The organism is Lactiplantibacillus argentoratensis (assembly GCF_037290055.1).
In the GTDB taxonomy this organism is placed as follows: domain Bacteria; phylum Bacillota; class Bacilli; order Lactobacillales; family Lactobacillaceae; genus Lactiplantibacillus; species Lactiplantibacillus plantarum.
In genome coordinates this window covers 2,070,747-2,128,417 of the sequence record NZ_CP147647.1, presented here as the reverse complement: position 1 = coordinate 2,128,417, position 57,671 = coordinate 2,070,747, and the positions used below count along the sequence as shown (strand labels likewise).

The following is a 57,671-nucleotide window of genomic DNA, read 5'->3' as shown; positions in this document are numbered from 1 at the left end:
CCTTTGGTGTAAAGTAGGCCGGTGACCAGGCCGGTAATCGCGCCCGCAATGAAGGCTAACAGGGAAGCGGTAACGGGTCCCATTCCATGGCTAATCGCCATGACAGCCGTGGCCGCACCGAGAGGAAACGTTCCTTCAACGGTCATGTCAGGGAAATCAAGAATTCGAAATGTCAAAAACAGTGCGACGCCTAAGGTAGCCCACAAGAGGCCTTGGCCGATGCTTGATACGATCATACTCATTTGTAAATAACCCCTTTCGTTTTGGCTTCCTTAAGGACACTTGCTGGGAACTTGATGCCAAGCTTTTTAGCTTCACTTAAATTAATGGTCATCTTACCTTTAGTGATGACTTTGATTGGGTAGTCGCTAGTTGCTTTACCCTTCAAAACTTTGGCTGCCATTTCACCAGTTAGTTTACCAAGTTGATACTGGTCAACGGATAAGGTTGCGAGCCCGCCCGCTTTGACCATCGTATCAACGGCTGGAATGACGGGTACCTTAGCTTTGTTTGTAACGGAGACTAGCGTTTTCATGGCACTTGCGACGCCATTATCTTGCGGCGCGTAAACGGCGTCGACATTGGCGGCCATGGTTTCAGCCACTTGCTGCATATCGTTGGTGTTAGAGATAGTATATAACTTGTATTTCACACCTTCTTGTTTACAAATCCGTGCAAACTTTTTGGCGTTATATTCACCACCATGATCTGAAGTGGTGTAAATAATCCCGATTGTTTTAGCACTGGGAACGAGCTTCCGCAACAAGTCCAAGTGGGATTTCAATGGCGATTCACCAGAAGTCCCCGTAATATTGGCACCGGGATGCTGGTCGCTTTTAATTAGGCCGCTACCCGAGGGATCAGTAATCCCTGCTAACATAACCGGAGTCTGCTTGTTGGCCGCAGAAGCGAGGGCCTGCGCGGCGGGGGTGGCAATTCCGACTGTTAACGCGGCGTTTTCGTTCATGAATTTTTGGCTCATGGTTTTCAAGTTGCTTTGATCGCCCTGGGCATTTTGATAGTCGATCTTGACCGTCTTGCCATCGACATAACCGTATTCCTTTAGACCAGCGACCACACCACGATGAATCGCGTCGAGCGCGGGGTGGGTCTGGAGTTGAAGAATGCCGACCGTCGGCACTTTCTTTGTACTGGCCGTCTTCGTGGCGGTGGTCTTGCCTGTCATGACAAAGGCCACTCCCAGAAAGACGATCAAGGCACTAATGAATGCAATCATACGTTTCAATCTAATCACCTCAAAAAATTTCTTAAGCTCGGGCAAGTTCAAAGCCAATAAAAAAGGGCAAACCAGTAAGCTCTGGTTTGCCCTTTACGGAACCGAAGCCTGCTGTGTTAAAACCCATGCAGACTTCTTTGAATATCAAAGTGAGCCGGCACAGATACAAACTGTTTGCCAGATTGTATCCGTGTGGACGGCATTACAATCTGAACGGCCGGCTTTGCCATGAACTGTTCAAGTTAGTAATTGACTTTGACATGCTTGGTTCCTCGCTTTCGTTATTGAATGAATTCAGTATAGGCAAAGTCGAAAAAAGTGTCAAGGATAAATTTTGCCAAATATTAAAATTTGTGGTGAAAACCTTGTGAAATGCGGATGCCTGGTCGGCTACATTTATTTGTTCTAGTCCGACCTTCGGGGCTGGGTGCCAATTAATGGAACGCAGCCGACGTCGATTTGAGCTAACGCCCAACCCACGTCATCTCAAATACGAGTCTTATTCTAAGCTAGAAGAAATACACTTCCGCCTAAGAATAATTTGGCGTAGCAAGCGCAGGCTTCAGTGGTACCGAGCACGTTTCGGAAAGCCGCTCGAATGGCTGATGAACGGCCACTTAGCTTGGTGCAATTGGTCGTCGACTATTTTGATACTGGAACTTTGAATGAAATATCAGGTGCATGACCTACTTTGTCGTAACATTCAATTTTGACTACAGCGGCTTAAGATAGTGAGCTATTCCAATATCATTTCCAGTCTGATAGTTGCTTAGCAAAATTACTGTTTATGAAGAACAATGATGAGACCAACAAAAGTTGGGTGTGCACATGTCGGCCATTCGAATCCCATCCCGACTGGAGGTCGGTGTAGGACGAACCAACCAAGCAGGTTTACACTTATCCGAACCGTTTCCAGCGGGCCTAAGCTGGCTGTCTTTGATTTTGGGTATTCAGCAAGTTTTAAATAAGCAGGCAAGTAAAACATAACGAAAAACAATAAAATGAGTTGACAATGAATAAAACTGGTGTTAAATTAGTTTTAAATTAAAAACAGATTAAGGCGTTGAAGAGAAGAGTAATCGCATCACTGATTTGCAGAGAGCTTCGTAATGGTGAGAGAAGTATTCAGGAGTGCGGTGAAGATGAGCTTGGAGTCATGATGCGGGTCGTAGTGGCTACGCATGCGGCGGCAACCGATATATTGCGGGGTTTCCTAAATTTTTAGGGTACTCGTCGAGGTTGTGATCGTGAGATGGCAACGAACAACGGTGGTAACGCGAAAGCTTTCGTCCGTTAGTTTCTAACATATTAGAGACTAATGGACGGAAGTTTTTTTGTTTTAAACAGGAGAGAGGAAGCGGTTAGATGACAGTCACAGCAAATAATGGTTTATTAGCAGCCCGTGGTGAATGGGTGCGTTCAGCGCGTGAGGAAGGTCAGCAGACGCAACAGATTTTGATTTTAAATTTGATGCCGACTAAGGTAACGACGGAGCGGCAGTTCCTAAAGCGTTTTGCAGCCGGAAGCACCGATGTGGCGGTCACGTTTATGTACCCTGCGAGCCACCATTTCAAGAGTTTGCCACAGGCCGTCGTCGCCGCACATTACGTCACGTTGGCTGATATTCAAGATCAGTATTTTGATGGCTTGATCGTCACCGGCGCGCCGGTCGAGACGTTGCCGTTTGAAGCGGTCGATTATTGGAACGAACTATTAACGATTATAGATTGGGCACAACAGCACGTTAGCCAGACCTTGTTTGAATGCTGGGCGGCACAAGCAGGACTGTACGCCCAGTTTGGCATCACTAAGCGGGCCGTGGATCACAAAATTTTCGGTATTTATAGTGCGACTAGCACTGACGTTAAGTCACCACTGATTAACGGACTGAGTGCTGGGGGCTTACTGAAAATGCCACAATCACGGCATACGGCACTGGTGATGCCTGACCGCTTACCTAATGGGCTGCAGGTGGTTGCTGACAATCCGGAGGTGGGACCACTCGTCTTGTCCGCGCCTCAGCAGCATGCGGTCTATGTGACCGGGCACCCTGAATACGAACGGCGTACACTGGCGGACGAATATTTCCGTGACCGGCGTAAGCATTTGCCAATTCAGTTACCTGAACATTACTTTGCTACAGAACAATTAACTACGGTTGATTACAGTTGGCAAGCGGCGAGCGACCAGTTGTATCAAAACTGGTTAGCAACTTTGAATTTAACGAAAGTAGGTTATTAATTATGACAACAACGAATCCTGAAAATTATCACTTTGAAACATTACAAGTCCATGCAGGCCAGACGGTTGATGAAACGGGCGCACGTGCCGTTCCAATCTATCAAACCACTTCATACGTCTTTAAAGATGCCAAGCAAGCTGCGGGCCGGTTTGCCCTGACTGACGCTGGCAACATCTATACCCGGTTGACCAATCCAACGACGGACGTGGTCGACAAACGGGTAGCCGCTTTGGAACATGGGACGGCCGGCGTAACGCTCGCAACGGGTTCGGCGGCGATTACCGCGGCAATTTTAAACATTGCCCAACAGGGAGATGAAATTGTCGCGGCTAACACCTTGTATGGTGGAACCTATGACTTATTCAGCGTGACGTTAAAGAAGTTGGGCATCACGACGCACTTCGTGGATCCTGATGAACCGGCGAACTTTGAGGCGGCAATCAACGACCATACAAAGGCCTTGTACGTTGAAAGTATCGGCAATCCCGGCATTAACTTAGTTGACTTTGAGGCCATCGGGAAAATTGCCCATGATAACGGGATTATTTTTATTGTTGATAATACTTTTGGCACACCATACTTAGTTCGGCCACTTGAACATGGCGCTGACGTGGTCGTACACTCAGCAACCAAATTTATCGGCGGACACGGGACGACCATGGGTGGCGTGATTGTCGAAGGCGGCCAATTTGACTGGCGTGCGAGTGGTAAGTACCCGGACTTTACGACACCGGATCCACAATATAACGGCCTGGTTTTTGCTGATTTAGGTGGAGCTGCCTTTACGACTAAGGTGCGGGCGGAAACACTGCGGGATACCGGTGCAACTATCAGTCCCTTTAATTCCTTCTTGTTGCTCCAGGGTCTAGAATCCTTGTCATTACGAGTAGAACGACACGTTACTAATACACGCAAGATTGTGGCCTTCTTAAAGGCACATCCAAAAGTTGCCTGGATCAATTATCCTGAACTTGAAGACAGTCCGTACCATGACCTGGCAACTAAGTACTTCCCACATGGGGTCGGTTCGATCTTCACCTTGGGCTTGACTGGTGGCGAGGCTGCTGGTAAGGCCTTGATTGAACATCTGCAATTGTTTTCGTTGTTAGCCAACGTGGCCGATGCCAAATCGTTAATTATTCATCCGGCGTCCACCACGCACGCACAATTGAATGAAGAGGAATTATTGGCGGCTGGTGTAACGCCGGACTTGATTCGAATTTCAGTAGGTGTTGAAAACGCGGACGACTTGATTGCGGATTTGGATCAAGCTTTGGCTCAGATTTAATAACTGCGGAATAGTCGATGATTGAAAGTAAGTGAAACGGAGGGTGCTACAATGACAACGACAATTGAAGTGGGCATGTTAGGGTTAGGAACCGTGGGTAGCGGGGTGGTTGAACGACTGGCCCGCTCGGCTGCCAAAATTGAACAAACGCAGGGTATTCGGTTGCACCTAGCAGCAGTTGCCGTTAATCATTTGAACGCACATCGCACCGTTCAGTTACCGATTGGAACGCGTTTGACTGATTCATTAACGAACGTGGTTTGTGACCGAAAAATCCAACTGGTCATTGAAGTCATGGGGACGGTCGCAACTGCTAAAAAGGCCATCGTGGCAGCGCTTAATCAAGGTAAAGCTGTCGTGACCGCTAATAAAGACTTAATTGCAACGGCCGGACCTGAATTGGCTGCGTTAGCAAAAAAACGGGGCTGCGATTTATTCTATGAAGCCAGCGTTGCGGGTGGCATTCCTATCTTACGGACACTGACGGATAGTTACGTGACGGATAATGTGCAGTCGATCAGTGGGATTATCAACGGAACAGCGAATTATATACTAAGCGCAATGGCAGCCGGCCAATCATACGAACAAGCTTTGACTACTGCCCAGGCAGCCGGGTACGCTGAAGCTGATCCGACCAATGATGTTGCGGGCATTGACGCGGCGTATAAATTAATGATTCTCAGTCGTTTTGCGTTCGGTCAGGAACTGAGCTTATCTCAGATCGCCCCCGTGGGGATCACCCATTTAAGTGCTTCGATTTGTCAATCAGCCATGGAAAATGGTTGGCGCGTTAAATTGCTGGCGCAGATTCAGCAACATGGCCCTGGTTTGTACTGCCGTGTGGCGCCGGTAGCCGTGCCGGTCGCTCAACCCCTGAGTCAGATCAATGGGGTCCAAAATGCGGTAGCAGTTCAAAGTGAAGCCATCGGTACGAGCTTGTATACTGGACCGGGTGCTGGCAGTACGGCGACGGCGAATAGCGTTCTAAACGATGTCTTAGTAGCGGCCAAGCATCTGATCAGCGGCTGTCAAACGATCCATAACCAAAAAGACGCTGGCACACTAGCAGTCACTCGATTTGATCAGTTAACACAAACGTATTTAGGCTTTGGTAAAGTTGCGCCTCAAGTCTTGAAGCGTCACGCTGATGAAGCGGATTTCTCAGTTAAAACGATTACCAACAATTGTTATCAGATTACCAACTTAAGCGCCACGCAACGTGAGAAGCTAAGTGCGGCCCTCCCGCTGACTTTAGTACCAATTGCCGGTACAGCGGACTGGACACAGGTGGCTGAGAATCCGATGGCAACCACCGTGAATGTTGCGATTTGAAAAAGAACGTTCAGGTACAGTATACTGTATCTGAGCGTCTTTTTTTTGATGCTAATTTTCCATGGGATAACCAGGGTTAGTGGACACGCTAATTGAGATGAGTTAGCGAGACGTGGCAGCGATTTGGCTGGCACGATGAGGAGTGAAATTATGAAAATTGCGGTGGTGACCGAAAGCTCTGCCAATTTAAAGGCGCAAGCTGTGAAAGACTACCAAATTACGGTGGTGAACGATCCGATTATGTTCGGTAATCACGTTTATCACGAAAACGTTGATATTACGACGGACCAATTTTATCGATTGCTTAAAGTTGAAAAAGAAATTCCGACGATCTCTCAAATCTCGATGCCGGAGATGCAAGTTGTGTTCGATCGGTTGCAAGCGGCCGGGTATGATCAAATTTTAGTCATTGGGTTGAGTAGTGGCATCAGTGGCTGGATTAATAATTTAAAGACTTATGCGCCATCAGTCGATGGTATTGACGTGCGGGTGTTTGATTCACGAACTGCTTGTGCCGGGACGGCAAACATGGTGAAGTTGGCCGCAGCCATGGCATTGGCTGGCTACACCTTAGATGAAATTATTGCGCAATTAACACGTTTGCGGGCAGCAACGACAACGGTCTTGATTGTCAACTCGATGCGTCACCTGGTTAAGAATGGCCGAATTTATAATAATAGTAGTTTGGCCGGAACGATGGTGTTACGCAATAAACCGATTATTACGTTCAATGAGCATGGAAAAATCCAACTCTTAGGTAAGGAACGGACGCTTAAAAATGCGCAACAGGCCGTTCAAGATGAATTTAGTCAATTTGTGACGACCAGTCAATTACCGGTTCGACTGGACGTCATTAGCGCGAATGACGCGCAGATTGCCGAAGACTGGGCAAGCGAGCTACGCTATCAATTTCCAGCTGTCCGGGTCAAGACCGGGGTTATCGGTCCAGTTTTGGGCGTTTTGACCGGTGACCATGCGCTTGGTATGATCTGGTCATTAGATTGGAAGCCATTACTGACGACCCTTGATCAGGAACGCGGACAATAGGCTGTTTGAAGCGTCCTTGTACGGTTTGCTAATGATATTAAGCGGTGGCACGTCATATTTCAAAAAAACTTTCGTGCAAAAGGTTGACTTTTTCCTAAAATGATATTATGGTTATAACATTAAAACTTGATGAAAAGCCATAATGCTTCAAGGAGTAACTAACTTGTGATGCGCAGAAAGCACCGCTGCTGTGAAGGTGTGATGACAAGTTAGGAAAAGTTGAAGGATTGGCGTGAATTTTACGAGATTCACTGGTAGCACCCATTATTGTGCACGCGTTTAGTCGTTTTGAACGCGATGAGTGGCCGGATGTGAATTCGGTTAGCAGTAAGGTGGTACCGCGCGGAAGCGCCCTTTGGATAATCTGATCGATTATTCAAAGGGCGCTTTTTTCGTCAAGTGACACATAGCATTACTTTAAGCAACACATAGCATTATTTTAGGTCGGACATAGCAGAGCAATCAGTGTTAACACATAGTTGTGCAACATACGTGACAGCACATAGCAAATTGAAAGCATTACCCCGTTTGTGGGCAAACACATTTGGACGGGCGGGGGACACACATAGTTGGCAAGACGAAAGGATGGTTTTACTTATGAAATATGGCATTATTGGTGCAGGCGCAATGGGATATCGGTACGGCGTAATGTTACAAGAAAACGCCGGAGTTGACGTTGATTTTATCGACACGTGGGAACCAAACGTGGCGAAGGTCCGTGAACAAGGCGGCGTCGATGTGGCGCGTGATCATCAAAATCATCATGTCGTTCCAATCAATATTTATTATCCTGAAGAATATCAGGGCCATCCAGATGTCTGGATTATTTTTAAGAAGCAAATGCAGTTAGCTGATGAGCTCGAGCGTGATGCGTCGTTATTTCATGAGGACCAGTACGTTTTCGCCGCAATGAACGGGATGGGGCACTTTGAAAAGATTGCACAATATTTCCCAGAAGATCACATTATTGGTGGTACGGCGATGATTGCAACGGTCTTGAATGGTCCGGGTACGGTTGATTTTATGGGGCCTAAGGGTAGTGAAGCAATGCATATGAGTAAGTATGCAGGTCCTATTGATACGACTACCAAGCAAGTGATGGCCGATTTTAAGGCGGCTGATTTAAATCCGATTTGGTCTGATAATTTTATGGGCATGTGCATGTCCAAAGTTGTGTTTAACGCGGTCACCAATAGTTTGTGCACGATGTTCGAGATTCAGATGGGCCAATTCATCGAATATCCGGGCGTCAAGGATATGGCGACTCAAATGTTCAACGAAGCCTATGATGCTTGCGAAAGGGCAGGCATCAAACTCATTGAGACGCGGCAAGAAGAAATCGACTCGGTTGAAACGGTCAGTCGAGCCTATAAGTACCATTATCCATCAATGTATCAAGACTTCTCAAAGGGACGGCCAACCGAAGTTGATTATATTAATGGCTATATTGCTAAGATTGGGCGGGAACATGACTACGTTTGTCGCGTGCATGAGTTTGTGACTCACGAAGTCCATTTAGCAGAAATGATGCGGCAATACCGGCACCCGGAAATCCCCGTTGCTGAAAAATAAGATTATTAATCCCGGTTTGTAAAATTAAGTTAGAAATTTAAAAAGCCATTTGTGATAGACTTTTGAGTGTCAAAATCAAAAGAAAGGCTGATCACAAATGACCTATACTCATCTTACCATAGACGAACTTGCCACAATTTATTCTTTTTGGAAACTCGGTAAAAAGGCTTATCTAGTGGCCCCAGCGCTCCATCGGAGTGCTGAAACTGTGTATCGTATTTATCGGTTTCTTGACGCTGGCGGTACGATTATTGATTACCAATGCCACTATCGAAAGCATAAACAACATTGTGGGCGTAAACCAATTCAACTACGCCCTGATGAACTGGCCTATATTCAAGCCAAAACTCAAGCTGGTTGGCAACCAGATACCATTATTAATCGCCAAGAACGGGCTTTCAGCTGTGGGGTTCGAACCCTTTACCGCCTTTTCAAACGCGGTGTTTTGGGGTTGTCGACCAAAGATTTACCGATGCACGGCAAACGGCACCCTAATGGTTACATTGAACGCCGTGGGAAAGCGGGTCAATTGGGCAGGGATTTAAAGAATCGTTATCAGGACTATCCTAATTTTAATCAAGAATTCGGCCATTTAGAAGGTGACACGGTTCAAGGTAAAAACCATCAGGGTGCGGTAACCACGCTGGTTGAACGACAAACTAAGGTCGCAATTGTGCTGAATTCGCATACCAAGTCGGCACACGATGTCAATCGTAGTTTAGCAGGATGGCTTTCGAAGCTGCCACGACACCTATTTAAGTCAATTACGTTTGACAATGGTAAGGAGTTCGCCGGTTGGCGAACCATTGCTAACCAATTTGATTTAAATATTTACTTTGCCGCTGTCGGAGCACCCAATCAACGTGGTTTAAATGAGAACACCAATGGTCTGCTGCGTAAAGATGGTTTACGTCACAATCTTATTATGGACCAGCTATCAGATAGATTTGTTCAAGCAGTTGCCAGTCGACGAAACCACATCCCACGAAAAAGTTTGGGTTACCAGACACCTCTGGAAGCATTCATCAGTCAGATTACAGATGAACAGTTAAAAAATTTCTAACTTAATTTGACAATTCGGGAATGAAAAAGTTCTGAGTATTTTCAGAACTTTTTTTGTGGGCGGAAAAACTTAATTTAGTAAGGCTGAAATCGGTTTCTTTAACATTGGTCTATACACTTAGATGACCTTGTAAACTTGCAATGAAAACATGTTGTGATAGGATTTATAACGTGCTTAAAAAGAGAACGAGGAGAAATTGGTATGAAGACATATTTTCAGAAAATCGGTCAGTCATTGATGCTACCGATTGCAACGTTGCCCGCAGCAGCGATTTTAGTGGGGATTGGGAATTACCTGCCAAAAGGGTGGCTGTTTGCAAATTACTTGATTCAGGGTGGCGACGTTGTCCTGAATAACTTAGCCTTATTGTTCGCGGTCGGTTTAGCTATCGGGATGTCAGTCAATAAGGACGGCGCGGCAGCGATTGCCGGTTTGATTGCGTTTGAAGTTCCGGTAACGGTGCTAAAACCGGCGACATTAGCGACGATGCTGAATGTTAAGGCGAGTCAGATCAATCCAGCATTCAGCGCGTTAGATAACAATGTGCTGATTGGGATCAGTGCTGGACTGATTGCGGCTGCGCTCTATAATCGGTTCCACGAGGTAAAATTACCAATGGCGCTCTCATTCTTTAGTGGTAAACGCCTAGTGCCGATTATGGCCGCTTTCGTGATGCTGATTGTGACGGCGGTACTGTACCTTGTTTGGCCGTTTGTCTACGACGCCATCGTGCTCTTCGCAACGGGAATTTCAAAATTAGGTTTCGTGGGGGCTGGTCTCTATGGCTTTTTCAATCGTTTATTGATTCCGACTGGTTTGCACCACGCCTTAAATTCTGTATTCTGGTATAACGTCGCTGGGATCAATGATATTGGCAATTTCTGGGCCAGCCATGGTGTTAAAGGAATCACAGGGATGTATGAAGCTGGATTCTTCCCAATTATGATGTTTGGCTTGCCAGCTGGTGCGTATGCAATTTATCGTAATGCACGACCAGAACGAAAAAAAGAAGTGGGTTCATTGATGTTAGCTGGTGCGTTTGCGTCGTTCTTTACGGGGGTGACCGAACCGCTGGAATTTTCATTCATGTTCGTGGCATGGCCGCTCTACTTATTACATGCCGTTTTTATGGGACTATCATTAGGATTCGCCGCGTTAATGCACTGGACCGCCAGCTTTTCGTTTAGTGGTGGGTTAGTCGATTATTTATTGAGTTTTCGGATGCCGTTAGCCAACCAACCCTATATGTTACTGGTTCAAGGGCTGGTGATGGCCGTCATTTATTACTTTGGATTTGACTTTGCAATCAAACGGTTTAATTTGAAGACGCCTGGTCGTGAAGTTGTGTCTGCGGACGTCGATGGGGTGGATGCACCTGCCAGTCCAGCAGTGGCCGTTGCAGCAACGGATGATAAGTATATGCGCCAAGCAAAGCAAATTTATGCGGCTATTGGTGGTCATGACAATATTAGTGTGATCAACAATTGTACGACGCGGCTGCGGTTACAACTTAAGGATACCCAAAAAGTCGATCAGCCGGCCGTAATGGCTGCTGGCGTGCCTGGCTTGAACGTACTGGATGTTCATAACATTCACATTGTGATTGGTACGGAAGTCCAGTTCGTCGCGGAGGCTCTACAAAAATTATTTTCTGGTCAGGTGGCGACGACCCCGGCATCTGATGCTGAATCAAAGGCCCCGGTTGAACCGCAAACTGCTACTGTAACGGAAGCGCCGGTGACAACGATTTTGCGGGCACCGGCAACGGGACAATTAATGCCGATTAGTGCGGTTGCGGATGAGACGTTTGCTGGTAAACTCTTAGGTGATGGTTATGCTGTTGAACCCGAAGATAGCGAAGTCGTTGCGCCGGTCAGTGGGACAGTGACCAGTGTCTTTCCGACTAAACACGCTATCGGTTTGAAGACGACGAGTGGTCTCGAAGTCTTGCTACACATGGGAATCAATACTGTAGAAATGAATGGCACACCGTTCACGTTGCACGTGGCTACGGGTGACGAAATTGCGGCCGGTACTGCGGTAGCGACGGTTGACTTGGCTGCCATCAAGTCAGCCGGTAAAGCGACAACCATGATGGTCGTTATCACCAATATGGATCATGTTAATAAACTAACCCTTAATCCAACTGGTCGTGTTACTAGCGGTGATTTGATTGGCGCTGCTGAATAAGTTACGTGCTACCGCCGTTGGGTTTATTGAAAAAGTGCCACCTAAATCGAAAAGATTTAGGTGGCACTTTTTTTGGCATTAGTTATCGTGTCAACTGGTGACAGCAAATGAACAACTTGATGCGGGGACAGTGCGTTTGATTGCTTCCCACTGACTCCCACGATATACTATTGGCATTATAGGGGGGCGGTAACATGATTGACGAAGTATTAGTATTGAACTCAACGCCAACGGGGATTTTACAGAATTCAGTTTCAGGAAGCATGGTGATTGACGCGGCACTTGATGCACGACTAGTCAAGCGACTAATGCAGGCGCTAACTCAATCGATGCTTAAGGTCAGGGTTGCAACCGCGGACGACTTACCGGTGACCGGCCGTCAATTGCTGGTCGTCAGTCGACCAGTGGCAGCCGTGTTGGACTTACAGGCTAGTGCGCAAGTCCTAATTTATCCAGAAGCAACGGGACTGACCGCTGCTGGAATCACACAGCTAGCAGCGCAGATTGATCAACGATTAATATCCGGATAACGATCCAAAGACGCCCAGAGGAGCTGTTCACCAATTTACGAACAGTTACTCTGGGCGTCTTCGTGACACGCTTTAATGATAGTTACTAATTTCAATTAAGTTGTTATCAGGGTCGCGAACATACAGTGACGTTAACTTGCCATGGGCACCAGTTCTTTCAACCGGCCCGGCAATCACATCCACGAAATAACTCTTTAAGTGATGCTGGATATCATCAATATTATCCTTCGCAATCAAGCAAAGATCTGCACTACCGGGTGTCGGCTTAGCCGCAATGGGTTGGTGTGGCTGGTCAGTGGTCTGAAAGTTAATTTTTTGTTTACCCACTAAGACAGCTTGACGGTCACCATCGAAGGTCACAATGGGAAGGTCAAATACTTCATGGTAAAACCGTAATGACCGTGCAATGTCAGTAACGGTTAGGGTCAAATGATCGATATCGCGAATATTCACAAGCTCAAATCCCTTCAAAAATAAATTCATTATTAAACATGTTGTACTCATTAGGCCTGGCATGAATCATGATTAAAACGGGCCTGATTTAGTTGGATTCCTGTTCGTCAGCCGGTGCGCGTCCTATTCCGACCTCCGGGGCTGGGTGACAATTGCTGGAACGTAAGCCGACGTCGATTTGAGCTAACGCATAGCCCGCGTCATCTCAAATACGAGTCTTATTCTAAGCCGGAAGAAAATCACTTCCGCCTAAGAATAATTTGGCTACTGAGCATTGTCACCCAGCCCCTCCAGTCGGTAAGCCGCTCGAATGGCTGATGAACGGCCACTTAGCTTGGTGCAATTGGTCGCTGACTATTTTGATGATGGAACCTTAAAAGAAACGTTAGGGTTACGTTAACCACTTTGTTGAAACGTTCGATTATTACTACGGTGACGTTGAAATAGGGAGCTATCTCAACGTCACTTTCTGCCTGACAGTTGATCGACAAAATTACTGTTTATGAAGAACAATGACAAGTCCACCAAATGTTGGGCACGCACATGTCTGCCATTCGAATACTATCCCGACTGGAAGGCGTTTCTGACAATGCCCAGTGGTGAAATTTCACTTAGCAAGCGTTCTTTGCTTGGTTAGTGAAAGGCCAGTATTTGAGACGTGCTTTTTCGGCTCAAATCTGTGCCCACCACGTTCCGGCAATTGGCAGAAATGCCTGGAGGTCGGTGTAGGACGAACCAACCAAGCAGGTTTACACTAATCCGAACCGTTTCCAGCGGTCCTAAGCTAGCCGTTTTTGAACTTACACAACTGGCATATTTTAATCATGATTCATGCCAATAATAATGAGTATAAGGCGATGTAATTCAGTATACCACGATTGATAATGGGCGGATGTGGCAGTATTTGGGAAGTGACTCAAAAAATAACAACTGTAACCGTTCACACCGAACGCGACTTTTGACAATGCCTGCTTTTCATAGTAATGTAGGTGTTACTATAAGAAGGAGGGCTATTCGTGATAACAATTCGACCAGCCGATCAAGACGACGCGGGCCAGATAGCACCGCTAATTAATATGATTTTTGATGAAATGCAACTTGAGGAACTAGACGACATTCCTGAACCTGACTTAGAGCAGGCCATTACTGCTGCTTACCGGACACCTGATTATTTGTCTGGTAAGGCAACGACGGTAGTGGCCGAGGCCGATGGTCAAGTGGTCGGGGTAGCGTTTGGTTATCCTGACAAAAATGAGGACGCGGTGGACGACGTGTTAGCACGAGTTACTGCGAATAATGATGCGTTTGGTTCAGCATTTGAAGCTGAAGCAGAAAGTTATGAGCACGAATGGTACCTGGATTCGATTGCGGTCGACCCGAATTATCAGGGTCATGGGATTGGCGGGAAGTTACTCGCCGCCCTGCCAAGATATGCACGACAAGCTGGTCAAAAGCGGATTGGTTTGAACGTTGACATGGCTAATTTAGGAGCGAAGAAGCTCTATGACCGTTATCATTACGAATCGGTAGGGATTAAGCCTATCGGTGATCGGATGTACTTCCATATGCAATATGAACTAGATAAAGACTTGGTGCTAGCTTAGTATCAGGGCTATCGCAACGGGCCTCGTGACATGACGGGGCCCGTTTTAATACGGGGCAAAATGAAAGTGTAGGTTGAAAACAACATGGCTTTACTAGAAGTAACGGATTTATCGCAAAGCTTTGCGGACCGTAAATTATATGAAGATGCCAATTTTACGCTGGAACGCGCGGATCACATGGGCATCGTTGGTCAAAATGGGGCGGGTAAGAGTACCCTAATTAAGATTTTAACTGGTCAGATCTTACCATTATCTGGTCAGATCAAGTGGCAGCGCAACGTTCGAACTGGCTATCTGGATCAATATGCCGATATTCCAGCCGGCATGACGCTATACGCCTTTTTGAAAACAGCTTTTCAACGCTTGTATGATTTAGATGCGCAGATGCAACAACTTTATGCGGATTATGCTGAAAAGATGGATGACCAGTTATTGGAACGTGCAGGTCGGATTCAGGAGACCTTGGAAGCCAATAATTTTTATGATATTGAGACAGAAATGGAACGGGTAATTACCGGACTAGGATTAGATGAAATCGGTCGGGATCACGTCATCAGTGAGATGTCTGGTGGTCAACGGTCGAAGATCATCTTGGCTAAACTATTGCTGGAAAACCCGGATGTGATTATTCTTGATGAACCGACGAACTACCTCGATACGGCGCATATCAGTTGGTTGGAAGATTATTTGAACGGCTTTGAAGGGGCCGTTATGGTGATCTCTCATGACTATGATTTCTTGCAACAGGTCACAAACTGTATTTGTGACGTGGCATTCGGTAAAATTATTAAGTACCGGGGCGATTTTAAAGCGGCTATGCGGCAAAAAGAAGCACGTAAGGAAGCCCAACTGAAGGCGTTTGAAAAGCAACAAGTTGTGATTGAAAAAGCCGAAAAGTTCATTCGCAAGAACAAGGCCGGTTCAAAGTCAACGATGGCGAAGTCACGGGAAAAGATGCTATCGCATTTGGATCGGGTTGATCCACCGAGTGAAAATGAACACGCCAAGTTTGCCTTTCCATACCTTGATACGGGTTCTCAAAATGCATTGAGTGTGACGAAGCTGTCTGTTGGGTACGGAAAGCCGTTGTTGGAACCCGTGACTTTTACGATGACCAACGGTGAAAAATTAGCGTTTAAGGGCTTTAATGGGGTTGGTAAATCAACTTTGATCAAGTCAATTTTAGGTGTAATTCCAGCGTTAAGTGGTAAGTCAGATTTTTCGCCATCTGCTAAAATCAATTATTTCAATCAAGATTTGGAATGGGATAACCCACAGTTGACACCGTTACAGACGATTCAAAATGAATACCCTACGATGTTACCGAAGACAATTCGGACTAAGTTGGCTAAGTGTGGGATTAATGCGGCGAATGCGATGAAGCCCATGCACTTACTCAGTGGGGGCGAACAGACTAAGGTTAAATTAGCCTTGCTTGAATTGGTTCCAAGTAACTTCTTAATTATGGACGAACCAACGAACCATTTGGACGATGAAACTAAAGAAGGCCTCAAGCGTGCATTGCAGGCTTTCCAAGGTAATCTAATCTTGGTTAGTCATGAGAGCAGTTTTGTGAATGGCTGGGTCGACAAGGAATTGAACGTCGAGAAACTCAGTTTGAAAGAACGACAAGGCTAATTCTTATCCTTTTTAATAGCAGTCCATGCTTGGGCTTGTCTGTGGACAGACATTCAAGCATGGACTGTTTTTGGATGTCCTGATTAGGAGAAAATTATTTTTAGCTGACTAGTTAATTTGAAAATGGACTGCTGGCGATTCAGTAATTATTGGACCGTCAGCGCGCCATTGTCCCCATCGGTAATCGCTAAACCCCAAAAGGCCGTTAATTTGTAAATCGGGAACGAATTTACAAATTAACGGCCTTTTGGGAACAATTATTAATCCGTTAGTAATTGACTTTCAACCGTGGTCTGGTCGCGACCGGCCTGCTTGGACTGATAGAGGTAGTCGTCAACGCGGACGAACCAATCAGTGAAAGTCTGGTCGGTTGGTTGCAATTCTGAAATACCAATTGAAACGGTCACGTTCAACGTTTGAGCGTTAAATTTGATTGGCACTGTTTTCAGTTTACGCTGAATCGTACGCATTATTTGACCAGTTTCAAGCGCTGAGATGCCACGAAAAATGATGACGAATTCTTCACCGCCATAGCGGAAGATCTGACCGTGAGTGCTGCGCTGATTAAGTTCAAGTTCAACAAAATGCGCCACGTGTCGGAGTACGGCGTCGCCAGCCAGATGGCCGTACTGATCGTTAAAGGCTTTAAAGTGGTCAATATCGAACATGACCATAGTGACGGGCCCCATTTGATGGTGCTGATACGCGGCAAACACTTCACGCGCATGCGTGTCAAAGCTGGCGCGGTTACGAATACCGGTTAATTCATCGTAATTGACTTGTTGATCAAAGGTGAGCACTTCATTGAAAAACTTTTGGACGCGATTGACTGCTAAACGAATCAACCACATGTAAAGGACAAAGGCTAGAATGATGACGAGTGTATGGCTCAATTTGAACGGATGAACTGACCAAATAACGCCCCACCAAGTGCCACTATATAGTATTTGGAACAGGAGATACTTCCATTGAATAGCGTGTAATTCTTGATAGTTATGAGTAATATAGACGACTGTACTAATCAAGATAATGGCCATGGCCAGAAAAACTGGCAGGTACTGCGTGCTGTGGCCCAACCAGATGGCCTGACCATAAATGAACAATGGCATTAACAGGTTAATAATTTCAACGGCCAGGTTGCGCATGGTGTTAAGGCTGAACAGAAGAATCGTTAATTGAACCGTTGCGTAGGTCCAACTGATAATGCTACCTGAATTCAGCGTAATGAATATTTGTCGTAATAGGATCATACTAATGAGGACACTTAAAGCCTCGGCACCATGGGCCACAATAGTCCAATATCGATTTTGACGACGATGGACCTGTTGCTCTAGGAGGTAGGTCAGAATGGTCATTAGGGTGATCAGGCCAATTGTAATGAGAACGACAATTAGCATTTTGATATTAAAAAGATCTCGGCCTAAGCTCGATAGCGTAAGTAGATGTAACACAGTGCGCCCCCATAATTGTTGCGTTTAATTAATTTGTCCTTTAATCATAACACGTTACGCAGGTAACTGTTAACAGCAGCTTGCAATAATTTAAAAATCATCAAACAGTCTTTACTGAAAAATAACCTAGTCTTTACATAAATATGATGATGATTTAGGCCTCAATACGGCATACTTGCCATGTAAGGTTAGATAGCAAACGCAATAAAAAGGAGTTTGTAAAATGCTGCATGGAACGTTCTATGGTGTGATCTTGATTAGTTTCTTGATTGGTATCGGCGTGCAGTGGTATTTTCGTGAATACTTTCAATTATTAGTGTTCGGTCATAGTGTTGAGATTTTATTTATGATGGTATTAGGTTGGTACCAGTTCGGCATGCTCGTTTTACTACCGCTGTTAGTTTTATGGGGAATTGGACTTGGTGCAATTTATGTGATGAACCGATTCGCGTAATTAGTTTGTGTCGTGGAGGTGCCCAATGAGACGATGGTTTGTGAGTTACACGCTAGGAATGATTGTTGGTGCGGTGTTATTTTTGTGTAGTTTAGTTGCCATTCATTGGTTGGGACCACAATTATGGGTGGGCGTGGCTTTAGGTGGGAGTCTATTGGTAGGCTGTAATATTGGCTTAGAAGTTCTCAAGCGTCATTATCAAGTGACGACACCACAAGCGATTTTTAGGTTATTGAATTGGTCCTGAGGTGCCCATAACTGATAGTTGGGTTTGATTTGAAGCGGGCTACCGATCTCTGACATTGCAATTGGAATTCATTAAATAGGCGCACCGAGAAACTAACATGGTTTCTCGGTGCGCCTATTAAGCTACAGTTTCCCTGTGCATGCGGATTAATGATTAATTTTAGACATGTCATGATCATCGGGCAACGTGAGGCCACGGTTAGGGACACTTGTTGAAAAGACGATCTGAGTACTCGTTTTTCCAAATGTTTGTAATTGGTTGACAAACTCGTCTAATGCCTGCGTTGATTCGAAAATCACTTTCAAAATTTGAGAGTATTCACCCGTGACACAGTCACATTCGAGAATATTAGGAATGCCGGCAACAAATGGGTAAAAGCGCTCCTTTTGCGTTGGTTCAAGTTGGAGTTGAATATAGGCTTTTATGTGGTAATTGAGCTTTTCAAAGTTAAGATTTGCTTGATAGTCACGAATGATGCCACTCTTTTTCAGACGAGTGATGCGAGCGGAAATTGCGGGCGAAGAAATGAAGCATTGATCGGCGAGCGCTTTTAAGGAGATTCGCGCGTCGGCCTGCAAGGCGTTCAAAATCTTCAAATCGGTTTTATCCATCGTTAAAACGCCTCCTAAGTAATTATTAGTATCATAGCATACTTTCACAGTGATTTTTAATATTTAGTGTAAAGTTTCTACTGAAAGGATAGCTTCTTAACGTGCCGAGGTGCCACGGCGGTGTGGGGCGATCGATTAAAGTTAAAATCACTTCAAGGTTTGACCAGGAAGCCAGACGTGGTTCCGGAGATATGGTAAACTGAAAAAATGAGGTGACTAGAATGCAATCAACACGGATCATTGCGGCCGTTGCGAACGTGTGGCGGCAGCCAAACAATACGTCCATCGATACTCCGGCACTAGCAAATGTCGGCTTACAACCATGGTTGGCGCAGTTATCAGATGAAGATACTGTGGCTTTGGAACGCGACAATCGCATCGTGACGCAGGCGTTATTTAACGACGTCTTTTTAGTCGAACAGTTTGTCAATGGCTGGGCCTATGGTTACGTTGTTAATCAGGCCGACTCCCGGCATCCACAGGGGTATCCAGGATGGGTATGGGCGGCGCAATTGTCGACCGTCCCATTGCCGGTTCAAACTGGGCCGATGATTACGATACGGCGTGGTTTTACGCCGTTACTACGCTTAGATGGCCGTACGTTCTTAAATCTTAGCCTTGGAACGGAACTACCCGTTATTAGTAGCAAAGATCATCGTTATTATACGGTCCAGACCCCACTCGGAACGGGCAAAATTGCAAAACGTGCGACGCAGTTTGCATTTAGAACCGCGCGCTTGACACCGGGAGCGACACTCGTTCGACTCGGTGAAGAATTCTTGGATTTACGCTACCTATGGGGTGGCATCAGTGCTTATGGTTTCGATTGTTCTGGATTCGTCTATACCTTGCATCGCAGTCTAGGTATTTGCTTACCGCGCGATGCTCAGGATCAGATCAAGCAAGGAGTGGCGGTCGACTTAGCAAATGCCCAGCTTGGGGATCTGTGTTTCTTTGCTCATAATCATGGGAACGGTGCGGTACACCACGTTGCCCTATATGCCGGTGATGGCTGGCTATTACATGCACCCACGCCTGGCAAACACGTGACATACTTGCAGTTAGCAAGCACTTATTTACAAGATGAGTTGGTCGCTGTCAAACGAAATTGGTAATGTGAGTTCAACTGACCTAGATTTAATTAAAGTAGAATATTTCAAAATATTAATGGGGCGGATAAAGTGAAACAAATTAAATGGTGGCTGTTGGCAGTCTTATTAGTCGTTGGCTTAACCGGTTGTGGTTCTCAAACCACTAAGAAACAAGCAACGCAACGGGCGGCAAGTACTAAAAAAATATCGCCGTATGTGAATCAACAGACCCCCACATTTTACGTCCACGGGTTTCAGGGGAGTGCGAAGTCAACGAATACCCTGATTGCGCATGCTGAAAAGACTGCTCATGCTCACAAGGTTTTGGTGGCAACGGTCAGTACCAGTGGTCAAGTGACGTTGACGGGTAAATGGCGTGGTCGGGTGCGTAACCCGATAATTCAAGTCGTGTTCAAGAACAATCTGGCCCAGTATGACCAACAGAGTGCTTGGCTGGCTAAGGTGATTACCACGGTTCAACAACAGCACGCGTTTAAACATTATAGTATCGTCGCACATTCTGCGGGCTGTGTCGCTAGCGTTAATATGCTGATGACGCAACAAACGACGACTTTTCCGAAGATCAATAAGTTAGTAACGATCGCTGGCCCGTTTGATGGGGTGGTCGGGGAAGATGATGTTGCTAATCAGAACTCGTTTCTGACTTCTGGGCAACCGAAATATTTGCATGCAGCCTATGAATTATTGGCAGCCAAGCGGAACAATTTTCCTAAAAATGTGCAACTATTGAATATCGTGGGAACCTTGAACGATGGTAGTCATTCGGACAGCTTGGTCACCAACGTGTCGGCCCGTTCCATCAAGTATTTATTGCGTGGGCGGGATGTCGATTACACCGAAAAAGACTTTTATGGGGCCCATGCACAGCACAGCCAGTTACATGAAAATGCTAAGGTAGCACTGGCAGTTGACCGCTTTTTATGGCATCGATGATATGACTGAGGCTCTGCTAATCAGTAGTTGGTTTGGGATTGTGAGTCAGTCACGTTACGCAATTAGAATCAAAATCAAACAAGCTCATCCGGCCTTAGTCAGGTCAGATGAGCTTGTTTGATGATCGTTATCCTGAAGTCAGCGGGTTGGTCTGGGCTAGAGAAAGAATAGAATATAAGCCGTTCGAATAAGGTGGTACAACGCATATAGGGTAATTAAATAAACAACTGAGATACCGCCATATACGGCATATTTATAATTGCGCATGTAAAAACCTCCCTTATAAAATTACCTTTAGTGTAAATCGGAATCTGTTTTTACACAATGCAAACGCCTTCATTATTAGGGCTAAATTTAAATTAAGTCAAAGAAAGAGCATTCTGTTAGCGATAACTTCAAAAATATGATAAAGTTAATTGTTAGTTCGGTGGACTTCACGCTGCCGGATTAAATTTACCTCAGATTTTGGATAAATTAATTTTTAGTATCATGTACTTGCCCCAGTATTGAGTATTAGAATTATTTACAGATTTCCTGAGCATTAGGAAAGGATGTAATTCAATGCGCGTTACCATTAATCGCGGTCAAGAGGTCTACACTGATATTCCCTTAATGACCGCCCGACATCGCTATATCAAAGCGGATGTCTGGGAAATAAAAAAAGCAATTATTGAAAAGTCAGCCATTAACGGGTGGACGGTTCAAGCGCTACAAGCAATGAATTAAAAAATAAACAACGGCCACGGCATTTGCCAGTGGCCGTTTTTGTAGGAGGACGATTTGAATGGCGCATGAAGTCAGTTATCGGCCATTAATCAGTATTACGAACGTAATCTGGAGTTTCGATGCAGTGACCAAGCAACTGCTGGTCCTGCTTATTCAGCGTGATCACGCTCCTTTTGAGAATACCTGGGGATTACCGACGACTTATTTGAGAACGGATGAGAGTGCGGATGAAGCCGCATTGCGATTAGTTCGTGAGAAGTTGGGCGTCCAGCTTGCCCAATTCCATACAGAACAGTTAGGGACGTTTACCGCGGTCGATCGCGTGCCGGGTGAACGCTCACTGGCGTTGACGTATATGGTTTATTTGCCAGTCAAGCCGGAACTAGTTCCGGGGTATGGTGCGCGCGATGTCAAGTGGTTTGCCATTACGCCGCGGGTGGATCGCGATGATCTGGTCGCTGATGGTTTGGCATTTGCTGGTGTTCCCGATTCGCAGACGGAGCGGGAGTTTTATCAACGGATCGCCAAGCAGTTGTTAACCGCCGATCATGGCCTGATCTTAAGAAACGCCCTACAACGTGTGCGCAATCGCCTGGACTATGCTCCTACGATCTTATTAGTGTTAGGTGAGCAGTTCACACTCAAACAGGCGCGCCAGCTGTATGCGATTTTGTGGCGGCAGCCAGTGGCAACTATCGACAATTCAAACTTTCGTAAAACCCACGTTCATTTATTTACAGAGGTGGGGACAGCCCGACCTGGCTCTTCTGGACGCCCCGCTAAGGTATACCGGCTAAAGTAGTTCATTTGACACGTCCAAGTCGGTATGCTACTTTTATAGCACCATAAAGGTAAAAAATACCTAAATTAGTGGAAGGCTAATTAGGAAATTTGGGGGAGTATTGGAATGGTCGAAAGTAAAAGAAATAGTGCTAAGCTATTATGGGTCATCGGGACGGCCTGGCTTTTTGATGCGTTAGACGTGGCCCTGCTATCATTTGTGATGCCGGTTATTAAAGAAAGTTGGCAGCTAACTGCAGGACAGTTGGGAGCAGTCAGTGCGATCACCACGCTTGGCATGATGATTGGGGCCTTGGTATGCGGCTATTTAGCAGATAAATTGGGGCGTAAGCCGGTCCTCATTGGGACGCTACTGCTCTTTTCGCTTGGTAATTTGTTATTGACGATTACCCCGAACGTCGAGTGGTTCTTAGTCGTTCGGTTGTTGACTGGCATTGGTCTGGGGGGTGAACTACCGGTTGCTGCGACAATGATTGCTGATCATTATACGGGAACACAGCGCTCACGCATGCTAGTCCTGGTAGATAGTTTTTGGGCGTTTGGTTGGATTGCAGCATCGTTATTGGCCTTTTTAGTGATGCCACACATTGGTTGGCGGATGACGGTCTTAATCACCGCCTTAATGGGGTTGTATGCGTTGCTGTTACGCCGACACTTACCTGCAGAACAGGAGGCTAATCGGCCACAAAAAGTTGATTTTAGACAGGCATTGCGGCAAGTGTGGTCCGCTAAATATCGACGAGCTACGATTTGCCTCAGCATTCTATGGTTTGTGATTATGTTTGCCTATTACGGTATGTTTTTATGGCTTCCAAGTGTTTTGGTGTTGCGCGGATTTTCATTAGTACATGGGTTTGGCTATACGATGTTGATGAGCTTGGCGCAACTTCCCGGCTATTATCTAGCTGCGTGGTTGATCGGCGTCGTCAAGCGTAAGGCGGTATTGGCAACTTATCTGATTGGGACGGTCGTCAGTGCCGCAGCTTTTGGGACGGCCAATAATCCAACGATGATTCTGATTAGTGGTGCATGGTTGTCGTTCTTTACGCTAGGGGCGTGGGGAATTATGATTGCTTTCACACCGGGGCAATTTGCGCCCGCGGTACGGGGAATTGGTATGGGCGTTGCCCAGTCAATTGGCCGCATTGGCGCAACCATCGGCCCATTTTTAGTTGGTGCACTGATGGCAATTGGATTTGGCATTCCGGCAATTTTTATGGTGTTCGTGGCCGTACTCTTACTCGGTGTTGGGGTATTGCTATTCGGGTTACCGAATCAAGAGACGGATGATTAAGTATCGGTGGCAGATATAAATTAAATCGTAAGTTAAATTTACTTATATGGAATGGACTAGTGATGTGGGCGCTGTTGCTGAATTTGAATTGAAATGATTCAATAATATTTTTTGTGAAAGTTAAACGAGCTCAGTGATGACGCGGCTTTGAGGGTGTCATTTGTTGCGAAGCCAAAGTGAAACTCCTATGATTACACTGAGGAGTTGAAAAAAATGGCAAAGGCAAAAGCACGTACGACCCAACCGAATGAACGATTAAGTGCCCAACTAGCACTTGCCAGCATGGCAATTGAGATTCGAAGCGATGTTGTGTTGACCAGGTTAGTTGCGCGGGCTCGTCGCCGGCTTAATAGTAGTGGTGACAGTATTGCTATCGCGCACCAAATCGCTGTTGATCTAGGTTATTATTTAGTGTGTCATCAATACAAAATGCCCCGAGCTGCTTATGATTTGTTGGCAGTTGCGTATGAAGTAAGTGTTGAGACGCCCACACGAGCGACTATTATTCAGTTACCGTCACGAAAAAAATAGACTAGGACTATCAATTGATTCACACTTATATTAGAATATAATGATAAATAGATGTGCAAAATTGGAGGGAATTGAATGGGAAGGTCTGAACAATTAAAAAAGCTCGTCTTGGCAGGGTTATTTGCCGCCATTATTTTTATTGGTATCAGTGTATTACGAATTCCGTTGCCCGCGATTGTTGGGCGGCCATTTATTCATTTTGGTAATATTTTGACAGTGCTCGCAGTGATGCTGCTTGGTTTTGGCTATGGTGCTACGGCTGGTGCAGTGGGGCTTGGCTTGTTTGATATTCTGAATGGGTATGCCGCAACTTCGTGGTTAACAATTATTGAAGCAATTATTCTGGCCGCGATGGTCAACCTGAGTTTCAAGTCAATCGGCTATCGTGAAGATCGTATCGGCCGGCTTTACTGGGTATCGTTAGTCGCAGGGCTCACAAAAATCGTCACTTCGTGGTGTACAGGCGTGATTGAGGCCTTAATGGTGGGAACAACGCTCAAGGTTGCCATGATCGGGTCCTTCACGAGTTTATTAGCAGCGACCATTAATGCGGTGGCATGTGTCATCATTGTGCCGTTATTGTATCGGATCTTAGTACAGGTTGGGTTTAACCGCCAGCGGGTCGGTACGGTCTAAATGGCCGCATGCTAACGCAGCTGGATTAGTGCCGTGAGCGCTTATTATTTTAACAGACTGGTTGCAATCCACTTTAACACCGTTGGCTGTGGCGTTTATAATTATTGGATAGATTTCGGTTGATCAGGTTAACCATGGTTGTATTATCGGTAAAAAAAGCCCTTTCCAATTTGGAAAAGGGCTTTTTACTGAAGTAGCACGCTAATCAAAATAGGACAAAAAAAGCTATCCCGTTAGGATAGCTTTAATGAATATTGATATAACAAGTGTTCTGGAGCTTATTACATCACTTTGAAACTCAGTAATGGAGATGGCGAGAGTCGAACTCGCGTCCAAGCATATTGCCCCTCGGATATCTACGCTCATATTCATACTATTTAAATTTCATCATTGCAAACGCCGTATGACAGGGCACCCAGCAATGACTAACCTGATTAGTCTCTTCTCGCAACTCCAGGTGGAAGCTTTGAGCGTAAGTCCACTAAATTTAGGACCCAGATCCAGAACATGGACGATCCTGGGAGGATCTACGTTAAGCGCTTATTAGGCAGCTAAAGCGTAAGAATTGTTATTATTTTTTGCAGTTATAATTTAAACTGAGCGTTTTTACGTAGACGCAACCTACGAAGCGCAATCCGAACTCAAACTATACCTGTCGAATCCAGAACATCCCCAAATTCAACAATCCTAGTTTAGCACAGCTCAACTGTTCTGCCAACTAATCTGTCTACTGGTCATGACAATCATTACAGCAGTTTAAGATGAAGAGTGTGCTCGGCGGCGCCGCAAAAAGTGCAACATTTTATGTGTGTTCAGTGAAAGTGCCATGACTGCCAAGATGATCAGTAAGCCGCCGATAAAATCGAAGCTAGTGAGTTGAACGTTTAGAAAAGTAATCGAGAAAACCGTCGCGGCTAAGGGCTCGAAGGCGTCCATCAAACTGGCCGTTGTCGGTAGAATATCGCTTAAACTACGCGCAAACATCAGGAAGGGGGCCACCGTTCCTAAGAGAATAATGACGATTAACAAGCCTAATTGGGGCCAGGTAATCGTCAGGTGGACACGCCACATGGGTTGTAACAAGGTTAGAAACAGACCCGCAATCAGTAACCCCCAGCCAGTGACGGTTAATGCGCCATACTTTGGTAAAATGGTTCGCGGAATCAAGGTGTTCGTGGCGACCCCGATGGCGGATAAGCCGCCCCAGAACAAGATGACGGGTGAAATTGCCAGACTGTTTAAGTGACCGTGTGTCACGATCAATAGTGTCCCGATAAAGGCCATGATCATACCAATCAGTTCGATACGACTGGGTGTCACGTGCTTAAATAAGAAGTAATAGATGCTGATAATGAATGGGCCAAGAAATTGAATAATCGTGGCAATCGGGGCATTACCAACGCGAACCGCTTCGAAATAGCAAAGTTGAACCGGAATCAGCCCCAGCAAACCGTAACTCACCGCTGTCCAAGCGGCATGGCGGTGATGCCAGATTTTAAAGGGATGTTTACCAGCCACCATCCCCCAGACGAGTAAAATCAAGCCTGCACTGATCATGCGGACCTGCGTTAGCCACATTGCGGTTAGATGCGGATTATTGATGAAGAGGGTACTCGCAGCCACCCCTGAGATACCCCACAGAATACAGGCACTACTAGCGAGTAAGACGCCCCGTAAATGATTTTGTTGTGTCAAATTACGACTCCTTTCTGAAAATAATAAGCAATTTTCATTATAGCAAAGGTGCGTCTGGGAACCTATGTTTATGAGGAATCTCTTATTATTCTCATGGGTTACTTCATCAAAAGTAACGGGTGCGTTTCAGAAGAACTCATGCTATGATATGAACAATCAAACGCGAATAATGATGCGTCTAACGGAGGCTATAAAGATGAAAGCAATTATTACCGTTGTGGGACAGGACCAAGTGGGAATTGTCGCAAAAGTAGCGAACGAGTTAGCACGTTTAAAAATCAATATTGTCGATATTTCGCAAACCTTGATGGATCATAATTTTACCATGATGCTATCGGCGGAATGGGATGACCAGCAATTAAGTTTTGCGGCGGCCAAAGCGGCGTTAGAATCGCTCGGTGAGGCATCAGAGTTAACGATTCGAATTCAACGGCAAGCGGTTTTTGACGCAATTCAGAAGTTATAGGAGGCGGCCATGGAAAGTCGTTCAATTTTAGAAACAATTCAGATGGTGGCCGAGGAAAATCTTGATATTCGTACAATCACAATGGGCATTTCGCTCTTTGATTGTGTTGATAGTGATGGTGAGCGGGCCCGGCAAAAAATCTATGATAAGATCACGACTAGCGCGAAGGACCTGGTCAAAGTGGCCGCTCAAATTCAAGAAGAGTACGGTATTCCTATCATCAATAAGCGAATTGCGGTAACGCCGATTGCATTGATTGCGGCTGCGAGTCAGGATCAAGACTATGTCGCGTACGCAGTAACCATGGAACGGGCAGCTCAAGCGCTAGGTGTCGATCTCATTGGTGGTTTCTCCGCACTGGTTCAGAAGGGGTATCAGAGTGGGGACCGCAAACTGATTGCATCGATTCCCGCCGCGTTAGCTGCAACTAGCCGTGTTTGCAGTTCGGTAAATGTCGGGTCGACACGGGCTGGAATCAACTTGGACGCGGTCGGTGAAATGGGTCGTATTATAAAGCAGATTGCGGCTGACGATCCAGTCAATTGCATGAGTTTAGTGGTATTTGCCAATGCGGTCGACGATAATCCGTTCATGGCGGGCGCTTTTCACGGTGTTGGTGAAGCTGATCGAGTTATTAACGTTGGGATCAGTGGCCCTGGTGTCGTAAAACGAGCCTTAGAAGAAGTTCGCGGTCAGTCGATCGACATTGTGTCGGAACAAATTAAGAAGACGGCGTTTAAAGTGACGCGGATGGGGCAATTTGTTGGGTCCATCGCGTCAGAACGGTTGCACGTCCCATTTGGGATTGTTGATCTATCACTGGCACCAACGCCTAACGAAGGCGATTCGGTTGCTGAGATTCTGGAAGAAATCGGGTTGGAAAGTGTCGGTGCGCCGGGAACAACGGCGGCGTTGGCCTTACTGAATGATGCCGTGAAGAAGGGTGGCGTGATGGCCTGCGAACATGTCGGTGGACTGTCGGGTGCCTTTATTCCGGTTTCTGAAGATGCTGAGATGATTCGGGCGGTCAGTGCTGGTCGTTTGAATATTGAAAAACTGGAAGCGATGACAGCAGTGTGTTCAGTTGGTCTGGATATGATTGCAGTACCTGGTGATACTAGTGCCGCGACTATCAGTGGGATGATTGCCGATGAAGCTGCGATTGGGATGATCAACAACAAAACAACGGCGGTGCGCGTCATACCAGCTACCGGCAAAGGTGTTGGTGATGCGGTTGAATTTGGGGGCTTGTTCGGTCAAGCACCAGTTATGCCGGTCAACACCAATCAACCAACGACGTTCATTAAGCGTGGGGGTCATATTCCGGCACCAATCCACTCCTTTAAGAATTAGGCACAGTGGACGTTGTGAAGGGGCGAACCGGCAGTCATCCTGAACTTAAATGGTGACTTCACGCTCGCAACTCGTGAAATGTAACTGAATGATGCACGATTTCCTGGTCGGTATGAACGGCAGAAAATCGTGCTTTTTATGTCAGTGAGCATGACTCTGGTATGATGTGTGACTGATGTGCCAAGATTATTAAGTGTCCCTCAATGATGGGATGACACAGTTATTTCACAAATCGTGCACGCTTTGCTATTAATTTGTTGTTATACTAATCCTGAATCCTAGCGCGAAGTAGGGTATGATAATAGATAGGTTAATAAATGATGATTAATCAACAAAGTTAGCAATCGTAATTAACTTGGAGGACGTTGCACTATGAAATTATTAATGATTGAAGATAATAAATCGGTCTCTGAAATGATGGCCATGTTTTTTAAGAAGGAAAAGTGGGATGCCCATTTTGCTTATGATGGCAATGAAGCTGTCGAAATGTTCAATGAAGATGTCGATGGCTGGGATATGGTGACGCTCGACTTGAACTTGCCAGGCAAGGATGGCATGCAAGTTAGTGCGGATATTCGCAAGGCTTCCCCAACTGTACCAATTATTATGTTGACGGCCCGTGATTCGGAAAGTGATCAGGTACTTGGCTTAGAGATGGGCGCTGATGATTATGTCACCAAGCCGTTTTCACCGATTACACTGATTGCTCGGATCAAGGCCCTTCATCGCCGAGCAGATTTGGCTAAGACCACGCCGGCTGACCAACCTGCCAGCACGGTGAGTTCCTTTGATGTTCAGACGGACCATTTTAAACTGAATACCAAGACGCGGGAAGCCTATTTAGCAGACAAACAAATTCAAGACTTGACCCCCAAAGAATTTGATTTATTGAAGACCTTAGCTCAAAAGCCGCGGCAAGTTTTCTCACGCGAACAACTTTTGCAACTGGTCTGGGACTATGAATATTATGGTGACGAACGTACTGTGGATGCACATATCAAAAAATTGCGCCAAAAGATTGAAAAAGCTGGGCCACAAATTATTCAGACGGTTTGGGGGGTCGGCTACAAGTTTGATGATAGTGGAGTTGACGCTCAATGAAACTGATTTATCAACAAATGCTAGCGTTCTTTGCCGTCATTATTACGGTAATCGTCGTCCTCGGATTTTCATTTATTCGAACGACTAGAACGATGCTTTATCAAAACTCATGGCAACAATTGCAGCAGTACGCCGCGAGTATTGAAAAGGAAGCTATTCGGTATAATACGAAGACTAATCAAGTTGTCGGGTTTAATCAACAATTTCTAAATGATGGGACCGTCATCTTACGAGATCAACATATTCACTTTTCGGTATATGATGCTAACAAAAAGTTGGTCTATCCAAGTGGTATGGGGACAACAATGAGCGGGACCCCCGGTGGCTCGATTTATGATCCCAAGATCTCAGCCAAAGATTGGAAGAAGCTGAAGCGGAATAAGATTATTACGCAGTCGCCCCACGTCACGTTCAGAACACGCAATCGTGATCAACCCGTGAATACACCGTCGTTGCGAACCATTGACGTTTTAGTGCCACTTTTCTATAGGAATGGAGCAACGAAGAAGTTTGTTGGGGCCATCTCGATTGGGTCGTTTGAACAGACCTTGCAGGCCAATGAACAGCAGATCGAAAAAAATCTGTTCATTGCACTGTTAGTCTCAGGGATTGCGGCTCTGTTGTTAAGTTACATTTTGGCACGTTATTCCGTTCGTCGTATTAATCGATTGCGGTACGCGACGCATTCGGTCGCAAATGGTGATTTTGACATTCAAGTTGACAGTAATCATAAGGATGAGATTGATGACTTGGCGGATGATTTCAACGGCATGGTCAACTCCCTGCGAACTTCCAATGAAGAAATTAAGCGACAGGAAAAGCGGCGTCGGGAGTTTATGGCCGATGCGGCCCACGAGATGCGAACGCCGTTGACTACGATCAATGGTATTTTGGAAGGGTTAGCGTACGATGCTATTCCAGAAGAAGACAAGGGTCATTCAATTGAACTGATGCAAAATGAGACGAAACGGTTGATTCGACTAGTCAATGAGAACTTGGATTACGAAAAAATTCGGACCGGACAGATTGCTTTGAACAAGACCAATTTTGATGGCGCCGAGGTTTTGCATAACTTAGTTGAACAGCTCACAAAGAAAGCGGCCGCTGCGGATGATGAATTCAAGCTGACGGTTCCCGAGAAACTGCCAGTATGGGCCGATTATGATCGCTTTGTTCAGGTCTTGTTTAACATCATGCAGAATGCCATTCAGTTTTCACAAGCTAACGTGATCGAAGTAACGGGTAGCCGTACGGATCATGCGACGGTTGTCGCGATTCAAGACCATGGGATTGGGATGACACCGGACCAAGTCAAAAATATTTGGGAACGGTATTATAAGGCTGACCCATCACGAAAGAATACGAAGTATGGTGAATCAGGTTTAGGGCTAGCGATTTCACATCAATTAGTCCAACAACATGGTGGTTCGATCAAGGTTGACAGTGTGGAGAATGAAGGGATGTGTTTTACCGTTACTTTCCCAGATGAAGGTTTTGATAAACCGATTATTGATGATTAACGTGATAGTTTAAAGCGGGTAAATCCGTACGGACCGGGCTTGGGGATCGTAATGATCTCGAGGCCCGGTTTTGCTAATGCGGGGTAACGGTGGCCATAGCAATAACTCATCATTAATAGTAGGAACGGACGTTTAATAGTAATCGATTGCGGACCTTAAGCCTAATACTTTTCAGCGATTGACACTGTTCTACCTCGCACTCTGAGGCTAAATATGTTACCCTTAACAAGGCTGCAAACAGCGATTTATCAATAGTTTAGATAAGATTTGAAATGAATAGGAGAAACAACAACTATGCAAAGAGTACAAATTACGGGAAATTCGCAACGTAAAGTCAAGGACGGCTATCCTTTACTCGTACAAGATGATCTCAAGGATCCGAGTATGAAACTAACCGATGGCTCTTTTGTGGCGTTAATGGCAAGTTCTCAATTTATGGGCTACGCGCTGATTGCGAAGCATCGTCGGCAACTAGGCTGGGTCTTGAGCTTGGATGAAAGTGAGACGCCAACGACCGATTACTTTCGTAAGTTATTCAAACAGGCGTTGGTCCGGCGAGCAACGAGCATGGATCCACAGTTACCACAACGGGTCTTCAATGCGGATGGCGACGGTCTCGGCGGGTTAACAATCGATCGTTATCAAGATTACTATGTCTTTACATGGTACGCACAAGGTGTTTACCAGCAACGCGAAATGATCTATGCGGCTTTTGAAGCGGCTACTGAACATCAATTTAAAGGCATCTATGCGAAATTACGATTTAATGTCGAAGAAGCTAACTTAAAGAGTCAACTCGTCACGGGTGAAGCAGCACCAGAGCCGTTATTAGTGACTGAAGGCGCGGTGACGTATCCATTACACCTTGCTGATGATTTAACGACCGGGTTACTATTAGATATGCGTCCCATCCGGGAATGGTTGGCCGGAGCCGAATTGCAAGGTAAGACGGTCTTGAACTTGTTTAGCCAGGAAAATGGGGTTACGGCTGCTGCTGCCGTTGCGGGTGCTGCCAAGACAATCTCCATTGAAACAAGCAAGAAGGGTGCTAAGGAGACCGCTGATCAACTAGCCGTCAATAATATCGACCCTGATAAGCAAGAAATTCGGGCAATCGAAGTAAATAGTTATTTAGACTATGCTCAGAAGCACCGACTAAGTTATGACGTTGTTGTGGTTACGGCACCGACTTTTGCACGGGTCAAGAAGCAAAAGTTCCAAGTGGCAACTGACTTAACTGATTTATTGACGGCGACCTTACCGGTCGTTCGGCGTGACGGTCAATTAGTAATCGCGACGACCGCGAATAATTTCTCAATGAAGAAGTTTAAAGCGGCGGTCACGGCGGCTTTCGTTGGAAGTGACCGGCACTTCACGCTCAGTGAGACGTTCCGATTACCAGCTGACTTTGTGACGCGCAAGGCCTACTTGGCAAGCAACTATTTGAAGGTCTTGGTTTTGACACTCGATAAGTAGTTATTGCGCCATAATTTGAGTGGAGCAGAAAAAAATTTTAATGGGTATTTCGGGGACCGTTTTCATTAATTGAAAACGGTCCCTATCACTAAGAAAACGAATTCATGAAAATATAAAAATAATTATATTTAGCCCTGAATCCCTGATTGTGACTGGTAAAACGGTTACTTAACTGGTAAAATAATTCCTTGTCGTTAGGCAAGAGAGAAAACATAGAAATGAGGATTATTAGTAATGGGAATTCTAATTGCACTGATTCCTGCGATTGCGTGGGGCAGTATCGGCTTAATTAGTGGCCGAATGGGCGGTACCGCTCGGCAACAGACCCTTGGGATGACCATGGGGGCCTTGGTATTTGGTTTGGCACTCTGGGCGGTTGAACAACCAACTTTAACAAGCAAAATTTGGTTGATTGGGATCGTCTCAGGGCTATTCTGGAGTATTGGTCAAGGTCAACAATTTACATCAATGAAGGCGGTCGGTATTTCACGGACCACGCCAATCTCAACCGGGATGCAACTAGTTGCGAACGCGTTGGCCGGTGTGCTGTTATTCAATGAATGGCACGGTAACATGTATTGGGTCGGTTCGATTTCCGTCATTGTCTTGATTGCGGGGGCCGTATTGACTTCCTTGACTGATAAGACTGACCCGAACCGGAGCACTTCTGAAAACTGGGGCGTTGGGATTCGTGCGTTGATCCTATCAACGATTGGCTATGCGGGCTATACGATCGTTGTTCACTATGGTAACGTTAACGCGCAAGCAGTCGTAATGCCACAAGCCGTTGGGATGTTACTCGGTGCTTTGATCTGGTCCTTTAAGGATAAGCCATGGGTCGTGAAAGCAACTTATCGTAACATCGTGACCGGTTTGGTCTGGGGTGTTGGGAACCTGTTCATGTTTATGGCAATGGCTCAAATCGGACAAGCCGTTGCATACTCACTGTCACAAATGGGGATCGTTATTTCCACGTTCGGTAGCATTTATCTCTTGGGCGAGCACAAGACGAAACGGGAAATGGTCTACGTTGTGATTGGCTCGATCCTCGTCATTGTTGGTGGGGTCGCGTTGTCCTTGATGAAGGCTTAGTAAAGCTTTACTAAAAAATTAATTATTTGATTTACAGATTGCAAAAATCTGCTGAAGGTGCGGTAACGGTAAGTTATCAGCACCTTTTTTGTTAATAATTGTATTTATTTTTTACACAAATTACGAAAATTTACGAAAAAAAGGAGGAAGCGCTTTTCATTATTAGGCGAGCTATTGTATAATATGACATGTAAATACGTATAGAAAGAGGTAATAGTAAATGGCACACATTTCATTTGACAGCTCTAATTTAACTAAGTTCGTCCATGATAACGAACTTGGCGAAATGCAAGCTATGGTCACAGCTGCTGATAAGGAGCTGCGTGAAGGAACCGGCGCCGGTAATGATTTCCGCGGCTGGTTAAATTTACCAACAGATTACGATAAGGAAGAATTTGCACGGATCAAAACCGCTGCAAAGAAGATTCAAGACGATTCAGACGTCCTCGTTGTAATCGGGATTGGTGGTTCATACCTCGGTGCACGGGCAGCCATTGAATTCTTACACGAAACTTTCTGGTCATCACTTTCACGTGAAGACCGTAAATTCCCACAAGTTGTCTTTGCTGGGAACTCAATCTCATCTTCATACGTCAACGACTTAATTCACTTAATCGGTGACCGGGACTTCTCTGTCAACATCATTTCGAAGTCTGGGACGACGACTGAACCTTCAATCGCATTCCGGGTCTTCAAGGAACGTTTGATTGCGAAGTACGGTGAAGAAGCTGCTAAGGGCCGGATTTATGCGACAACTGACCGTAAGCGCGGTGCGTTGAAGCAAGAAGCTGACGCTGAAGGCTACGAAACTTTTGTTATTCCTGATGATGTTGGTGGTCGTTTCACTGTCTTGACACCAGTTGGTTTATTACCAATTGCTGTATCTGGCGGGGACATCGATTCATTAATGAAGGGTGCTGCGGATGCCCAAAGTGAATACAAAGATGCCGATTTAACTAAGAACGAAGCATACCAATACGCTGCTTACCGGAACATCTTGTACCGGAAGGGCTATACCACTGAAATTCTTGAAAACTACGAACCAAACATGGCGATGTTCTCAGAATGGTGGAAGCAATTAATGGGTGAATCCGAAGGGAAAGACCAAAAGGGAATCTACCCATCATCAGCTAACTTTACGACTGACTTACATTCATTGGGTCAATATATCCAAGAAGGTCGTCGTAACTTGATGGAAACGGTCGTTAAGGTTGACAACTCTACTAGTGACGTTGACATTCCTAAGGAAGCCGAAAACCTTGATGGTTTGAAGTATCTTGAAGGCAAGACGATGGCTCAAGTTAACACCAAAGCCTTTGAAGGGGTTATTATGGCCCACGTTGATGGCGGTGTTCCTAACATGGTCGTTAACATTCCTTCACAAGATGCTTACACGTTAGGCTACACGATGTACTTCTTTGAAGCTGCAGTTGCCATTTCTGGTTACTTGAACGGAATCAACCCATTCAACCAACCTGGTGTTGAAGCTTACAAGAACAACATGTTCGCCTTACTTGGCAAGCCTGGTTACGAAGAATTAACTAAGAAGTTAACTGCACGCCTTAGTGACTAAGGTATCAGCAGGCTAATAACGTAGTACGGAAGCCCCTCAAATAAACAACTATTAGTGATGGTCAGGTTCGTGACTGTATCATGATAGGTTGCTTGTTTCTGGGGCTTTTTTGAGTATCCTTGTTACTCGGTCTCTGTAGCTGCCCTGAGGTGGCACTGACAATCTGAATATTGGGGCCAACGCTGGTGTTGCCGAAATTAACCTGAACGCTAACTTAACATCACATATGAGTTCTTCGGCGCGGGTCGTCCAACGCACTTTATGCCTGCTAGACAACGCAATAAGCGTAGGGCCGAGTTGGTAAGCGTGATAGGACTGGTTGTGATGCGATTTAGTCGCGGACGGGTTATAATAAATTGGATAGGGAAGTATAAATATCGTCACGCATGGTGGTTGCGCGCAACAATGTGTGATGTTCTTGAGGAGTCTGAGATGTGTAAACTAAACATTATCGAAAGTATCATTATTGTCCTTGGCTTACTGGTTTTCTGGCTGGGGAGTGAAGTGGCAGTAATTAAACAACAGTTGCCATGGTTGCAATTCGCCGGGCTGATCGTTGTTTTCGTGACCGGGCTGGCAGATGCGATTTACCGGGTAGTCACCAAACGGTCCTTTTTTAAGTAAACCTCATTTCGAGTACAATTCGAGTGAGCGGCTTTAATTTAATATCATGAAGTCCCCGTCACTAGGGCCCGTGGTCTAGTGATGAGGACTTTTTAGTTTACACCTTGAATGTGTGGGGTGCTTGGGTTGAATTATACCGACAGTTAAGTATTAATTGCCGTCATAGAATAATAACGAAACAGAAAATTTTTAATAAAAATAAGTGCAAAATGAGCGATATTTTACAAATTGTACCTACCAAGTATGCGGATTGATGGGGTTTAAGATGATTATAATTTTAATTGTGAATGATGACCCCAGGTATTCAATAACACTTTACATCATTCACCAAAAAACGCAATGTTATTAATGAGGAAATACATTGTGGGGAATGTAGTTAATAAAATAGTGGAGGTACATATATGAGCTTTTTAGAATTACACGATATTCGTAAGGCCTATACCTTAAATCACCAAGAAAATGTCATCTTAAAAGGCATCAATCTAAACTTCGAACGGGGCGAGTTTATTTCAATTCTTGGGGAGTCTGGTGGCGGTAAGTCAACGTTAATGAATATTATCGGGGGCTTAGATCATCATTATGATGGGGATGTCTTGTTGGACGGCCAATCTTTGCGTTCGATGAATGTGCGGCAAATGGACCGGTACCGGCGCGAAACGATCGGCTTTATCTTTCAGAACTTTAACTTGGTAAGTTACCTAACTGTCTTGGATAACGTCATGCTTTCATTGAAGATGACTAAAACGTCCCATGCCAAACAGGTCCAGGAAGCTCAGGAACTACTTAAACGGGTGGGGCTTGAGCAGCAGACGCACCAGTATCCAAATGAGTTATCTGGTGGTCAGAAGCAACGGGTCGCCATCGCTCGCGCACTTGCCAGTGATCCCGATATTATTATCGCTGACGAGCCGACCGGGGCATTGGATAGTGAAAATACCCAGGAAGTCATGGATATTTTATATTCGATCGCTGCAGAAGGGAAGCTTGTCATTACCGTCACTCACTCGCAGGAAGTGGCCGACTACGGGACACGGATCGTTCATTTGGATGACGGTCAGATTCATGACGAATTAGTGATTGGGGCACCTTTCGACGTGGTCGATAAGGAGCCAACGCGTTACCGGACACTTGGTTTTCGGCAAATGTTTCGGATGTCGATGCAACATATGCGGCGGATGTGGCTCCGGTACCTACTGATCATTTTTGGATCCTCGATAGGGATCAGTAGCATCGTGGTGATGCTAGGTTTAGGGTCTGGGATTCAAAATTACATGAATCATCAGATTACGTCACAAGTCAACCCGACCGCTGTCCAGGTGTCAAAAAAGACGGGAAAGGTCAGCACGGCTGCGCGTAAGAAGGCAACGAGTGCGGCGGCTTACAAGGCAGCGGTCAATCAAGAGCAAGTTACAGCCACGAAAAATGCCGAAGTGACGACGACTAACGCGAAGCAATTAGCGGCAATCAAGCACGTTAAGTCCACTAAGTTGGGATATTACACGAGCACCCAAGCGAGTTACAAAAAAACCACGGTAACGGCTAGCCTCCAGACGGATAATCCGACAATTTTGAGCAAGACCATCAAGAATGGCTCGCGTCCTGGAACTAACCAAGTCTTGATTGGTCGCAAGTTAGCCAAAAAGATGATGGGCAAGAAAAACTACCGAAAGGCACTTAACAAGAAGTTGACTGTCAAATTGGCAACGGTTAATCGCAAAAATCAGGCGGTAACGATCAAGCAGACACTTACCGTCAGTGGGATTACGGGTAGCGATGATACCAGCGTCGTTGTCTTGCCAAAAACTGTCAAAAAGATGTTAACCGCTAAGAACGTCGCTTACCGACCAAACTTCGCCATTGTCCAGATTGATAAATTGGCGAATGTTAAGCAGGTCGAACATAAGATCAAGGCAATTAAGGGGACCGATAAGAAGCAACAGTATAACTATACTGGAATCGGTGATTTAATTGATTCATTGAATACGTATATTCGTTTAGCGACTAACGTATTGACCGGGGTGGCTGGTATTGCATTGTTGGTTTCAGCAATCATGATTATCGTCGTGCTATACGTGAGTGTTTCTGAACGGACTCGTGAAATTGGGGTTCTGCGTGCACTAGGCGCTCGCAAACGTGATATTAGTCATTTATTCTTTGCCGAAGCACTGACCATTGGGGTATTAGCTGCCATTATGGGGTTACTGTTTGGTGAAGGCTGGCAATTTTTAGGCAATATGGCCATCTATAACTTAATTAAGTATCCAATCGTTCGAATCTCGGGGGCAGCGATGTTAGGTGGTATCACAGTCAGCGTTGTCATCAGTTTATTGGCCGCTTTGGCACCGGCACATATGGCGGCGCGGCTAGATCCAGTCGAAAGTTTATCACATGAATAAAAGCGGGGCGGAGTAAATGTATTTCTTTATTACGAGCAAAATTGATTCGACGCCATCAGCTATTGAGTTAGCCATGATTCAGCGTCAAAAACTATTCACGAAGCACCGGGTACCTGCGTTGATCGTGACCCGGAACTTTGTACGCGATTTACATCATAATATGCAACTCATTGGGTATGATGATGAGTTCCAGGTCAATATGTATGATTATTTTCAAGGCACTACGAATTACGAAGGCGAACCGTTAACTGCGGCCAATTATCCACGGGTGACGGGTGAAACGCTGGAACGGGTCAGCGCTAATGAATTTGACGTCATTCAACGGGAACAACGGCAAAAAGCACTGATGTTAAATGCGCAGGGGAATATTGATTACGTCGATATTCTCAATCCACAGGGCGCGGTCAGCCGTCGAGACTATTATGATACGCGGGGCTTCTTAACGGTGGCTCAGTACTTTGATGACCAGCAGAATATCGTCTTGGAACAACACTGTAATTTGCAGCAACAACCCGTCTTAGAGACGTTCTTCCGGCCTAATGAGAAGCAGCAACCAGTTGCTACTCATCAACGGCTGTTGAACTATCACGGCCATAATTATGAATTTGAGGACTGGGATCAGTTGACCGCCTTTTTCTTGGACGCATTGAATACTGAGTATGGTGGTCACGGAACGATGATCGTGGATCGTAGCGATGCCGGGATGAATCCGATTGTGAAGATGAGCACCGCTGCACGCAAGTATGAATTCTTACACAGTAATTTCACACTGGATCCACTGGACGTGGTGAACTCGCCCATCGTGCCGTACACCCAAATCGGATTAGACCATGCCAGTCAAATGGCCGGGCTGATTATGTCAACGCAAGAAGAGTGTGATGATATGACGAACCACATTCATAATGTGATTCCGACCTTAGCAATTCCTGTCGGCAGCGTTAGTGATGAACAGCTAGCGGCTCGTCCCGTTGACTTTAAGGACCGAACTGACGGCAAGGTGATTGCCGTAGCCCGCTTGTCGGCGGAAAAGAACTTGGAACAATTGATCAAAGCGGTCGCTTATGTTCACGAAAAGCAGTCGAACGTGACCTTGGACATTTATGGTTATGGTGATTCATGGACTGGATTTAAGGAAGAAAACCGGCTACGGGCCTTGGTCAGCTCACAACGCTGGCAGTCCTTCATCACCTTTAAAGGTTTTGAGCGCGACTTAACGCCGGTTTATAACCAGGCGCAACTGATGGTCCTTACTAGTCAATATGAGGGCTTTAACTTGGGTATTTTAGAAGGGTTAAGTCATGGTGTTCCGGTGGTTGCCTATGATATTAAGTACGGACCGGCCACGATGATTAAGGACGGTGAAAATGGCCGACTGATTACCCCGAATAACTTAGTTGAATTGGGCAAGGTGATTTTAACGCTGCTACAACATCCTAAGCAGCTGGCGAAGATGAGTGAGCGGGCGTACGGCAATAGTAGTCGCTTTTCTGAGGCGATGATTTGGCAACGGTGGAATGATCATGTCATTCAGCCTGATATTCAAGCAATGAGGGGAGTTACAACCAATGGAAACGCATATCACGTCATCGGCTAAACAACCACATGCCAAGTATGGGACCCGTGATCTACTGCGATTGATCATGACCCACGCCCACCCCAAGAAGGGACTCTTTGTGGTTGGAATTCTGTTGTCGTTTGTCGCGACGATTTGTAGTCTGGGTATTACGCTGATGTTGAAAGAATTTATCGACGCTTTTAATCATGGCACGTCGGGGCAACTGCTGCTGCGGTTAGGGGCTGTGATTGTCGTACAGTTATTTGCCAGTGTCGCGTCAAGCTTTCTACTCAGTTATACGGGGGTCGACGCCGTTTCGACGTTGCGGAGCGCGTTATGGCAACATATTGTGGACTTGCCGATTCCTTATTTTGACCATAACCGCACGGGGGAACTCTCCAGTCGGGTGGTCAACGATACATCAACGATTTTTGAATTGATTTCAAGTCAGTTTTCGAACGCCATCAATGGGATCATCTCAATTGTGGGTTCCTTAACGTTAATGTTGTTATTAAACTTCCGCTTGACGATTATTATTTTAATTGTGGTCCCACTGATGGCCGTGATTATCGTGCCAATGGGTCAAGTGTTAGCGCGAATCTCCAAAGCGATTCAAAAAGAAACGGCCAACTTGAATAGTGCGGCGGTACAAATGATTGGTCAAAACCGGTTAGTGAAGGCAATGGTTGCTGAAAAAGCCCTGAAACAGCAAGGAAAAGACCAAGTTGATCGGATCAAGGGCTTCAGTGTCCGTCAAATCAAGCTGATCTCAGTGCTTAATCCAGTGTTGAACATCATGTTACTGGCGGCAATTTTCATTATTATTGTTTACGGTGGTATTTTAGTACAAACGAACGCGTTGACGATTGGGAGCTTAGTGGCTTTCTTGATGTACGCTGTTCAAATGATTTCACCACTGAGTAGTGTAACTGGCTTAGTAACGGCCTTACAACAAACGGTCGGGGCCACGGAACGTATCGACAACATTCTAGATAGTCCGGAAGAAGATAAACGGTTGTCAGGTGAGACGCTGTCAACAATCAATACGGTCGACTTTGATCACGTTGATTTTGGCTACGAAAGTGATAAACCGGTGCTCAAGGACATTGATTTGACGATTCATCGCGGTGAGCGGATCGCCTTGATTGGTGAGAGTGGTAGCGGTAAAACGACCTTAGTCTCCCTCTTAGAGGCTTACTATACGCCAACGCGCGGTGAGCTGGACGTGAATGGCCAGACAATGGCCAGTTATACGATTCCCTCGATTCGTAATCAGATTGGCTACGTGAGCCAGGAAGTGGACTTGATGCCGGGGACGATTCGCGATAATCTCCTGCTTGGTTCGACGGAATCAGTGCCTGACGAACAATTAAGCGCGCTGTTAACGCAAGTCGGCTTGGCGGACTGGTTAGCCGAGCTGTCAGCCGGTCTCGATACGGACGTCGGCGAACGCGGTTTGAACGTCTCTGGTGGGCAGCGACAGCGTTTGGCCATCGTCCGCGCACTTGTTCGGCAACCATCTTTATTGATTCTTGACGAAGCAACCGCTAGTCTTGATAATCAGAACCAAGAGCGGGTAACGCAGCTCCTGGCGACATTACCTGCTGATCTGACGACGATTACGATCGTCCATCGGTTGAACCAGATCGAGGCGTATCCGCGGATTCTCTTCATGGAAGATGGGCGGATTACGGGTGATGGTGATCATGAGTCCTTGCTAGCGACCCATGAACGTTATCGTGACTTTTATCGGTTGCAGTATCAACACGGTTAAAAAGATTTTAGTGAAATAATGTTCGATGTTTAAAATTAGTAAGTGGTTATTGCTGAGTATTGGCAATAGCCGCTTTTTTTGCGCAAAAATATGTATTCAACTGGATAGAGATGGTTAAGTGGTGAAATAAAAATGATGTGATAAAAGGAAAAAGTATTAATAATTTTTATAATAAGGCAAAAAAGTGAAAATTATAATTATTTTTTAGGTGATAAATTTCGCGATGGTATGGTTCACAATCGAGAAAAAAGAAGGGAATATCGCAAGTAGCAACCATGCTGAAATGCTGATATTATCAGGGGTTTAAACGCTTTCGACGAGCATAGTTAACTGGTGATAAACATAAATAATATTGATATTGGACTTAAATTTGGACCGTTAATGAAACGCGTAAGTTGTCCATAGTATGCACATTTACTGATTGAATATGATACTGCCCTGTATTTATTCAAATATTAGTAATTTTATTGACGATGGTGGGGCGGATTCGTTAATATTTAAATCGTAAACGAGGTTACTTGTTTCACGTTCGCATTAGTAATCAATATTAGTTATTTAACAGACTAAATTAAATTAATGATTATTGAGCTGCTAATTTGTGAACAATTTGTAAATTTTCTAAGGAGGATATTAACATGAGTTTCTTCAGTGATTTACATCTCTTACCAGGGACCCACACATCATCACATACTAGTTATGTCAGCAACCAACCACTTGGTACTTTCTATCAGTTTGTGTTGAACGTGATCGCCGCAATCAAAGGTTAGGCGTCGCTAGAAGCGGGTGCTAAGGAATCCAATGATTAATTAGTTGAATTTTCTAACCGTTTAACCAAGTTTGTGGGAGTTTAATTTGTTTTCCAAACTCTCAAGTCTTTCCATTAATTGGCTAGGCTTGGGGATTTAACCATTAACTAACTTAAAAGGAGGAGTTATTCATGAGTTTCTTTACTGATTTGCACTTCTTACCAGGAACCCACACATCATCATATTCATCAAGTGTTTCGAATGATATCTTTGGTGGTTTCCACAGCTTCATCTTAAACTTGATTCCAGCAATCAAGAGTTTGTTCAGCAAATAATCACAGTCAATTTATAGGAGGATTTTACAATGAGTTTCTTTAACGATTTCCACGTATTACCAGGTACCCATACATCATCATATTCATCAAGTGTTTCAAACGACATCTTTGGTGGTTTCCACAGCTTCATCTTGAACTTGATTCCAGCAATCAAGAGTTTGTTCAGCAAATAATTACAGTTAATCAATTAGGAGGATTTTACAATGAGTTTCTTTAACGATTTCCACGTATTACCAGGTACGCACACATCATCATATTCATCAAGTGTTTCAAATGACATCTTTGGTGGCTTACACAGCTTTATCTTAAACTTGATTCCAGCAATCAAGAGTTTGTTCAGCAAATAATCGCAGTCAATTATAGGAGGATTTTACAATGAGTTTCTTTAACGATTTCCACGTATTACCAGGTACCCATACATCATCATATTCATCAAGTGTTTCAAATGACATCTTTGGTGGTTTCCACAGCTTCATCTTAAACTTGATTCCAGCAATCAAGAGTTTGTTCAGCAAATAATTATAGTTAATCAATTAGGAGGATTTTACAATGAGTTTCTTTAACGATTTCCACGTATTACCAGGTACGCACACATCATCATATTCATCAAGTGTTTCAAACGACATCTTTGGTGGTTTCCACAGCTTTATCTTAAACTTGATTCCAGCAATCAAGAGCTTGTTCAGCAAATAATTACAGTTAATCAATTAGGAGGATTTTACAATGAGTTTCTTTAACGATTTTCACGTATTACCAGGTACACACACTTCATCATATTCATCAAGTGTTTCAAATGACATCTTTGGCGGCTTCCACAGCTTTATCTTAAACTTGATCAAAGCAATCAAGGGTTAATTTATTAAACATAATAGGTTAATTAATTCATTAATTAATGTCTTGATATTATTTAGATAATAGAGGAGGATATATATTATGAGTTTCTTTTCTGATTTGCATTTCTTACCAGGTACACATACTGCAACCCACACGAGTTATGTAAGTAACCAACCATTAGGTACTTTCTACCAATTCGTTTTGAACGTAATTGCAGCTATTAAAGGCTAATTAACTAGCCAATTAAAAGGGGAATAGATCATGAGCTTCTTCAATGATTTTCATGTTTTACCAGGAACACACACATCATCGTATTCATCAAGTGTTTCAAATGACATCTTTGGTGGCTTACACAGTTTTATCTTGAACGTAATCAAAGCCATTAAAGGCTAATACGTCATTTAAAACTGAAATGCCAACAAAACCGTTATGGTGTAATAAGCACAACACGATAGACGCGTGACTAAGATGATGGGCTGGCAAGCGATTTGTCGCCCATCATTTTACATAAGGCCAAAAATCGTGAGTGCTTGGGGAGGAATCCATATGTCAAAAGATAATCAAAAAGTGACCGGTGATTCAATTTATCGGGTAAAGATGTATAAGGATGGCAAGCGCTGGGTTTACGCTGGCGCGACCACATTAGCCTTAGCTGCCGGCTTAGTATTTGCCAATGTCAATGCATCTGCTGATACAACACCAGCAAATGCAACTAAAACGGAACAGGTTACTAGTGGTGCCAGTTCATCAGCAACTAGTCAATTGGCTACTTCGGATGCCAGTTCTGCATCTTCGACTAGTCAATCAACTTCTACAGCTTCTGCTGCAACACAGAGTGCTACTTCAACAAGTACTGCAAGTCCTGTTGCTAGTCAAAATAATACAACGCAAACTGCTGTTGCAACTTCTGCTAAGGTTCAGTCACGAGCTGCAGGTGTTGATACAACCGCGACTGTTCAACAGGAAACACCAACAGTTACTGCACCGACCTCTAGCGCAACGCCGAAGGTTACTAGTGAAGCAACATTAACAACTTCTGAAGCTGCTAGTGGTTCGACTTCTGAAGCAACTTCAACAGTTGCTACTGGTAATGGGTCATTAGCTGCCAGCCATGATATTAACGCCAACAACGTGAAAGTCGACGGCACAACGGTTGCCAAGACCGTCAAGGGACAAAAATACGACATGCAGGTCGTGCTTACCAAGAACCCAAAAATTGACTGGAATACGGGTCGAACAAACGGCCAATTCTCAATTGCTCCTGCAGGTAGTTCTGAAACGGCTAACGGAACTTGGAAGGCTGTTTCATATCAAATCGATGAGAACACCCCAGTGACTGTTGGTACTGGTAGCACTATCGTAGTTCCGGTTAAGGACGTGATCAACGCGACCACGCTAACGTTTAACTACGAATATACAGCTACTAATGACACTAATTCAAATAGTGATTATTTATCCATCAACGACATTCCAAATGCTGATGACAAAGCTCATATTGAAGCGGCTGGAAATACAGACCTGTATCAGAATGGATGGGATTACACTGCGCAGACAACTACTGATGTAACGACTACCACACCAGCTGAAGATGCACAGGATGTTTCGGTGGCATACGTTGTAATCACCGGCGTTAATGCTGATGGTACCCCTAAGTATACTCAGATTGCCGGCGGTGTAACTAAGAGCGGAAAGGTTGGAACTACCTTTACAATTAGCCCTGCAACGATTGATGGCTATGCCCTTTATGGCGCAAGCGATAACGTTAAACCCGGTGACAATGGCTTAACTGGTACAGTCGATTCGGTTGCTACTAAAAATGAAATTGTATTGGTCTACGCCGAAAATACTGGTATTGTTGCTAACTATCAGACTGCTGATGGGACAACATTAGCTAAGTCTAACCAATATACTCAAGGTACTGACAAAACCTTTACTCGTGCTGGCGGTACTTACAAGTTGACGGCTCCAAGTCTTGATGGCTATACCTACGTTGGCTACAAGATTGGTGACGGCGATGTTCAATCCGGCAATGTTGCTGCTGGTACGCTTGTTGCTGGTGCTAATACAGTAACGTTCATTTATGCACCAGTTGTTGAACAATCCGATGTTACCGTAAACTACGTTGATGAATCTGGTAACACGATCAAGGCTGCTACGACCCAAACCTTGGATAACGGCTCAACTTATACGGTTGAAACGCCAACGATCGATGGTTACACTTACAAGTCAGCTGATGCTGCTTTGACTGGTACGGTTGATGGTAATAAGACGATTACCTTAACTTACACCAAGAATGCGGCCCCAGTTGAACAATCAACGGTTACGGTAAACTACGTTGATGCTGATGGTAACACGATCAAGGCTGCTACGACCCAAACCTTGGATAATGGCTCAACTTATACGGTTGAAACGCCAACGATCGATGGCTACACTTACAAGTCAGCTGATGCTGCCTTGACTGGTACGGTTGATGGCAATAAGACAATTACCTTAACTTACACCAAGAATGCCACCCCAGTTGAACAATCAACGGTTACGGTAAACTACGTTGATGCTGATGGTAACACGATCAAGGCTGCTACGACCCAAACTTTGGATAACGGCTCAACTTATACGGTTGAAACGCCAACGATCGATGGCTACACTTACAAGTCAGCTGATGCTGCCTTGACTGGTACGGTTGATGGTAATAAGACGATTACCTTAACTTACACCAAGAATTCAACGACACCAGTTGAAAATAAAGCTAACTTGACGATCAATTATGTTGACGCTGATGGTAACACCATCAAAGCATCCAGCGTAACTGAATATATCGTTGGTCAAGCTTACACGGTTGGTCAACCAGAAATTGCTGGTTACACTTATGACCATGCTACTGGTGATGCCATTGCCGGGACGATTGCATACAACGGTAACACGGTTACCCTTGTTTACACGAAGAACGGTGGCACTACACCAACTGAACAGACTAAGACGATCACAGTTAACTATGTTGACGCAGACGGGAACACCATCAAGAGTGCGACGACCACAACTTACAAGGTTGGGGACACTTACACGGTCGCAACTCCTTCAATCGATGGTTACACTTACAAGTCAGCTGATGGTGATTTGAGTGGTACGGTTGCTGATGACGCGACGATCACCTTAACTTATGCTAAGACTGATAATGGCGGCTCAACGACTGCACCTACCACTGCACCTGGTACTGGCGACAATGGTAACAACGGTGGTGGTACGATCACAACTGCACCTACGACTGCACCTGGTACAGGTGACAACATCAACGGTGGCGGTACTGGTACAACTACCACTGCTCCTGTTACGACGCCAAGTGACGATACTGTTGATAATGGTAATGGCTCGTCAAACAACGGCGGTTCATCAACGACGACTACTTCAACGGCACCAGCAACCACGGTTTCTGATGATGAAGTAACGCCAACGACGACAGCTGCTACTAACAATGGGACTAGCGGGGTTGTTCCTGCATCAGCCTCATTGAAGCCAGTAGTCACAACTAAGACAACGACTTCAGACGCAAAGACGTTACCACAAACGGATGAAGACGAAAACGGGACTGCTTTGGCTGTCTTGGGTCTTTCAACCTTATTGATGGGTTCAGCGCTATACTTTGGCGTTTCTCGTCGGAAGCATGAAGCATAATAATTAGAATAGCTTGATTATTTGCTGAACGGATAGAAGGATCAGCGATGACCCTTCTACTCTTTGAGCAAACAATCAAGTTTATGGAGGAGTTGCATTATGAAGATGTTCAATAAAAAGCGCAGAGATAAGAATGAGGATTACCGTAATCATTCTGAGCGTGCAACGGCGACTTCAACCGTTGCTGCTCAAAAGCCAAAACCAAAGGCGACTCAAAGTAGTACGACCCCCAATGTGCGGTCATCTGCTGGTGTCCGGCCAACTAGTAGTAGCGTAACGGCTTCGACTAGTGCTCCAGTTAAGGGCCAAAACCGGGTCAACCAACGGCGTGCTACCCAAACGGCAGCCAAGAACAGTGCGGCGATCGAACGTGAAATGGCTGACTTAAACAAGCAATACCAAACTTTACGTGGGGAGCTTAAGGTCCAATTAGTTCAGGATCGTAAGCACGAAAAGCAACAGTATGAGACTTTAGTCGCTGAACAATTAAGTTTGGAACAGCAGTTAAAGGATGCTAAAGTCACTTTATCTAAGCAGGATAAAGTCGTTAACACCAACGATGGCGAACGGCAAGGAATGGTCAAAACCATTAATTCCGCTCAAAAACGTTACGACGATGCCAAGAAAGCTCTTGCTAAGAGCGATCAAACCATCAAATCATTAGAAAAGAAGATTACGCAGTCCGAACAATCATTAGCTGATTTGAAGCAAAATGAAGCTAATATGCGTAAGGCAATTCAGGGCGAACAAGATCTTAAGAAATTATTCGTGTTGATGAAGCAGCAGGAGAAACAAGCTCAGGACTTGTATCAAAAGAGTGACGCAATCAACAGTGAACTCGTGAAACTCCAGAAACGTGAACAGACTGAAACCCGTGAACGTTCGCGGAAGGAACACGCGATTACGAGTGCGGAAAAAGACTTACATACCGCTCAAGATGCGTTAGTTGCTTATGATCGCAAGAAGAAGAGTGCTCAGGACGAACAAGAACGCTCACTCAACTTGATCAACCAGAAGATTAATCGGTTACAGCATGACTATGATCAAAATGCCACGATCGTTAAGGGGCTCCAACAAAAGGTTGAAAGTATTGATGCCAAGTTAAAATCGGATTACGGGACGACCCACTTAGTCTCACCCGTCGAATTTGACCAGTCTGCGAAGTACTTTTTATTCAGTACCGACTTGATTCAATCATTGTCTGGTGATGAAAAGGCTTCGATGGAAATGATCATGGGCTTATTGAAGAGTGAAGTTAAGGATAAGGCGAACGTCATTACCGTTAACTACAACGACAGTTTGCCTGAAATTTGGAACAGTTACCAATCAGCTGGTTTAGTTGATAAGCGGACTGGTTTGTACAACATGTACTATACGATTCAGGCTAAGGTACCGGGTGCCGTTGCGAAGACCAAGCCAGAATTACCTGATAATCCAGCATGGCAATATAAACGCAATGCGGACAAGCAGATCGTCTCGATCGCTGACGATGGCGGTAACCCAATTATGACGTTGAAGTACCGTAAGAACGGTGCCATCTGGTATATGACTTACTTTAATGGGTCATTAGCAACTCGTCGTGATGTGTACGATGCTGCCGGGTTCTTGTCAGTGACGCAGTACCTTGACCGGACAAATAATTCACAAGTAACACTAGAAAACTTCTATCGTCCAGACCACTCTTTAGCAATGGTCAAGCAATACGGTAGCAACCACGAATTATCAATTCAATTAGTGAACAAGGAAGAAGCCATCACGAATGTCTTCCATTCTGAAGCACAATTATTGAACTGGTGGTTAGCATCCGTCTTACAACAACAAAACAGTGTGTTAGTCATGGGGGTTAACTCACCATTGTTCGACCAATGCTTACAAGCAACGAATGATAATTTCCATCTCTTACCAATCGTTTCTGCCGATGATTTGGATAATCAACACGTCCAAGATATTATCAACGGAAAGAGTAAGTTGTCGAGCTTAGTTGTAACGGATCATGATGTTCAGACTGCGATTGAGAAACAAATGACACGTGATCTCGAAATCACCGTTATGCCAGTTGCAGAAGTCCGTGCGTAATCACGGGGTTGTTGATGATGCCTTGAACGTGACGCATGAATGGGGTTTTAAATAATGATGAAGACTAATACTAAGAAGGCCAAGTACGACGATGATGAGTTGTTCGAGAAAGTCTTAGTGGGCATGTCATGGCTTGAAAGCCATCTTCGTGAGATCATTCAAACGATGGTGACTGATGCGGATGTGTCATTCGAACAGTTCCTGATTCTCTACTATCTTGACCATAGCACTGATCACCGAATCACGGTGAAAGAGCTAGCCGCTGACCGCCACGTCTCTTCTTCAGCGATTTCAAGGAAGCTAACTTACTTGATCAACAATGACTTGATCGTGTTAAACATCGATCCTTATGATCGCCGGTACCGTTATTTAACGTTGACCGCCAAGGGTGAGAAGTTGGCACGGGTCATTGAAAAAGTTAACGAAGAACGCCTTGGCAAGTTCCTCGACGAATTTGGCCGAATTCGGACCTCTGAATTGACTGACGAGCTTCGAATGGTCAGCAAAGTTTTAGTGGATACCAAGGAAATTAAAGGCTAGTAAAAAAGAGTCATTCAGTTTAGTGATAAACTGGATGACTCTTTTTGTTGTTAAATATTGATCGCTAACGAGAACAAGATAAAACCACCAAGTAACATGGCAATGATCGCCACGACCACCCATAGCACTTGGCGAACGCTGTGCCGAACCCGCCGCTCAACATGGCTCCTGGACTGGAGGTGCTCGTGTTGGGCATTGAATAGCGAAGCATTCGTGTCTTTGACCCAGTCAGCGCCATGCTGACCATAGTAGGGGTTGGTGTTATGATTGAGCGAGTGGGGGACCCGGCCATTTGATTTGGTTAACGGTTGATAGCGCCGCATCGTAATCCTCTTTTCAACGGTTGTTTAGTTTTTCTGGGCCTTATAAGGAACGGCATAGTTCTTAGGGGCGTCGCTAGCTTTTGCATATTTCCAGTGCCCGGACATTTTCTTTTCAAGTGGGGCATCATCCTTGATGCAAGTAAAGCGGGAGCCAACTTCATTTTCAATAATGAAGATCCGGTTGAACTCGTGTCGCGTCTGAACAATGTGACAATCATTGTGATCGATACCAAAAACATCTTTGTATACCAACAACATTATCTCCTTTGGGTTGAATTTAAAATAGTGACGATTTTACAAGGCTTCACAGACAGTCTACATAGTCTATTATAAACCCCGAATCAAGTCCGTAAACCGTTTTGACCGAAAAAGATAAAATCACACTAGTAAAGGTGTGATAATTAACAAAAAAACCACTAATGTAAGTCTAAACTTGCATTAGTGGTTCACCGATAAATCTGATTGGGTATACTGGGCTCGAACCAGTAAATTACGGATTCAGAGTCCGCTGCCTTACCAATTTGGCGAATACCCAATAACAACTATTTAATAGTAACTTTTCCAGCAAATACTGTCAAGACTTTGCTGGAATTTTATGCGTGTTTTTTGCATTTTTACTTGAATATCGTGCCAGTCGGCGGCTAAACTAGTTGAAGGGAAGGTGAGTGTATGTCGAAGTCGGAATTAGATCGGTTATTCAATCATCTGCGACAACAATTGATCGTATGGGCAGTTACGGCTATTGGGTTAGCTGTGATGCGTAGCTTCTTGTTACCACAACTATTGACCTTCGTTTTTTGGTGCAGTGTCGTCTATTGTCTACTCCTATTTGTTGGATTAGTTATTGTGACGATTTTTAGGTGGCGAAAATCATAATTAGATTTGACAAGCCGCTTATCATTCGGTAAGATAGTAAATGAATTTGTGCCCGCTGGTCAAATTGGTTAAGACGTCGCCCTCTCAAGGCGGAGTTACGGGTTCGATCCCCGTGCGGGTGATAAGGCGACAAATATAGAGAAACGACAAAGCACCAAAACGCTGATATAAAGGCGTTTTGGTGCTTTTGTTTTACACTCGAAAACCACTCAAACACGATATGTTCTTCCACGATTCTTCCAAAAACGAAAAAAGTAGCCAAAATATAGCAGTTTTTGGAAGAAAAATTAACAAATGATTTTGTAATCCCTTGCGGCACAAGGACTACAGCAATCATAAAATTATCATTTTTAAAATCCTCCGTCCATTAGCTCAGTAGCCTTCTTATCTGACACGCCGTTTTCTTCTTCAATAAGATGGACGTAGGTGTTAACGGTCGTTTCTAGTTTTTGATGTCGAAGGCGATGTTGAACATAGGGAAGGGACTCATGATTTAGGATAAGAATCGAAGCGTGTGTGTGCCTCATGGCGTGTGTTGTAACTTTGTTGATCTTTAGACGGTTACAAATACGTCCTAGCTCTTCGTTTGCATTCCCATTGCCCACGATTTTTCCTAGTTTAGACCAAAATACGAGGTTCTTAGGATTCTTCATTTCGTGTAATTCTAAATAATCTTTCTGCGTGCTACGATAGCTCCTCATAAAACGACAGTAGGCGGGTCCTATGGTTATATCTCCATCGGCCTGTCCATTTCCCTTAGTTGGACGAAAAGTCTGTCTACGGGCGTCCCACTGCTGTTTAATGTGAACTATTCCATTATTCAAATCCAAATTATCCCACGTCAGACCAGCAGCTTCCTCGAACCTGGTTCCAGTTTCTAATTGAAACAGCATCATCAGCATAGTCATGTGGTCATAATCAGCCGTTTTAATGAGGTATTTACGCAGCTTCTTATAATCGGACAACGTCAAATACTTTTCCTCTACGGGCTTAGGAGGGCGTCCAGTGACGTGTGCCTTGTAAGCAAAGTCTCGTTTTAGAATACCATCAGCTACGGCGTCCTTGATTGCAGTGTGTACTTGTTGATGAAGCTTGTGAGATGTGGCAATTCCATGACTGCGGCCAAATTCATTCAGGAATTTCTGATAATCCGGCCGTTTAATTGCGCTCATAGGTTTATCCTTAAAATATGCAGAGACGTGACGCCAGTTGCCCATATACAGCTCGTGAGTATGACGCGATACACCGTCAGTTTTGTAAATTCTGATCCAATCAAGAAAGTAATGCTTTAGGCTCTCGGTACTACGTGATAAGTCAGCACCTTCCAGCAGAGCATTTTTAGTTTTAGTTTCCCACTCAACAGCGTCAGTTTTGCGCTTTTCTAAATGGGTAACCGACTTATAATTACCGTCATCATCCTTATAAGAGACACGGGCTTGCCATTTACCATTATTAAGTTTGGTTACTGACATGTTTTATTCCTCCCAACTGGAAATAACAATAGGTTAATATTTCCGAACGTATGTTCTTTTAAGCTTAAAATTAAAAGCCCAGGTCACTAGGGCTTTCAATAATAATCAAGTTTAATTTGCTCTGAATGGCTAAATATATTTTTTAAGATTGTTAGTTCTTCAATTCCATAGTCTGCGTATTTAAGAGGCATTTCATTCTGAAAAATATTTAGATTTATTCTTAATATATTAAAAATTTTCTTCTTATAAGTCCCATAATTTAACGAAGTACGTAGCTGCTCATTTAAATATAGAATGGTATCTATATCCGTAAGTGGACCATGTAATTTAACTGATGATGTACTGAATAAATCGTATAAATAAATAAATTGTTTTTTTCTTTTAAAAAGATAACTATCAAGATTGATTTGTTTTTTTATTGTCGAGAAAGAAGCTTTTTCAATTTCAAACTTTGATATTCGTCTATTAGAACTAGCAGTTAAAATTAATCGTAATTCTGATTCTGAAATAGAACGCAAAAGTGTATCAAGTAGATACTTATCATTTAGAGGAAGAACGAGTAGGACTTTTAAAAATAGTTGTTCAATTTCTTGGATATAATGTTTCCTTTCGTTCTCTATACCATACTTATTGCGCATTAACTTCAGTTGGAAGATAATTTTATAAATACAAATATACAGTTGAGCAGCATCATTCGAATGCTCGTCAGGTTTAGCCAGAAATGTAGTAGGATAGTTATTTTTTATGAAAGATTTATAACTTGAGTAAAGTTCCGTTTTTTTCATAATTTAAGAACGGCCAAACTTATCTATTGCGGATAGCTTTTTGCTTGTTTTTGTAACTGCTCTCTTGGATATTTTGCCGTTGCCGTTTTCCTGAACAATTTCTTTTGCGACTGACAGGAAAAGAAGAATTTGTTCTGAGTCTAATGTTTGAATCTTTTTCATAAATCTGGCAATAAGCAGAGTTCTGCTTTTGAAGACATAGTCTTTTAATTCAAAATCAAGTTTATTTGTTAGTTCCTTAATATCAGCATTTGTTTGAAAATATTTATGTGAAAGTAACAGGTTAACATATGCTGAGTATAGTTTATATTGTATGGTTGCCGGATTAGTACGAGTATCAATTTCTTTTAAATCATTTTCAAGTAAAAAATTTTGAGATTCTTTTGCCATATCATTATCCCCCAGAACTAAATTGAGTTGACTCTGTCGATGAATTCTTGAGTTAGCTTGTTAATGTTGGCCGTACTCTTCATATTATCATGGTCAAGTATAAAGTACGATATATCTTCTCTAAATTGATAATTGTAAATGAAATCATTAGAGAAGAAAAACAAGTTATACTTACTTAGCTTTTTACTATTTTTAATTCTACTTTTTTGTAGCTCTAATTGCCGGTTAGCTGAAGATGACTTTGCTGTACTATCGAAGATTACTCCTAAGTTCTTTAGTTTTTTAGATGAGTACCTTCTTATATCGGTTTTTCTTAATTTTTTAACTACTTTTTCAAGCAAATCAATTCCAAGAGTTGAGTAAGGATCTACACCAACTGGAACAATATAATAATCGCTAGCATTGAAAGCAGCTGTTGTATAGAAGGAGTATGTAGGGGGACAGTCAATTAGGATATATTCATATTTTGTAGTAATACTATTTCTTATTAAAAAATTGTCAATGGCATTTTCTCTTGCAGACCCCCCATTAGTGCGTTCTAGGAAAATAGTGTTAAGATCGCCCGGAATTAACGCAAGATTTTTGTTGCTATCTAATACCTGTATTACATCATTTTCAGCTGGCTCATAATTTGAGGAGTCTAATAACCTACTGATTGTCTTATCGGAAATTGTTATGCCCTTTTGCTGTTTAGGGTCTAATTCGTCATATAGTTCTTGATTAAGAAAATCATATTTATCAAATAATGATTGGGTTAGATTTGCTTGTGGATCAACATCGATAAACAACACAGATTTATTGAATTTATCCGCTAATGTGTATCCAATTTCTTTACATAAGGTAGTTTTTCCAACACCACCCTTCATGTTAATGAATGAGACAACTTTTCCTGCTTGACGTGCTTCTTCTGGTTCACTCATTGTTAGACTCCTCCAATATTTTTATTTTCCTGAATTATTAGCCGGTAATATGTTGGTCAAAGCGAGTGACGGGAATCGGACCCGCGACTACAGCTTGGAAGGCTGTCGTTTTACCACTAAACTACACTCGCATAAGAGCCAACAATGGGTTTTGGTCGGCTCAACAGTTAATTAGAATGTACCTACAATTATTTTTGCTTAAGACGATCAACCATATCTCTTTCCATTCCTTGGATTATGCGGTCATATTCTTTCCTTGAGTAGCTATCTTTTGTAAGATAAACGAAAGCATACAGATTAATAAAAGAGGTTAAGTCATTAGTAATGTTATCTATGAGTTCGTATTTCGACATATCTTTATCCATAATCTTACCTTCTTTCTTTTAAAAGTGGGTGGCAGGGATTGAACCTACATAACAATTTCAAACGAGAGAGAAGGGCTGAAATCGTTATTCTACCATTGAATTACGCCCACGTGATGTAGGTACTAAAGTAAGCGGTAGTATGGGTTATTTGTTACAATGCGAGCGGCAGGAGTCGAACCTGCATTGGAAGGTAGGCTATATTTGAATTAAAGGAACCATTCTACCGTTGAACTACACTCGCGTGAAGTCAGCTAGGGCTGACTATCATTTACTGAGTTCATAATTATTTTTGCAATAGCCGTGTTTTCAAATCATCTTTTACTTCTGTAAGCATACGGTCATATTCTTCTGTTGAATATGAATCTTTTTTTAGATATAACATGGATTCTGAGTCCATAAATGTCTGTATATCTTTCTTCATCGTGGCAATTAGCTCGTATTTTGAAATTTCACTATCCATAGCATTAAGCCTTCTTTCTGGTTAAAGCGAGCGGCAGGAGTCGAACCTGCATCTGTTAGTATCTAGTTAGCAATTCAAAGGAGCACCGTTCTACCGTTGAACTACGCTCGCGTGGAAGCCCGGGTAGGGGCTAGTTTGTGCTTTAGCTCAATTTGCGTGCAGTATCGCCTCTTTGAATAGGGGCGTCACTTTTCTCTAGCGGTTCCATTTCAGATGGATCTATATTGGCTCGCTTGTAATGAGCTGGAACGTCGGTGCGCATAGAACCAGTTACGAACGGAGCAAAAGCGCTAGACTTCATCATTTGCTGAATTGATGTTTCTTTATTAGATGTCGAGTTTATAAAACGTGTTTTTAGAATTGAGAAAGTATCGTGAACATCAGTGGCTGTTAATATTTCTTTTTGCGCTCCGTAATAACCAATTACGTTATCATCCATATCCTTAATAGGATTGGATTTTGTATCTAACACTTGAAATTTATCTCCATTTTTTACTCCATCGTTGATGCCAGCGTCAATAATGAATTCAGTATCCGATATAATTCTAATAATCTTAAAATTATGACTGTCCATCTTTGTTTCCCTCCGTAGCTACTATTGCGTCAATATCTTTACGAGCTTGTAATTTTTGTTCTAGAGCATATTTCCCTGCAGTCGTTAATTCTTTATTGTTATTGGGTGAGACGGACATTTGGTATAGCAATTCAATTATCCTTGGGTCCGGCGTATCTATGTCGATTAATTGATATACAAAATAAGCAAAAGTCTTATCTTTGTTTTGAGATGCTTCTTTCAATTTATTCTGTTCATCGGCATAACGCAGATTCTCTGCATTAATGCTGTCATATAATTGCTGTAAATTGTTACTTGTTTTTTGTAATTCTTTTATCTTTTTCTTCTGATTGTCGCTATTTTCTTGAAATTCAGCAGTGATTTTTGAATATTGAAAGAATAAATTTGCCAAAAATAGTATAGAAAATATTATAATGACTGTGTAGAATAAGAATGTTTTTTCTGGTGTTATCCATCCAGTGAAGAAATCAACGAGTTCGAGTGTACCTAGTGTAGTTGCTGAACCTGAAATTATTTTAAAACTGTTAGGAGGAATACTGATATGTTTAGAAGCAAACAAAGTCCCATCGACTCCTTTTTAAGTTCTCTGGATTACTGGCAAGAATTGAATTTGTTAACAGTCCTGATAAAGAGCCAGCATCCAGAATTATCATTATCGGAAGCTAAACGTGAAGCAGTACTTGCAGATGACGATGAATTACGTTCAGAGCTCGATGAAGCCTTGAACAGTCCAATTTAAAACCAGTAGGATACGCTCGCGTGAAAGCCCGGTGAGGGGCTTTGTGAACATTATTTTGGTAAGTGATCCACAGCGTATTGTGCTTGAGATTGAGTAAATTGCTCACCAGCTGACGATGTTAATTGGTCAAGAATTGCGCTGCGTGACATGGACATTTTACTTTGGTAGTCCTTCGCTTTTGCAAGAGCATTAGCATTCCAGTCGATATCGGTCAGATGATTAACAGCATACTGTGCAGCCTCTGAGGAGAAGCCTTCACCAGCAGATGAGGTGAGTTGCTCATATACACCTTGTTTTGACATGTCCATTCTGGAAGCATAAGCTTCTGCTTTGTTCAAAGCTGCCTTATCTTCGGAACTAACCTTAGTAGTTGCGGTCGAACTGCTAGAGCTCGATTCGTTTGTTGCAGATGAATCAGTGTCTGATGAGCTAGATGTCAAAGATTCGTCTGCACTACTCTTGGAGGTGCTGGACTGTGAGCTAGAGTCAGTTTCATTACTACTTTCTTTTTCAATAGATGCCCATGTTGAAGATTCTTCTTTATCCTCATATTGGCTAATTGCTTTGTCTTTTTTTACATGTAATTTTAGAGACTTGCTGGCCTTTCCGTTTAAGCTAGCGGTTACTGTATAAATTCCAGGCTTTAGATTTGTTTCGTAGAATTTTCCATTGCTATTTGCAGTCGTAGTTACTTTCTTTTGCCCATGTGTGAAAGTGACTTTTGATTCAGGTGTCGCTTTACCACGAACAGTATCTATTTCTGATACGTTAGTTTTATATAATTGAATTTCAGTTTTGGTAGAACACCCTGAAAGTAGTAAAGCTAAAATGGGTATACTTAAAATCATCTTTTTCAATTGAAACTCCTCCAAATATCCTTATTCCCCAATTAAATCCCATTCATATATCTAAAATAAAACATTCGAACTCTTTGCTAGTTTCCCATGCTA

General features: G+C 44.0%; 61 protein-coding genes, 6 tRNA genes, 1 other RNA gene and 1 pseudogene (1 of these 69 only partly in view). 46 read left to right on the top strand and 23 right to left on the bottom strand.

From position 1 onward, the window contains the following. Positions 1-242: the 5' end (the start) of an ABC transporter permease gene (locus V7R88_RS10340; RefSeq protein WP_054397680.1), read on the bottom strand. It extends 667 nt beyond the left edge of the window; only the first 242 of its 909 coding nucleotides appear in the window; its start codon is at positions 240-242; its stop codon lies beyond the left edge, outside the window. After that, positions 239-1,237, bottom strand: a complete 999-nt coding sequence (trpX, locus tag V7R88_RS10335) for a tryptophan ABC transporter substrate-binding protein (RefSeq protein WP_054397721.1) — start codon at positions 1,235-1,237, stop codon at positions 239-241. Before trpX ends, V7R88_RS10340 begins: the two co-directional genes overlap by 4 nt. Positions 1,238-2,602: 1,365 nt before the next feature. On the opposite strand from trpX, the gene V7R88_RS10330 reads away from it, so the two are divergent. From V7R88_RS10330 to V7R88_RS10295, 8 genes are all read left to right on the top strand, one after another. Beyond that, complete coding sequence (locus V7R88_RS10330; protein ID WP_054397682.1) at positions 2,603-3,478, top strand: homoserine O-acetyltransferase/O-succinyltransferase family protein; 876 nt, start codon at positions 2,603-2,605, stop codon at positions 3,476-3,478. A 2-nt stretch (positions 3,479-3,480) separates the two neighbouring features. After that, entirely contained in the window at positions 3,481-4,767 is a 1,287-nt protein-coding gene (locus V7R88_RS10325; RefSeq protein WP_054397684.1) for an O-acetylhomoserine aminocarboxypropyltransferase/cysteine synthase family protein, read from the top strand. 51 nt (positions 4,768-4,818) lie between these two features. Beyond that, entirely contained in the window at positions 4,819-6,099 is a 1,281-nt protein-coding gene (locus V7R88_RS10320; protein ID WP_057717758.1) for a homoserine dehydrogenase, read from the top strand. Positions 6,100-6,249: 150 nt separating this feature from the next. Next, positions 6,250-7,146, top strand: coding sequence for a DegV family protein (locus V7R88_RS10315; protein WP_054397687.1), 897 nt, complete (start codon positions 6,250-6,252; stop codon positions 7,144-7,146). A 597-nt stretch (positions 7,147-7,743) separates the two neighbouring features. Beyond that, positions 7,744-8,718, top strand: coding sequence for a ketopantoate reductase family protein (locus V7R88_RS10310; RefSeq protein WP_057717757.1), 975 nt, complete (start codon positions 7,744-7,746; stop codon positions 8,716-8,718). 97 nt (positions 8,719-8,815) lie between these two features. Continuing rightward, positions 8,816-9,781: an IS30 family transposase gene (locus V7R88_RS10305; protein ID WP_033609918.1), complete on the top strand. Its 966-nt coding sequence runs from the start codon at positions 8,816-8,818 to the stop codon at positions 9,779-9,781. 201 nt (positions 9,782-9,982) lie between these two features. Then, complete coding sequence (nagE, locus tag V7R88_RS10300) at positions 9,983-11,971, top strand: N-acetylglucosamine-specific PTS transporter subunit IIBC (protein WP_057717756.1); 1,989 nt, start codon at positions 9,983-9,985, stop codon at positions 11,969-11,971. Between the two features lie 194 nt (positions 11,972-12,165). Then, entirely contained in the window at positions 12,166-12,501 is a 336-nt protein-coding gene (locus V7R88_RS10295; protein WP_057717755.1) for a hypothetical protein, read from the top strand. Positions 12,502-12,573: 72 nt separating this feature from the next. On the opposite strand, the gene V7R88_RS10290 is transcribed toward V7R88_RS10295, so the two are convergent. Beyond that, a complete protein-coding gene (locus V7R88_RS10290; RefSeq protein WP_027822957.1) occupies positions 12,574-12,954 on the bottom strand; it encodes a VOC family protein in 381 nt (126 codons plus the stop codon). Positions 12,955-13,970: 1,016 nt separating this feature from the next. On the opposite strand from V7R88_RS10290, the gene V7R88_RS10285 reads away from it, so the two are divergent. Both V7R88_RS10285 and V7R88_RS10280 read left to right on the top strand, forming a co-directional pair. Further along, positions 13,971-14,558, top strand: coding sequence for a GNAT family N-acetyltransferase (locus V7R88_RS10285; RefSeq protein WP_003642738.1), 588 nt, complete (start codon positions 13,971-13,973; stop codon positions 14,556-14,558). Between the two features lie 84 nt (positions 14,559-14,642). Continuing rightward, a complete protein-coding gene (locus tag V7R88_RS10280; RefSeq protein ID WP_054397691.1) occupies positions 14,643-16,196 on the top strand; it encodes an ABC-F family ATP-binding cassette domain-containing protein in 1,554 nt (517 codons plus the stop codon). 260 nt (positions 16,197-16,456) lie between these two features. Here the strand turns inward: V7R88_RS10280 and V7R88_RS10275 are convergent, their stop codons facing one another. Then, complete coding sequence (locus tag V7R88_RS10275) at positions 16,457-17,647, bottom strand: GGDEF domain-containing protein (RefSeq protein ID WP_027822673.1); 1,191 nt, start codon at positions 17,645-17,647, stop codon at positions 16,457-16,459. Positions 17,648-17,870: 223 nt separating this feature from the next. Between V7R88_RS10275 and V7R88_RS10270 the strand changes: the two genes are divergently transcribed. Beyond that, complete coding sequence (locus V7R88_RS10270) at positions 17,871-18,101, top strand: hypothetical protein (RefSeq protein WP_003642741.1); 231 nt, start codon at positions 17,871-17,873, stop codon at positions 18,099-18,101. A gap of 25 nt (positions 18,102-18,126) precedes the next feature. Then, positions 18,127-18,348, top strand: coding sequence for a hypothetical protein (locus V7R88_RS10265; protein ID WP_003642742.1), 222 nt, complete (start codon positions 18,127-18,129; stop codon positions 18,346-18,348). A gap of 146 nt (positions 18,349-18,494) precedes the next feature. On the opposite strand, the gene V7R88_RS10260 is transcribed toward V7R88_RS10265, so the two are convergent. Next, a complete protein-coding gene (locus tag V7R88_RS10260; protein WP_015380658.1) occupies positions 18,495-18,959 on the bottom strand; it encodes an Lrp/AsnC family transcriptional regulator in 465 nt (154 codons plus the stop codon). 221 nt (positions 18,960-19,180) lie between these two features. Between V7R88_RS10260 and V7R88_RS10255 the strand changes: the two genes are divergently transcribed. From V7R88_RS10255 to V7R88_RS10225, 7 genes are all read left to right on the top strand, one after another. Further along, complete coding sequence (locus V7R88_RS10255; RefSeq protein ID WP_021356572.1) at positions 19,181-20,074, top strand: C40 family peptidase; 894 nt, start codon at positions 19,181-19,183, stop codon at positions 20,072-20,074. Between the two features lie 66 nt (positions 20,075-20,140). Continuing rightward, positions 20,141-21,004, top strand: a complete 864-nt coding sequence (locus tag V7R88_RS10250) for an alpha/beta hydrolase (protein WP_057716950.1) — start codon at positions 20,141-20,143, stop codon at positions 21,002-21,004. 561 nt (positions 21,005-21,565) lie between these two features. Continuing rightward, on the top strand, positions 21,566-21,730 hold the full coding sequence (locus V7R88_RS10245) for a hypothetical protein (RefSeq protein ID WP_003642746.1): 165 nt from the start codon (positions 21,566-21,568) through the stop codon (positions 21,728-21,730). A 58-nt stretch (positions 21,731-21,788) separates the two neighbouring features. After that, positions 21,789-22,532, top strand: a complete 744-nt coding sequence (locus V7R88_RS10240) for an NUDIX hydrolase (protein WP_003642747.1) — start codon at positions 21,789-21,791, stop codon at positions 22,530-22,532. Between the two features lie 105 nt (positions 22,533-22,637). Then, a complete protein-coding gene (locus V7R88_RS10235; protein ID WP_003642748.1) occupies positions 22,638-23,825 on the top strand; it encodes an MFS transporter in 1,188 nt (395 codons plus the stop codon). A gap of 213 nt (positions 23,826-24,038) precedes the next feature. Beyond that, positions 24,039-24,356, top strand: a complete 318-nt coding sequence (locus V7R88_RS10230; protein ID WP_054397699.1) for a hypothetical protein — start codon at positions 24,039-24,041, stop codon at positions 24,354-24,356. A gap of 75 nt (positions 24,357-24,431) precedes the next feature. Continuing rightward, on the top strand, positions 24,432-24,992 hold the full coding sequence (locus V7R88_RS10225; RefSeq protein WP_003642750.1) for an ECF transporter S component: 561 nt from the start codon (positions 24,432-24,434) through the stop codon (positions 24,990-24,992). A 302-nt stretch (positions 24,993-25,294) separates the two neighbouring features. Here the strand turns inward: V7R88_RS10225 and ssrA are convergent. Next, positions 25,295-25,666: a transfer-messenger RNA gene (gene ssrA / locus V7R88_RS10220) on the bottom strand. 82 nt (positions 25,667-25,748) lie between these two features. Next, positions 25,749-26,687 (bottom strand): DMT family transporter, encoded by a 939-nt coding sequence (locus tag V7R88_RS10215; RefSeq protein WP_011101810.1) that lies wholly within the window; start codon positions 26,685-26,687, stop codon positions 25,749-25,751. A gap of 196 nt (positions 26,688-26,883) precedes the next feature. On the opposite strand from V7R88_RS10215, the gene V7R88_RS10210 reads away from it, so the two are divergent. From V7R88_RS10210 to V7R88_RS10100, 24 genes and pseudogenes are all read left to right on the top strand, one after another. Beyond that, positions 26,884-27,153 carry an ACT domain-containing protein gene (locus V7R88_RS10210; RefSeq protein WP_003646616.1) on the top strand — a complete coding sequence of 90 codons (270 nt, stop codon included), beginning with the start codon at positions 26,884-26,886 and terminating at the stop codon, positions 27,151-27,153. A 9-nt stretch (positions 27,154-27,162) separates the two neighbouring features. Continuing rightward, the gene (locus V7R88_RS10205) at positions 27,163-28,506 is read left to right on the top strand and encodes a PFL family protein (RefSeq protein WP_003642754.1); all 1,344 of its coding nucleotides are present in this window, start codon (positions 27,163-27,165) and stop codon (positions 28,504-28,506) included. Positions 28,507-28,878: 372 nt separating this feature from the next. Continuing rightward, positions 28,879-29,607, top strand: coding sequence for a response regulator transcription factor (locus V7R88_RS10200; RefSeq protein WP_003646617.1), 729 nt, complete (start codon positions 28,879-28,881; stop codon positions 29,605-29,607). Beyond that, a complete protein-coding gene (locus tag V7R88_RS10195; RefSeq protein WP_338816223.1) occupies positions 29,604-31,127 on the top strand; it encodes a HAMP domain-containing sensor histidine kinase in 1,524 nt (507 codons plus the stop codon). Before V7R88_RS10200 ends, V7R88_RS10195 begins: the two co-directional genes overlap by 4 nt. A gap of 294 nt (positions 31,128-31,421) precedes the next feature. Next, complete coding sequence (locus V7R88_RS10190; protein ID WP_003642757.1) at positions 31,422-32,603, top strand: class I SAM-dependent methyltransferase; 1,182 nt, start codon at positions 31,422-31,424, stop codon at positions 32,601-32,603. Between the two features lie 234 nt (positions 32,604-32,837). Further along, positions 32,838-33,695 (top strand): GRP family sugar transporter, encoded by an 858-nt coding sequence (locus V7R88_RS10185; RefSeq protein WP_054397712.1) that lies wholly within the window; start codon positions 32,838-32,840, stop codon positions 33,693-33,695. Between the two features lie 220 nt (positions 33,696-33,915). Then, positions 33,916-35,268, top strand: coding sequence for a glucose-6-phosphate isomerase (locus V7R88_RS10180; protein ID WP_226319771.1), 1,353 nt, complete (start codon positions 33,916-33,918; stop codon positions 35,266-35,268). 432 nt (positions 35,269-35,700) lie between these two features. Then, entirely contained in the window at positions 35,701-35,892 is a 192-nt protein-coding gene (locus tag V7R88_RS10175; RefSeq protein WP_057717788.1) for a hypothetical protein, read from the top strand. 401 nt (positions 35,893-36,293) lie between these two features. Next, positions 36,294-38,288, top strand: a complete 1,995-nt coding sequence (locus V7R88_RS10170) for an ATP-binding cassette domain-containing protein (RefSeq protein ID WP_338816222.1) — start codon at positions 36,294-36,296, stop codon at positions 38,286-38,288. 16 nt (positions 38,289-38,304) lie between these two features. Next, the gene (locus V7R88_RS10165) at positions 38,305-39,882 is read left to right on the top strand and encodes a glycosyltransferase (RefSeq protein WP_054397719.1); all 1,578 of its coding nucleotides are present in this window, start codon (positions 38,305-38,307) and stop codon (positions 39,880-39,882) included. After that, a complete protein-coding gene (locus tag V7R88_RS10160; protein WP_054397720.1) occupies positions 39,854-41,617 on the top strand; it encodes an ABC transporter ATP-binding protein in 1,764 nt (587 codons plus the stop codon). Before V7R88_RS10165 ends, V7R88_RS10160 begins: the two co-directional genes overlap by 29 nt. A gap of 635 nt (positions 41,618-42,252) precedes the next feature. Next, positions 42,253-42,384 (top strand): hypothetical protein, encoded by a 132-nt coding sequence (locus tag V7R88_RS10155; RefSeq protein WP_003642764.1) that lies wholly within the window; start codon positions 42,253-42,255, stop codon positions 42,382-42,384. Between the two features lie 170 nt (positions 42,385-42,554). After that, positions 42,555-42,698, top strand: coding sequence for a hypothetical protein (locus V7R88_RS10150; protein WP_015640740.1), 144 nt, complete (start codon positions 42,555-42,557; stop codon positions 42,696-42,698). Positions 42,699-42,727: 29 nt separating this feature from the next. Next, positions 42,728-42,871, top strand: coding sequence for a hypothetical protein (locus V7R88_RS10145; protein ID WP_016527239.1), 144 nt, complete (start codon positions 42,728-42,730; stop codon positions 42,869-42,871). Between the two features lie 30 nt (positions 42,872-42,901). Next, a complete protein-coding gene (locus V7R88_RS10140) occupies positions 42,902-43,045 on the top strand; it encodes a hypothetical protein (protein WP_080339090.1) in 144 nt (47 codons plus the stop codon). A gap of 28 nt (positions 43,046-43,073) precedes the next feature. After that, a complete protein-coding gene (locus V7R88_RS10135) occupies positions 43,074-43,217 on the top strand; it encodes a hypothetical protein (RefSeq protein WP_016527239.1) in 144 nt (47 codons plus the stop codon). Between the two features lie 30 nt (positions 43,218-43,247). After that, entirely contained in the window at positions 43,248-43,391 is a 144-nt protein-coding gene (locus V7R88_RS10130) for a hypothetical protein (RefSeq protein WP_016527239.1), read from the top strand. Positions 43,392-43,421: 30 nt separating this feature from the next. After that, the gene (locus tag V7R88_RS10125) at positions 43,422-43,553 is read left to right on the top strand and encodes a hypothetical protein (RefSeq protein ID WP_015640739.1); all 132 of its coding nucleotides are present in this window, start codon (positions 43,422-43,424) and stop codon (positions 43,551-43,553) included. Positions 43,554-43,631: 78 nt separating this feature from the next. Next, positions 43,632-43,763 carry a hypothetical protein gene (locus V7R88_RS10120; protein ID WP_003645284.1) on the top strand — a complete coding sequence of 44 codons (132 nt, stop codon included), beginning with the start codon at positions 43,632-43,634 and terminating at the stop codon, positions 43,761-43,763. A 30-nt stretch (positions 43,764-43,793) separates the two neighbouring features. After that, on the top strand, positions 43,794-43,925 hold the full coding sequence (locus V7R88_RS10115) for a hypothetical protein (RefSeq protein WP_072535367.1): 132 nt from the start codon (positions 43,794-43,796) through the stop codon (positions 43,923-43,925). 75 nt (positions 43,926-44,000) lie between these two features. Further along, positions 44,001-44,177, top strand: a pseudogene (locus tag V7R88_RS14370) (KxYKxGKxW signal peptide domain-containing protein); the annotation flags it as partial. Positions 44,178-44,864: 687 nt separating this feature from the next. Continuing rightward, entirely contained in the window at positions 44,865-47,201 is a 2,337-nt protein-coding gene (locus V7R88_RS10110; protein WP_404820996.1) for a MucBP domain-containing protein, read from the top strand. Positions 47,202-47,300: 99 nt separating this feature from the next. Further along, the gene (locus tag V7R88_RS10105) at positions 47,301-49,277 is read left to right on the top strand and encodes a hypothetical protein (RefSeq protein ID WP_152707061.1); all 1,977 of its coding nucleotides are present in this window, start codon (positions 47,301-47,303) and stop codon (positions 49,275-49,277) included. Between the two features lie 54 nt (positions 49,278-49,331). Beyond that, positions 49,332-49,817 (top strand): MarR family winged helix-turn-helix transcriptional regulator, encoded by a 486-nt coding sequence (locus tag V7R88_RS10100; protein ID WP_054397448.1) that lies wholly within the window; start codon positions 49,332-49,334, stop codon positions 49,815-49,817. A 50-nt stretch (positions 49,818-49,867) separates the two neighbouring features. Here the strand turns inward: V7R88_RS10100 and V7R88_RS10095 are convergent, their stop codons facing one another. The 3 genes from V7R88_RS10095 to V7R88_RS10085 all read right to left on the bottom strand — a co-directional run bounded on the left by V7R88_RS10095 (position 49,868) and on the right by V7R88_RS10085 (position 50,675). After that, positions 49,868-50,140, bottom strand: coding sequence for a hypothetical protein (locus tag V7R88_RS10095; RefSeq protein WP_054397449.1), 273 nt, complete (start codon positions 50,138-50,140; stop codon positions 49,868-49,870). A gap of 24 nt (positions 50,141-50,164) precedes the next feature. Further along, positions 50,165-50,398, bottom strand: coding sequence for a hypothetical protein (locus tag V7R88_RS10090; protein WP_003642773.1), 234 nt, complete (start codon positions 50,396-50,398; stop codon positions 50,165-50,167). A gap of 204 nt (positions 50,399-50,602) precedes the next feature. Next, positions 50,603-50,675 (bottom strand) — tRNA-Gln (locus tag V7R88_RS10085). 134 nt (positions 50,676-50,809) lie between these two features. Here V7R88_RS10085 and V7R88_RS10080 point away from each other — a divergent pair. Together V7R88_RS10080 and V7R88_RS10075 are read left to right on the top strand one after the other, a co-directional pair. Further along, a complete protein-coding gene (locus V7R88_RS10080) occupies positions 50,810-51,016 on the top strand; it encodes a hypothetical protein (RefSeq protein ID WP_057717805.1) in 207 nt (68 codons plus the stop codon). A 49-nt stretch (positions 51,017-51,065) separates the two neighbouring features. Further along, positions 51,066-51,138, top strand: a tRNA-Glu gene (locus V7R88_RS10075). A 228-nt stretch (positions 51,139-51,366) separates the two neighbouring features. Here the strand turns inward: V7R88_RS10075 and V7R88_RS10070 are convergent. The 12 genes from V7R88_RS10070 to V7R88_RS10015 all read right to left on the bottom strand — a co-directional run bounded on the left by V7R88_RS10070 (position 51,367) and on the right by V7R88_RS10015 (position 56,541). Then, positions 51,367-52,488, bottom strand: coding sequence for a tyrosine-type recombinase/integrase (locus V7R88_RS10070; RefSeq protein WP_338816215.1), 1,122 nt, complete (start codon positions 52,486-52,488; stop codon positions 51,367-51,369). Between the two features lie 95 nt (positions 52,489-52,583). Continuing rightward, entirely contained in the window at positions 52,584-53,273 is a 690-nt protein-coding gene (locus tag V7R88_RS10065; RefSeq protein ID WP_127526314.1) for a hypothetical protein, read from the bottom strand. 3 nt (positions 53,274-53,276) lie between these two features. Continuing rightward, complete coding sequence (locus V7R88_RS10060) at positions 53,277-53,663, bottom strand: hypothetical protein (protein WP_127526313.1); 387 nt, start codon at positions 53,661-53,663, stop codon at positions 53,277-53,279. Positions 53,664-53,680: 17 nt separating this feature from the next. Further along, positions 53,681-54,583 (bottom strand): ParA family protein, encoded by a 903-nt coding sequence (locus V7R88_RS10055; protein WP_127526312.1) that lies wholly within the window; start codon positions 54,581-54,583, stop codon positions 53,681-53,683. 60 nt (positions 54,584-54,643) lie between these two features. Next, positions 54,644-54,714: transfer RNA gene (locus V7R88_RS10050), tRNA-Gly, on the bottom strand. Between the two features lie 57 nt (positions 54,715-54,771). Then, entirely contained in the window at positions 54,772-54,948 is a 177-nt protein-coding gene (locus tag V7R88_RS10045) for a hypothetical protein (protein ID WP_016511204.1), read from the bottom strand. A 23-nt stretch (positions 54,949-54,971) separates the two neighbouring features. After that, a tRNA-OTHER gene (locus V7R88_RS10040) sits at positions 54,972-55,058 on the bottom strand. Between the two features lie 47 nt (positions 55,059-55,105). Further along, positions 55,106-55,189 (bottom strand) — tRNA-OTHER (locus tag V7R88_RS10035). A gap of 42 nt (positions 55,190-55,231) precedes the next feature. Next, the gene (locus V7R88_RS10030) at positions 55,232-55,408 is read right to left on the bottom strand and encodes a hypothetical protein (protein WP_076637223.1); all 177 of its coding nucleotides are present in this window, start codon (positions 55,406-55,408) and stop codon (positions 55,232-55,234) included. 25 nt (positions 55,409-55,433) lie between these two features. Next, positions 55,434-55,519, bottom strand: a tRNA-OTHER gene (locus V7R88_RS10025). Between the two features lie 31 nt (positions 55,520-55,550). Then, positions 55,551-55,982 carry a hypothetical protein gene (locus V7R88_RS10020; protein WP_338816212.1) on the bottom strand — a complete coding sequence of 144 codons (432 nt, stop codon included), beginning with the start codon at positions 55,980-55,982 and terminating at the stop codon, positions 55,551-55,553. Next, positions 55,969-56,541, bottom strand: a complete 573-nt coding sequence (locus tag V7R88_RS10015; protein ID WP_338816211.1) for a hypothetical protein — start codon at positions 56,539-56,541, stop codon at positions 55,969-55,971. Before V7R88_RS10015 ends, V7R88_RS10020 begins: the two co-directional genes overlap by 14 nt. Between V7R88_RS10015 and V7R88_RS10010 the strand changes: the two genes are divergently transcribed. Continuing rightward, complete coding sequence (locus V7R88_RS10010; RefSeq protein ID WP_022638156.1) at positions 56,524-56,721, top strand: hypothetical protein; 198 nt, start codon at positions 56,524-56,526, stop codon at positions 56,719-56,721. The two genes, V7R88_RS10015 and V7R88_RS10010, sit on opposite strands and share 18 nt — an antisense overlap. A 50-nt stretch (positions 56,722-56,771) precedes the next feature. On the opposite strand, the gene V7R88_RS10005 is transcribed toward V7R88_RS10010, so the two are convergent. Further along, on the bottom strand, positions 56,772-57,569 hold the full coding sequence (locus V7R88_RS10005; protein ID WP_338816605.1) for an Ltp family lipoprotein: 798 nt from the start codon (positions 57,567-57,569) through the stop codon (positions 56,772-56,774). Between the last annotated feature and the right edge of the window lie 102 nt (positions 57,570-57,671).

Coding starts and splice junctions, on each gene's coding strand:
- V7R88_RS10230 (WP_054397699.1), top strand. CDS start 24,039: ATGGCAAAGGCAAAAGCACGTACGACCCAACCGAATGAACGATTAAGT.
- V7R88_RS10080 (WP_057717805.1), top strand. CDS start 50,810: ATGTCGAAGTCGGAATTAGATCGGTTATTCAATCATCTGCGACAACAA.
- V7R88_RS10170 (WP_338816222.1), top strand. CDS start 36,294: ATGAGCTTTTTAGAATTACACGATATTCGTAAGGCCTATACCTTAAAT.
- V7R88_RS10130 (WP_016527239.1), top strand. CDS start 43,248: ATGAGTTTCTTTAACGATTTCCACGTATTACCAGGTACGCACACATCA.
- V7R88_RS10195 (WP_338816223.1), top strand. CDS start 29,604: ATGAAACTGATTTATCAACAAATGCTAGCGTTCTTTGCCGTCATTATT.
- V7R88_RS10095 (WP_054397449.1), bottom strand. CDS start 50,140: ATGCGGCGCTATCAACCGTTAACCAAATCAAATGGCCGGGTCCCCCAC.
- V7R88_RS10120 (WP_003645284.1), top strand. CDS start 43,632: ATGAGTTTCTTTTCTGATTTGCATTTCTTACCAGGTACACATACTGCA.
- V7R88_RS10235 (WP_003642748.1), top strand. CDS start 22,638: ATGGTCGAAAGTAAAAGAAATAGTGCTAAGCTATTATGGGTCATCGGG.
- V7R88_RS10200 (WP_003646617.1), top strand. CDS start 28,879: ATGAAATTATTAATGATTGAAGATAATAAATCGGTCTCTGAAATGATG.
- V7R88_RS10225 (WP_003642750.1), top strand. CDS start 24,432: ATGGGAAGGTCTGAACAATTAAAAAAGCTCGTCTTGGCAGGGTTATTT.
- V7R88_RS10030 (WP_076637223.1), bottom strand. CDS start 55,408: ATGGATAGTGAAATTTCAAAATACGAGCTAATTGCCACGATGAAGAAA.
- V7R88_RS10090 (WP_003642773.1), bottom strand. CDS start 50,398: ATGTTGTTGGTATACAAAGATGTTTTTGGTATCGATCACAATGATTGT.
- V7R88_RS10145 (WP_016527239.1), top strand. CDS start 42,728: ATGAGTTTCTTTAACGATTTCCACGTATTACCAGGTACCCATACATCA.
- V7R88_RS10060 (WP_127526313.1), bottom strand. CDS start 53,663: ATGGCAAAAGAATCTCAAAATTTTTTACTTGAAAATGATTTAAAAGAA.
- V7R88_RS10310 (WP_057717757.1), top strand. CDS start 7,744: ATGAAATATGGCATTATTGGTGCAGGCGCAATGGGATATCGGTACGGC.
- V7R88_RS10105 (WP_152707061.1), top strand. CDS start 47,301: ATGAAGATGTTCAATAAAAAGCGCAGAGATAAGAATGAGGATTACCGT.
- V7R88_RS10210 (WP_003646616.1), top strand. CDS start 26,884: ATGAAAGCAATTATTACCGTTGTGGGACAGGACCAAGTGGGAATTGTC.
- V7R88_RS10330 (WP_054397682.1), top strand. CDS start 2,603: ATGACAGTCACAGCAAATAATGGTTTATTAGCAGCCCGTGGTGAATGG.
- V7R88_RS10155 (WP_003642764.1), top strand. CDS start 42,253: ATGAGTTTCTTCAGTGATTTACATCTCTTACCAGGGACCCACACATCA.
- V7R88_RS10100 (WP_054397448.1), top strand. CDS start 49,332: ATGATGAAGACTAATACTAAGAAGGCCAAGTACGACGATGATGAGTTG.
- V7R88_RS10320 (WP_057717758.1), top strand. CDS start 4,819: ATGACAACGACAATTGAAGTGGGCATGTTAGGGTTAGGAACCGTGGGT.
- V7R88_RS10055 (WP_127526312.1), bottom strand. CDS start 54,583: ATGAGTGAACCAGAAGAAGCACGTCAAGCAGGAAAAGTTGTCTCATTC.
- V7R88_RS10070 (WP_338816215.1), bottom strand. CDS start 52,488: ATGTCAGTAACCAAACTTAATAATGGTAAATGGCAAGCCCGTGTCTCT.
- V7R88_RS10135 (WP_016527239.1), top strand. CDS start 43,074: ATGAGTTTCTTTAACGATTTCCACGTATTACCAGGTACCCATACATCA.
- V7R88_RS10280 (WP_054397691.1), top strand. CDS start 14,643: ATGGCTTTACTAGAAGTAACGGATTTATCGCAAAGCTTTGCGGACCGT.
- V7R88_RS10160 (WP_054397720.1), top strand. CDS start 39,854: ATGGAAACGCATATCACGTCATCGGCTAAACAACCACATGCCAAGTAT.
- V7R88_RS10305 (WP_033609918.1), top strand. CDS start 8,816: ATGACCTATACTCATCTTACCATAGACGAACTTGCCACAATTTATTCT.
- V7R88_RS10165 (WP_054397719.1), top strand. CDS start 38,305: ATGTATTTCTTTATTACGAGCAAAATTGATTCGACGCCATCAGCTATT.
- V7R88_RS10175 (WP_057717788.1), top strand. CDS start 35,701: ATGTGTAAACTAAACATTATCGAAAGTATCATTATTGTCCTTGGCTTA.
- V7R88_RS10265 (WP_003642742.1), top strand. CDS start 18,127: ATGAGACGATGGTTTGTGAGTTACACGCTAGGAATGATTGTTGGTGCG.
- V7R88_RS10270 (WP_003642741.1), top strand. CDS start 17,871: ATGCTGCATGGAACGTTCTATGGTGTGATCTTGATTAGTTTCTTGATT.
- V7R88_RS10205 (WP_003642754.1), top strand. CDS start 27,163: ATGGAAAGTCGTTCAATTTTAGAAACAATTCAGATGGTGGCCGAGGAA.
- V7R88_RS10260 (WP_015380658.1), bottom strand. CDS start 18,959: ATGGATAAAACCGATTTGAAGATTTTGAACGCCTTGCAGGCCGACGCG.
- V7R88_RS10115 (WP_072535367.1), top strand. CDS start 43,794: ATGAGCTTCTTCAATGATTTTCATGTTTTACCAGGAACACACACATCA.
- nagE (WP_057717756.1), top strand. CDS start 9,983: ATGAAGACATATTTTCAGAAAATCGGTCAGTCATTGATGCTACCGATT.
- V7R88_RS10010 (WP_022638156.1), top strand. CDS start 56,524: ATGTTTAGAAGCAAACAAAGTCCCATCGACTCCTTTTTAAGTTCTCTG.
- V7R88_RS10255 (WP_021356572.1), top strand. CDS start 19,181: ATGCAATCAACACGGATCATTGCGGCCGTTGCGAACGTGTGGCGGCAG.
- V7R88_RS10020 (WP_338816212.1), bottom strand. CDS start 55,982: ATGGACAGTCATAATTTTAAGATTATTAGAATTATATCGGATACTGAA.
- V7R88_RS10140 (WP_080339090.1), top strand. CDS start 42,902: ATGAGTTTCTTTAACGATTTCCACGTATTACCAGGTACGCACACATCA.
- V7R88_RS10065 (WP_127526314.1), bottom strand. CDS start 53,273: ATGAAAAAAACGGAACTTTACTCAAGTTATAAATCTTTCATAAAAAAT.
- V7R88_RS10325 (WP_054397684.1), top strand. CDS start 3,481: ATGACAACAACGAATCCTGAAAATTATCACTTTGAAACATTACAAGTC.
- V7R88_RS10245 (WP_003642746.1), top strand. CDS start 21,566: ATGCGCGTTACCATTAATCGCGGTCAAGAGGTCTACACTGATATTCCC.
- V7R88_RS10180 (WP_226319771.1), top strand. CDS start 33,916: ATGGCACACATTTCATTTGACAGCTCTAATTTAACTAAGTTCGTCCAT.
- V7R88_RS10295 (WP_057717755.1), top strand. CDS start 12,166: ATGATTGACGAAGTATTAGTATTGAACTCAACGCCAACGGGGATTTTA.
- V7R88_RS10005 (WP_338816605.1), bottom strand. CDS start 57,569: ATGATTTTAAGTATACCCATTTTAGCTTTACTACTTTCAGGGTGTTCT.
- V7R88_RS10150 (WP_015640740.1), top strand. CDS start 42,555: ATGAGTTTCTTTACTGATTTGCACTTCTTACCAGGAACCCACACATCA.
- V7R88_RS10315 (WP_054397687.1), top strand. CDS start 6,250: ATGAAAATTGCGGTGGTGACCGAAAGCTCTGCCAATTTAAAGGCGCAA.
- V7R88_RS10240 (WP_003642747.1), top strand. CDS start 21,789: ATGGCGCATGAAGTCAGTTATCGGCCATTAATCAGTATTACGAACGTA.
- V7R88_RS10190 (WP_003642757.1), top strand. CDS start 31,422: ATGCAAAGAGTACAAATTACGGGAAATTCGCAACGTAAAGTCAAGGAC.
- trpX (WP_054397721.1), bottom strand. CDS start 1,237: ATGATTGCATTCATTAGTGCCTTGATCGTCTTTCTGGGAGTGGCCTTT.
- V7R88_RS10045 (WP_016511204.1), bottom strand. CDS start 54,948: ATGGATAAAGATATGTCGAAATACGAACTCATAGATAACATTACTAAT.
- V7R88_RS10125 (WP_015640739.1), top strand. CDS start 43,422: ATGAGTTTCTTTAACGATTTTCACGTATTACCAGGTACACACACTTCA.
- V7R88_RS10185 (WP_054397712.1), top strand. CDS start 32,838: ATGGGAATTCTAATTGCACTGATTCCTGCGATTGCGTGGGGCAGTATC.